Genomic DNA, 51187 nt, shown 5'->3' on the forward strand with positions numbered 1-51187 from the left:
AGGAAACTTGGGGGCGGCCCTGCGTTTCCTTGAGAGCCCTCAGCCGCCGCGCTGCCGCACAACCGAGAGGGCAAAGGCCCGCGCGTCGGGCAGGAACTCGAAGAAATCCGCCTCCAGCCCCGCGTAGGCGGCCAGCAGCTCCTCACCGGCACCGGCCAGCGGATTGGGCCGGCGCAGGCGTAACTCGGCCATCCGGTCGAGGGCCAGCGCCACCACGGCCACGTCCCGGTAGCTCGCCAGCCAGTCGTGGGCCCGCATCCGCTCGAACACCGGCCCGAAGGACGGCGGCAGCGGCTCCGGGTGCGCGGCGATCATCCGGTAGGTGTCGGCCGTGAAATCGCCCAGCGCCTGCTCGCTGAACTGCGCCCAGTGCCGCGCCAGGAAATGGTCGTAGAACATGTCGACCATGACACCCGCGACCCGCCGCCGCGCCGCGCTCACCCGCCCGCGGCTGCGCAGGAAGGCCGGATGGGTGTCGGCAAAGCTGTCGATGCGCCGGTGCAGCATCACCCCCGCCGCCAGCCCGGGGCCGAGGCCGGCAGGCAGCGGATCGAGGGGCCCCTTCACGAAATCGCCGATCACGCCGCCGATCCGGTCGGCCGGGTGATCGCCCGCCAGCAGGGCATGGGCCAGGTAGTTCATTGCGCCCGCCCCCCCTCAACAGGCCTGCCGCGCCACAGCAGCCCGACCAGCGCCAGCCCGGCCAGCCCGGCGCCGGCGAGGAAAGTCGCCCGGGCCCCGAAGGCATCCCACAGGGCGCCAGCCAGCACGCTCGCCACCAGCAGCGCCACTCCGCCCACCAGGTTGAAGACGCCGAAGGCCGTGCCGCGCAGCTCGGCCGGCGCCGCATCGGCCACCAGCGCCGCCAGCAGGCCCTGGGTCATGCCCATGTGCAGCCCCCACAGCACGACGCCAACGGCGAGCCCGGTCAGCCCATCAAACAGCGCGATGACCAGGTCGGCCGCCACCAGCACCGCAAAGCCGGCGGCCAGCAGCGCGCCGCGGGGCAGCCGGTCGGCGAGCCGGCCGACCGGGTAGGACGACAGGGAATACACCACGTTCATCAGCACCAGCACCGCCGGCACCCACATCAGGCCGAGGCCCAGCGCCTGGGCGCGCAGCACCAGGAAGGCCTCGCTGAAGCGGGCCAGCGTGAACACCGCCGCGATGCCCACCACCCACCAGTAGGCGGGCGGCAACCGGGCCAGCTCACGGCGCGACAGGGGCGAGCGGTGCCGGGCGGTGGCGGCGGGCAGCGGGTCATGCACCGCCAGCACGATCAACGCGAAGGCGCCGAAAGCCGGCAGCACGGCCACCCAGAAGACCAGCCGGAAGTCGTTGCCGGACAGCGCCATCAGCCCGATCGCCAGCAGCGGGCCGATGAAGGCGCCGGCCGTGTCCAGCGACTGGCGCAGCCCGAAGGCCGCCCCACGCAGCCCCGGCGGCGCCAGGTCGGCGATCAGGGCGTCCCGCGGCGCACCGCGGATGCCCTTGCCGATGCGGTCGATGAAGCGCGCGGCGACCACCCAGCCGAGCGTAGTCGCCAGCGGAAAGACCGGCTTGGTGCACGCTGCCAGCCCGTAGCCGATGGCCGCCAGCAGCTTGCGCCGGCCAAGCCAGTCGGACAGCGCACCCGAAAACACCTTGACGATGGCCGCCGTCGCCTCGGCGATGCCCTCGATGAGGCCCACCGCCAGCGTCGACGCGCCGAGCAGCACCAGATAGGCCGGCAAGAGGGCGTGGATCATCTCGGAGGAGATATCCATCAACATCGAGACGAAACCCAGGGCCCAGATGCCCCGCGGCAGGCCGGCCCGGCCAGCGGATGTGGCGGCGTGTTGGTTCATGGCGCTCCTTGGCGGTGCTTTGCGGCGGCGTTTTGCCGCGTCCCGGAGTATCCTTGCGGGCGGGCTGCAATGGTGGAAAATCACCCGCGCGCCTGCCAGTATTTAAGAACGACACCCCAGGAGCAGCAAGAAAATGACCGAAACCCAAGGTTTGCAGTGGACCGACGCCTTTCTGCTCGGTTACGAGCCGATGGACGACACCCACCGGGAGTTCGTCGAGATCGTCGACAAGCTGCTGACCTGCCCCGACGCCGAAATGGCCGGCCTGCTACAGGCCTTCATCACCCACGCCGAGGCGCATTTTGGCCTCGAAAACACCTGGATGGAGGAAACCGGCTTTCCACCGCGCGATTGCCACATCTCCGAACACAAGGCGGTGATGGAATCTGCCGTGCAGGTGGAAGACCTGGTGCGCTCTGGCGACTTCGCCACCGGGCGCGAGTTTGCTGCAGAGCTGGCCAACTGGTTCCCCGGCCACGCCGACTACCTCGATTCGGCGCTCGCCCAGTGGATGGCCAAGCGCAAGCTCGGCGGCGTGCCGGTGGTGTTGCGCCGCAACCTGCAGTTCGAGCGCTGAGGCGCCGGGCGTCGCGGCCATGGACGGCGCCACCGGCATCCTGCTGCGGGCCCTGGCCTTCGCCGCCGAACGCCACAGCGGGCAGCGCCGCAAGGACGCCGCCGCCTCGCCCTACATCAACCACCCGATCGCCCTGGCCGACGTGCTGGCCAACGAGGGCCGCGTGCTCGACGTGGTGGTGCTGAGCGCGGCGATGCTCCACGACACCATCGAAGACACCGCCACCACCGCTGGCGAGATCGAGGCACGCTTTGGCACCCGCATCGCCACCGTCGTCGTCGAGGTGAGCGACGATTGCAGCCTCGACAAGGCCACCCGCAAGCTGCGCCAGGTCGAGCACGCACCCCATCTCTCTCCCGAGGCCAAGCTGGTCAAGCTGGCCGACAAGATCTGCAACCTGCGCGACATCCTGGCCTCGCCGCCGGTGCATTGGCCGCTCCAGCGCCAGCAGGCGTATTTCGACTGGTCCGCCCAGGTGATCGCCGGCGTGCGTGGCGTTCACCCGCAGCTCGAGGCCGTCTTCGACACGCTCTACGCGCGCCGCCCTGGCCAGGGCTAGCCGTCCGTCGTGCGGTTCAGCCGGTTTCGTTTGAGTCGGTCAGGCGCTTAGGCCCGCCCCGCCCGCAACCAGCGCAGGAGCATCGCAAACAGCACGTCCGGGTCGACGGGCTTGGCGATGAAATCGTCCATCCCCGCCTCGATGCAGTTGGCCTTGTCGTCGGCGAAGGCATTGGCGGTCATCGCCACGATGGGAGTGTGCTGCTGGCCCGGCAGCTGCCGGATGCAGCGAGTCGCCTCGAGGCCGTCCATGCGCGGCATCTGCATGTCCATCAGGATCACGTCGTAGGTGTTGGCCCTGGCCTTTTCGACGGCCTCGACGCCATCCGCGGCGGTGTCCACCGACAGCGCCACATCCTCCAGCAGATCCACGGCGATCTCGCTGTTGATCTCGTTGTCCTCCACCACGAGCACCGACGCACCGGCGTAATCGCGCCGCAGGGCCTCCTCGGGGTTGGCGTCGTCCGCCGCCCCGGCCGCCGGGCGGGCAGATGGCTCGGTGGCCGGCGCGGCTTTCCGGAGCCGCACCGTGAGCCAGAAGGTGCTGCCGACGCCGGGCCGGCTTTCGGCCCCCGCCTGGCCGCCCATCAGCTCGGCGAGCCGGCGGGTGATCACCAGCCCCAGCCCGCTGCCCCCGTAGCGCCGGGTGGTGTCCATCCCGGCCTGCTCGAAACGCGAGAAAAGGCGCGGCAGGGTCTCCGGCGCGATCCCGATCCCGGTGTCCACCACCTCAAAGCGCAGCAGCACGCTGTCGGCGGTCTCCTCCTCGAGGGCGGCGCGCAGGGTCACGCTGCCGCTCGCGGTGAACTTGAGCGCGTTGCTCAGGTAGTTGAGCAAGGCCTGCTTGAGCCGCGTGGCGTCGCCGGCGAGGCTCGTCTGCATCAGCGAGTGGATCCCGGCAACATCGACCCGCAGGGCGAGGCCCTTGGCGCGAGCCTGGTTCTCGACCATCGAGACGACGCTGCCGAGCACCTCCGACACCCTCAGCGCGGACTCTTCGAGATGCAGCTTGTCGGCCTCGATCTTCGACATGTCGAGGATGTCGTTGATCATCGCCAGGAGGTGCTGGGAGGCCTCCTGCAGCCTGTGCAGGTTTTCGGCCTGGCGCGGCGAGAGCGGCTCGCGGCGCATCAGCTCGATGATGCCGGTGATGGCGTTCATCGGCGTGCGGATCTCGTGGCTCATGCTGGCCAGAAAGTCGGACTTGGCCAGGCTCGCCGCCTCGGCGGCATCGCGGCTGCGGAGCAGCGCGACCTGCGCCTCCTGGGCGCTCTTCTCGGCCTGCTGGCGGCGGTTGATCTCGCGGGTGAGCTGGACGGTGCGGTTGGCCAGCTTGTCGTACATCGTCATCACGGTGTCTATCATCGCCCGCGTCGCCCCGGACATCTGCTCGTCGGCGATCTGCTTGGCCTGCGCCAGGGTCGCGCCCTCGCGCAGGGCCAGCACGGCCTTGGCCATGCGCTTGTCCGACTCGATGATGTGCAGCGCCAGCCAGTGGGTCAGGAAGCTGACGATGTCCTCGATGACATCCTCGAGGGGCTTGACGCCCTCCTCGGCCCGCAGGCGCAGCACCTCGTCGATGAAGCCCGTATGGCTGTCGTGGTGCTGCAACGCCCACGCGTCGTCGCCGAAGGCCTCCTGCCAGATCTGCTCCTCGCTCGCGAAGTGATTCACCGCGTAGTCGCTCAACTCATCGAAGATGGCATTCAGGGTCGGCGCGTCAGCCTGCACGGTGAGATGGCTGACCAGCGTGTTGAGCAGGGTAACCAGCCGGCGATGCTGGGCATCCACCTCGGCGATCCCGGTCTCGAAGTTGCGGTTCCAGGGGAAGATCTCGATCGTGTTGAGCATGGTCTGTCGGTGTTCCTCGCCAGGCTGCCCGGCGCACCTCGAGTCGGTGCGCGGCGCAGGCCGGCTGCGATGCATCACTTCATCACTTGAGCGCCACGAAGCGCCCGTCACGAATTTCGGTAAAGAAGACCTTGCGCTGGGTGTCGCCCGTGGCGTCGAAGCTGATCTGCTGCTGCAGGCCCTGATAGGGGCCGTATTTCAGCACGGCCGCCTTGACCGTCTCGCCCTCGGCGCGCTTTTCGAGCGCGGCGAAGAGCACCAGCGCCGCGTCGTACGCCGAGACCGAACTGTAACCGGGATTCTTCTGGAAACGCCTGAAGTAGGCTTCCCTGAACTCCCGAAAGCGGGCCGAGTCGTCGTTGCGGTCGTAGTTCAGGACGATGTTCAGGCCCTCGACCACCTTGCCGCCCAGCTCGATCAGTTGCTCGGACGCAGCCCACTCGGAGGCGCCGATGGGCAGCGACGGGGCCAGCCGGCGTGAATGCTGGGCGAGCCGCGCCACGTCGATGGCGCCGGAGATGTAGAACAGCCCATCCGGCCGGCTCTTCAGCATCGCTTCCACCACCGCGCCAAAATCCACGTCGGGGCTGGATTCATAGGGCACCTCCGCGCTCACCGTGCCGCCGATGGCGGTGAAGGCGCGACGGAACTCCTCGAGCCACGACTCGGTGAAGTTGCGGTTGCGCACATCGTAAGCGACGGCAATCCGGTGCTGGCCCCGGTCGTACAGCACCCGCGCGTAGTCGCCGGCGTTGTCGCGGGTGCTGCGGTTGATGCGGACGAGGTTGTCATCCTTGCCGTAGAAGGCCATCGAGGTGAGGGTCGGGCTGATGGCGAGGGTCTGGCTCTGGGCCAGCACCGGCACCACCGCCGCCGCAACACCGCTGGTGAAGGGCCCGATCACCGCATCCACCTTGGCCGCCGCCAGCTCCCGGGCCGACTTCTCGGCCGTCGCGGGGTTCTGGGCGTCGTCGCGGGAGATCAGCTCGACCTGCCGGCCACGGATGCCGCCCGCGCGGTTGATCTGCTCGACGGCCAGCACGACACCGTTGTTTCCCGCCTGCCCCACGTCGGAGTTCCGGTCGGACAAGCCACCGATGAACCCGACCCGCAGGGGCTCCGCCGGCCCACAGCCGAGGAGCAAGGCACAGCTCGCCAACGCCACCACACTTCGTCTGCCAAACATGACTCACTCACCCTCCGCCCTGCCTGCGGCCGGACATTGCAAGCACACCGCGCGTCGACGCGATGCTGGATAACCAACGGGAAGCTACAACGGCAGCCGAAGCCATGAACTTGAGCCCCGCTCCCGATCCAGGCGCGCCCGGCGCCGGAGCAGACTCAAGACCGGGCCGACCCTGCCGTAAAACAAAATCGACACTGGCGTAGTTCTCTCCAAGCTCCCGGCACACGCTGCCCACCTTACAGGCCCTATGTTTCTCCGCTCCCGGCGCAACGCGCTGCCGATCACTTGGCGTTCGTCACTGCACCTGCGACTGATGGCCCTGGGCTTGACGCCGCTGCTGGTGGCGTTCCCGCTGATCATGGGCATCCTGGTGTTCATCGGTGGCGAACGCATCGACGCCATGCTGCAGGACCGGACCCGCGCCAACCTGGCCAGCGCCCAGAACTACCTGGCCCATGTCCGCATCCAGGCGCTGCAGCACATCGAGGAAACCGCCCACTCCGAGCGCATCACCCAGCAACTCGCCACCCACGGGGACAAGGCCTCCCGGGAAGCCAACCCCCACCTCGACCAGATCCTCACCGCCCGCGCCGACGCCGCCCGCCTCGACTACCTGATCATCGCCACCCCGGACGGGCGGGTCATCGCCTCGAGCACCGGTCTCGCCCCGGGCAGCCGGCTGCCTTCCAGCTTCACGCTGCGGCAGGCCGCCACCGGCGTCGCCACGGTGGGTTACGAACGCCTCGACTCGGCCGCCCTGCTGGCCCGCTCTCCCGCGCTGCCCGCCCAGGCGCGGCTCGAGACGCAGGCCGGCGACGCGGCGCAACCGCCCGTGACCGAGACCCGCGGGCTGGTCATCAGCGCAGCCACCCACTTCCCGCTGACCAACACCCACCCGGACGCCTTGCTCATCGGCGGCATCCTGCTCAACAACAACCTGCCGACCATCGACCGCATCCGCGACGTGGTCTTCCCCGTCAAGCTGCAGCTCGGCCAGAGCGTGGGCTTCACCAGCATCTTCCTCGACGACCTGCGGATCGCCACCACCGCAACGAACCCCGCCGGACAACGCGCCACCGGCACCCACGCCCCCGCCGGGATCGGCGCCCAGGTGCTGGCCAGCGGCGGCTCCTGGACCGGACGCACCGAATTCCTCGGCGAATGGCAGATCTCCGGCTACGAGGCCCTCCTCGACGGCGCGGGCCAGCCGATCGGGATGGTCGGCGTGAGCTTCCCGGAGGCCGACTTCACCCGCCAGAAATGGCTGCTAACCGGCAGCGTGGGCGCCCTGCTGGCCCTCAGCATGCTGGCCCTGTCCCTGTCCTTCCTGCATGGCGCCCGGCACATCACCCGCCGGCTGGCCCGCATCTCCGACACCATGACGGCGATCCACCATGGGGATGACCGGGCCCGCGTCCCGCAGGACGACGAGAGCGACGAGATCGCCCGCCTGGCCCACCACTTCAACGAGCTCCTCGACGCCCTCGCCACCCAGAACCGCGCCCGCCTGGCCGCCCAGAAGGAAGTGGCCGAAGAGGCCTCGCGGCGGCGTGCGCTGTTCTCGATGGACCGGGACGGCATCGTCGTGCTCAACCCCGACTGCAGCGTCTTCGAGGCCAACCCCCGCTTCGCCGAGATGCTCGGCTACACACCCGAAGAGATCACCCACATGCACATCTGGGACTGGGAACGCAACTTCACGCCCACCCAGCTGCAGAAGATGGCGAGCTCCGTCAGCCCCGAGGGCGAGATCTTCGAGACCACCCAGCGCCGCCGGGATGGCACCACCTACCCGGCGGAGGTCCTCTCCAGCCGCGTCGAATGGGGCGGCCAGACCTACATCATGTGCTCTGTGCGCGACATCACCGAGCGCAAGCAGCTCTCCGAAGAACTCGAGAGGCACCGTCACCACCTCACCGAGCTGGTGGACCAGCGCACCCGCGAGCTGGCCGCCGCCCGCGACGAGGCCGAGAGCGCCAACCGCGCCAAGAGCACCTTCCTGGCCACCATGAGCCACGAGATCCGCACCCCGATGAACGCCATCATCGGCCTGGCGCACCTGCTCGAACGGGAAGTCACCACCCCCCGCCAGCGCGAACGGATCGACAAGATCACCACCGCGGCGCGCCACCTGCTGCGCATCATCAACGACATTCTCGACCTCTCGAAGATCGAGGCGGACAAGACCGCCCTCGAGCTCATCGACTTCCCGCTTGCCGCCACCTGCGAGCGGGCCGTCAGCCTGGTGCGCGACACGGCCGCCCAGAACGGCCTGGCGCTCACCACCGAGATCGACCCGCGGCTGCCGCCCACGCTGCGCGGCGACCCGGGGCGCATCGAGCAGATCCTGGTCAACTTCCTGTCGAACGCGGTCAAGTTCTCAAACCACGGCACGATCACCCTCCGTGCCCTGCGTCTCGACGACCCCGCCGCCGGCAACGACGAGCCTGTCCGGCTGCGCCTCGAGGTCGAGGACTGCGGCATCGGCCTCAGCCCGGCCCAGCAGGAAAAGCTCTTCAAACCCTTCGAACAGGCCGACAACTCGACGACCCGCAAATATGGCGGCACCGGCCTGGGCCTCGCCATCAGCCGCGGGCTGGTCGAGCTGATGGGTGGGCAGATCGGCGCCGACAGCCTGCTCGGCCAGGGCAGCCGCTTCTGGGCCGTGCTGCCCCTGGCCCCCGGCCGGGCGCCGGACGAACGGTGCGCCCTCCTCCCTCCCTCGCCCCAGGCCGTGCCAGACACCGACGCGCTGCGCGCCAGCCATGCCGGGCGCCATGTGCTGCTGGCCGAGGACAACCCCCTCAACCAGGAGATCGCCAGAGAGCTGCTGGAAAGCGTCGGCCTCAAGGTGAGCATCGCCCAGAACGGCCGTGAGGCCGTCGAGATGGCCGGGCAGGCCCACTACGACCTGATACTGATGGATCTCAGCATGCCCGTGATGGGCGGCCTTGAAGCCGCCACCGCCATCCGCGCCCTGCCCGCTTATTCCACCTGTCCCATCCTGGCGCTCACCGCCAACGCCTTCGCCGAAGATCGCCAACGCTGCCTCGAGGCCGGCATGAACGACCACCTCGCCAAGCCCGTCACGCCGACCACCCTTTACCAGGCGCTGGCCCGCTGGATGCCCGCGCAGGGCGCCCCGACGCCCCGCGCCGAGACACCTGCCGACACGCCCCGACCCACCCCGGCCCTGCGGCACTTCGTTGCCGAGCTAGGCAAGCTTCTCGACGAGAACGACGTCCGCGCCGGCCCGCTGTGGCGCGAACAGGGGCACCAGCTGGAAGCACTCGCCGGCCCCGACGCAGGCCAGATCAGCCAGGCCATCGAGCTCTTCGAGTTCGAAGAAGCCGCCGCCCTCCTTTCCGGCATCGTCGCCACCCACCCGGAGCTGGGCGAGCAGGACGAGGCGGCCCCGCCCGGCGCCTGACGCTCCCCGAGGCCACGGCACCAAGCGCTTTACCGGCTCTCAACGGGGCGCACGGGAGACGGCGCGGGGGAAGAACGTGATGGAGACAGCCGCCGAGGTCCACTGGCCGGCAACAACATGCAGCCAGGCAGGTGGCGTGTCGGCACTTCGGGAGCCGATGCGGCGTCGGGCGTACCACCTGCCGCAGGGCGCGCCGGCGCCCTCTCAAGGAAACGCAGGGCCGCCCCAAGTTTCCGTGCCCCCACGGGGGGCGGGCTGGGCGGAGCCCGGCCCTGGGGGCGCTAAATAAGCCCCAGACACCTTCAGCCCTTCGGCCCTTCAAGCCCCTCAGCTCCCTAACCCCAGGCTCTCCATCGCCTCCTGCAGAACCTCCAGGGCTTGCTCGAAGTTGAAGCTTCGCGCCGCCTCGGCAATCAGCGGGAAGCGGTGGCCCAGCCCCGCCCGCAGGAGCGCTTCATGGGTTTCGAGGAGGGGGCCGCTGGCAAAGTCATCCGCCGCCAGGGCCTGGGCGAGCCGCGCGCAGACGGCCTTCAGTTCGGCCACATCGACGCAGGCCTGCGTCGGCGCGGCGGGTGTCGGGGCTGGCAGTGCCGCCTCGAGGGCGGCCAAGAGAGCCGTGAGCCGGCGGGTCACGTCGGCCTGCAGGGGCACCAGGACGACGGCCTCCGCGCGGATTCGCACGGCGCTCTCCAGTTGCTCGGCGAGCTCACCCAGGGTGTGGGCGCCGATCTGCGCAGCGAGCCCCTTGAGGGTGTGGGCGAAGCGTTCGGCGGAGACCAGATCGGATTCGGCGAGGGCGGTGGCGAAATGCGCGGAAAAATCCCGCTGGCCGGCAACGAAGCGGGCCAGCAGCGCGAGATAAAGGGATTCCTTGCCCAGCGCGTTGCGCACGCCGTCCCGCACGTTCAGATCGGGCACGTCCGCCAGCGGGGCAAGATCGGCCGGCACTTCGCCGCCCCCGGCAGGTGCCGGAGCGGGCTGCACCACATGGGCCACCGGCTCGGTCTTCGGGGTGAGCCAGCGGCGCAGGCAGGCCCACAGCCGGGCGGGCTCGATGGGCTTGCTCACGTGGTCCTGCATGCCGGCGGCGAGGCAGCGCTCCCGGTCACCGGCCATGGCGTTGGCGGTCATCGCCACGATGGGCAGCCCGCCCCGCCCGGGCAGGCGGCGGATCTCGCGGGTGGCGGTGAGGCCGTCCATCACCGGCATCTGCAGGTCCATCAGCACGATGTCGTAGGGCTGGATGCGCACCCGGTCGACGGCCACGGCGCCGTTTTCCGCCACATCGACCCGCATCCCGGCCTGGCGCAGGAGCTCCAGCGCCACCTGCTGATTGAGGTCGTTGTCCTCGACGAGGAGCACCCGCGAGCCGGCCAGCCGGGACAGCTCCAGCCCCGGGGGTGCCACCAGCGCCGGCATCACCTCGCCGGCGGGCGCGTGGCCGAGCAGGCGCACCACGGTGTCGAAGAGCAGCGACGCGGTGACGGGCTTGATAAGCACGTCCTGGATGCCGATGCTGCGCGCCGCAGCGAGCAGCTCGTCACGCCCGTGGGCGCTCACCATCACGATGTGCGGCGGCTCTGCGAGCGGCAGAGCGCGGATCTCCCGGGCGGTGGAGATGCCATCCTTGCAAGGCATCTGCCAGTCGAGCAGCACCAGCGCGTAGGGCCTGCCGGCAGCCTCGGCGCTGCGGACTTCGTCGAGCGCGGCGGCGCCGGATTCAAGCGCCATCACCTCGAACCCCATCCGCCGCAGCATCTCGCCGAGCACCTCGCGGGCGTGGGCGTTGTCGTCCACCACCAGAATCGGGCGCCCGACGAGCTCGGCGTGGGGGACGAAGCGCGAGGGCTGGGCCGGGCCGTAGCCCAGCCGCGCGGTGAACCAGAAGGTCGAGCCGACCCCGGGGGTGCTGTTCAGCCCCACCTCGCCCTCCATCAGCGCGGCCAGCCGCCGCGAGATCACCAGCCCCAGGCCGCTGCCGCCGTAGTGGCGGGTGGTCGAGCTGTCGGCCTGCTCGAAGCTGCTGAACAGCCGGGCCTGCACGTCGTGGTCGATACCGATGCCAGTGTCGCGCACCTCGAAATACAGCTCGACCTGCCCGTCCCCGGCCTCACGCCGGCGGACGCGGATGGCCACTTCGCCGCGCTCGGTGAACTTCACCGCGTTGTTGGCGTAGTTGATCAGCACCTGGCCGAGGCGCAGCGGGTCGCCCACCAGCTCGTTGGGCACGTCGTCGGCCACGTCCACGATCAGTTCGAGGCCCTTGGCGGCGGTTTTCTCGGCCAGCAGGGCGGTGACGTTGACGATCATCCGCTCCAGCGAGAAGGGGATGTGCTCGACCACCAGCTTGCCGGCCTCGATGCGGGACAGGTCGAGGATGTCGTTGATGATGCCCAGCAGATGCTGGCCGGCGCCCTGGATCTTCTCGAGGTAGTCGCGCTGCCGCGCGGTCAGGTCGGTGCGCAGGGCCAGGTAGGCCATGCCGACGATGGCGTTCATCGGGGTGCGGATTTCGTGGCTCATGTTGGCCAGGAAGTCAGACTTCATGCGGGCGCCGTCCTCGGCCATCGCCCGCGCCCGCTGGGCCTCCTCGAGCATCTCCCGCTCCCGGGTGATGTCCTCGATGATGCCCACCAGGCCCCGCTCCGGGTGGGCCAGATCGAGCGCCCGCCCGGACATCCGCACCCACACTGGGCTGCCGTCCTTGCGCCGGACCTGCGCCTCGCGCTGGTGGTTCTCACCCTGCCAGATCTTGCGATAGACCTCCTCGCCGATCCTCGCCCACTCCTCGTCGCTGGCATACCAGATGCGCGTCGGCTGCCCGATCTGCTCACCGGGCGCGTAGCCGAAGATCTCGTCCATCCGCCGGTTGCAGTGCACGATGTGGCGATCGCGCATGAGCACGATGCCGGAGCTGGCGGCTTCGACGATGGCGCGGAACTCGGCCGCGGTGTCGTCCAGTTCGCGGATGCGCCCGGCCGTTTCGGCGTCCAGCCGGAGGCGGGCCTCCTCGCCCGCCGCGCGGAGCCCTTCGAGTTCGGCGCGGGCCGCCTGCAGCGCCTGCGTGCGCGCCGCCACGCGTCGGCGCAGCACGAGGCTCCAGACCAGCAGCCCGGCAGCCAGCAGCGCCAGCCCCACCAGGCCGTAGCCTGCCCCGCCCGGCAACAGGGCGACCGCCGTGTGCTCGGCGGCGGCCGGGGCGGGCCCTGGCACGACGCCCACAAGCCCGGCAATCGAAAAGGGTGACAACGACCGCCTCATGGGGACGCTCCCTGAACAGTCAGCGCCCGGCCACGGCGCGGTTATCTACGCAGCCTCACCACCGGCGGGTTCAGGGTCGGCGAGGCGCGCGGCGATGTCGGCGAACTCGTCACGCCGGGCCATGAAGGCATCGACCACGGCCGGGTCGAAATGGCTGCCGCGCCCCTCGCAGATGATGCGGGTCGTCTCCTCGAGGCTGAAGGCGGGCTTGTATACCCGCCGCGTCATCAGCGCATCGAAGACGTCGGCCAGCGCCATCAGGCGCGCGGAAACAGGGATGGCCTCGCCGGCCAGCCGGGCCGGGTAGCCACTGCCGTCCCATTTTTCGTGATGGCCCAGCGAAATCTCGCGGGCGATCTCCAGGAAGCTGAAGGCGCCACTGGCCTGCGCCGCGACGCCCGCCGCCGCCCCGGAGAGCGACTGCTCCATGGCCTTGGTGATGGCGTCCGCACCGATCACCGGGTGGGCCTTCATGATGGCGAACTCTTCCGGGGTCAGGCGCCCGGGCTTGAGCAGGATGCTGTCGGGCACGCCGACCTTGCCGATGTCGTGGAGCGGCGCGGCTTTCACCACCATCTGCAGGCGCCCGTTGTCGAAGGCCGGCCGGAAGGCTTCGTTGCCCTGCAGGTGCTGGGCCAGGAGCTCGACGTAGGTCTGGGTGCGCACGATGTGCAGGCCCGTCTCGTTGTCGCGGGCCTCGCTCAGACAGGCCAGCGCGCGCACGCTGAGCTCCTGGATCAGCAGGTTCTCGCTCATCCGGCGGGCCACCTCCCGTTCGAGCCACTCGTTCTCGAGGGCCAGGCGGTCGCGGGCGTGCTTGAGCTCCAGGTGGGTACGCACCCGGGCCAGCACGACGGCCGGGTTGATCGGCTTGGTGATGTAATCCACCGCGCCCAGCTCGAGGCCCCGCTCTTCGTTCTCGACGCCGTTCATGGCGGTCACGAAGATCACCGGCACATGGGCGGTACGCGGCTCGGCCCGCAGGTGCTCGAGCACCGCGTAGCCGTCCATCCCGGGCATCATCACATCGAGCAGGATGAGATCGGGCGGCGGCTCGAGGCCGGCGGCCCGCAGCGCCCGCTCGCCCGAGTTCGCGGCCCGGACCCGGTAGTAGGGCTGCAGCAGCTCACCGAGGATGGTGAGGTTCTGCGGCGTATCGTCGACGATCAACACGGTTTGCCGGGCCGGCGCATCCGATGACCTCGCGTGACTTGGAATGGGGTTCATTACCTACCTTTGTTAGCGGATGAAGCCGATGTCCGCACACTCGGACGCGGCGCGGCAATGCGGCACGCCCCCGATGATCGGCCCACCCGAGACGCCCATGACGCCCCGTGATTATCCTGGAAACCACCGCCGGATGCCGGCCCGCGCGCCCGAACCGCCGCCCCCCGCTACCGCACTGGTGCGCGGCCCTGCGGGCCTCTCGCTTTCACTGCATTACGCTACTTATCGACAAGCTGCGCGCAGGCTTTACCCGGGCCGTGCAGATTGCCCGCCGTGCGACCATTCACGCAGCCGCCGTGGAACCAATCAGCCCCTTAGCACTCACAGGCTGGGAGTGCTAATATTGGCTTAAGGAGGTTTAGCTATATGTCCCATGCCTTGACGTTTCCTGTTCCGTCCGCGGTCGGCAGCCTGGATCAATACATCCAGAGCGTGAATCGCATCCCCCTGCTGACCGAGAAGGAAGAATCCGATCTCGCCCGCAGCCTGAGGGACGAGGGCGATGTGGAAGCGGCGCGCAAGCTCGTGCTGTCCCATCTGCGGGTGGTGGTGGCCATTGCACGTGGATACCTGGGTTACGGGCTCCCCCACTCCGACCTCATCCAGGAAGGCAACGTAGGCCTGATGAAGGCCGTCAAGCGTTTCGACCCCGACCGGGGCGTGCGCTTGGTGTCGTTCGCGATCCACTGGATCAAGGCCGAGATCCACGAGTACATCGTCAAGAACTGGCGGCTGGTCAAGATCGCCACCACCAAGGCCCAGCGCAAGCTTTTCTTCAATCTGCGCAGCATGCGGCGCAGCAGCAACACGCTGCAGGGCGATGAGGTCATCGCCATGGCGGAGCACCTCGGCGTCAAACCCGAAGAAGTCCGCGAGATGGAAACCCGCCTGTCGGGCGGCGACGTGGCCCTCGAAGCCGGCCCGGACGACGACGAGGAGCGCTTCGCCCCCATCGCCTACCTGGCCGACCCCCACGCCGAGCCGTCCGAGGTGATCGCCCAGCGCCAGTACGCGCACCTGCAGGACGAAGGCCTGCACACCGCGCTGGCCAAGCTCGACGACCGCAGCCGCACCATCGTCCAGCGCCGCTGGCTGGCCGACGGCGAAGCCGCCACGCTGCACGAGCTGGCCGCCGAATACGGCGTGTCGGCCGAACGCATCCGCCAGATCGAAGCCAAGGCGATGCAGAAGATGCGCAGCCAGCTCGCCGAACTGGCCTGATCGGTACCAGCACGACACAAAGGGGGAGCCTTCGCGGGCTGCCCCTTTTTTATGCCTCCAGGCCTACTGCCCGGCGATCAGCTTGCGGATGTCGGCGGCGATCAGATCGGGCTTCTCCCCGTGCTTCACATACAGCCGCAGCCGCCCCTGGGGGTCGAACACGTAGGTGCCGGTGGAATGATCCACCGTGTACGCCGTGCCCTTAACGTCGCCCTGCTTCTGGTAGAAGACCTTGAAATCCTTGGCCACCGCCTGGGTCGTGGGCAGGTCGGCATGGAGCCCGATGAAGCGCGGATCGAAGGCCGGCACATATTCTGCCAGCAGGGCCTGGGTATCGCGCTCCGGGTCGATGGTCATGAACAGCACCTGCACCTTGTCGGCATCCGGGCCGAGCTGCTTCATGACCTCGACCATGTTGAGCAGGTTGGTCGGGCACACGTCGGGGCACTGCACGTAGCCAAAAAACAGCGTGACGACCTTGCCCCGATAGTCGGCCAGGCTGCGTGCCGCGCCGGTGTGGTCGGTGAGGCGGAAATCCTTGCCGTAGCTCGCGCCGGTGATGTCGGTATTGACGAAGCTGGCCCCGCTCCCGCCGCCGGGAGAGCAGGCTGCCAGCAAGCTGATCAGCACCGGAGCAAGGATGCTGCGTCGCAGCATTGAAATCATTGAAAACCCCTTTTATTTTCAAGCGCTTAAAAGCACATTCAGTGCAGTGCAAAACCTGCCGCCGATGCTACACTGAAGCCACAATTTGATCTGCGTCAAATAGTCGCAGGCAGGGCCTGGAGGAGACGCCATGGCTAGCACCGCAATGAAGACGGTGGAAGGGCATCAAGGGGCAACACGCCCAGACTGCACACCAGCGCCCGGCGCCAACCGGGCGCTGGCATGTGCGGCGCTGGCCGCGGGCTTTGCGCTGGCACTTGCCTGGCTGGCGCAGTCCTCCGCCGGCCCTGGATTTGCTCTTCTTTTTCTCGCCCCTCTTTTCCTTGCACTCCACAGGCTGCGCCAGCGCGCTGCCCGTCGATCCGCGTCAAGACGTTCAGCTGGCCGTCGCCGCCACCCGGCCGGGCGCCGAGGCCCGACCAGGCATTCGGCTTGCCCGGGCCCGCGGCAAGCGCCGCAGCACGCGTCTGATGACACCCCGGCAGCACCGCCGGCTTGCATCTGACCCGACTAGCCGGCCACAGCAGCAAGCCCGTTGATCATCCCGGAAAAGGGAGAGGTGGAGCCTTGACGATACTCAACCCCAGCCGCCGGAACGCCTCAAGCTCCGCCTCCTTTTCCCGCCTGGCACTCGGCACCGGCCTGACCCTGGGTGCCAGCGCCGCCCTGGCCGATTACACCTGGAACTTCCCCAAGCCCGTCACCCCCATCGGCCGCGACACCCTGTCGATGCACAACCAGTTCATGGTGGTGATCACCGTGCTGTTCGTGGTGGTGTTCGCCATCATGCTGTATTCGATGATCCGCCACCGCAAGAGCGTGGGCGCCCAGCCGGCCGGCTTCAGCGGGCCAACCGGCGCGCTGCAGTGGTTCTGGGTACTGGTGCCCTTCGCGATCCTGCTCTTCATCGACTTCGTGCTGATGGGCATCCCGGCCTTCCACGCGGTGATCGAGATGGAAGACACCCGCACCAAGGCCGACATGGTGCTCAAGGTCACCGGCCTGCAGTGGAAATGGAAGTACGAATACCCCGACTCCGGCATCGGCTTCGTGAGCGCCCTGTCCACGCCCCGCGAGCAGATCGAGGGCCAGGCGGCCAAGGGCGAAAACTACCTGCTGGAGGTCGACAACGAAGTGGTGCTGCCGGTGGGCCGCAAGGTGCGCATCCTGCTCACCTCCACCGACGTGATCCACACCTGGTGGGTGCCCCAGTTCGGCGTGAAACGCGACGCGATCCCCGGCTTCCTGCGCGAAACCTGGGTCCGCATCGAGGAGCCCGGCGTCTATCGCGGCCAGTGCGCCGAGCTGTGCGGCAAGGACCACGGCTTCATGCCAGTGGTCGTGCGGGCGGTGCCCGAGCCCGAATACGCCGCCTGGGTCGCCGGCAAGAAGGCCGAGATGGCCGCCGCAGCGGCCGGCAGCGACAAGGCCTGGAGCAAGGACGAGCTGATGGCCGCCGGCAAGGCCGCCTACGAGAAAAACTGCGCCGCCTGCCACCAGCCCGAAGGCCAGGGCATCCCGCCGGCCTTCCCGGCCCTGGCGGGCAGCAAGATCGTCACCGGCCCGCTGCTCTCGCCTGAAGGCCGGCTGATCCCCGACAGCCACGTCGACCGCGTGCTCAACGGCAAGGCCGGCACCGCGATGCAGGCCTTCAAGGCGACGCTGTCCGATGCCGACCTGGCCGCCATCATCACCTACGAGCGCAACGCCTTCGGCAACAACAAGGGCGACATGATCCAGCCCGCCCAGATCAAGGCCCTGCGATGAGCCCCCACGCCGCAGCCGATTCCAGCCGGCGCCCCAGCCCGGCCGCCGCCCAGGCATTCCCCCAGAGGAGCCGCCGATGAACACCGCCACCCACACCCTCGACGGCCACGGCGGCCACGCCCATCAGCCGGGCGGCCTGCTGCGCTGGCTCACCACCACCAACCACAAGGACATCGGCACGATGTACCTCAGCTTCTCGCTGCTGATGTTCTTCGTCGGCGGCGCGATGATCCTGGCGGTGCGGGCCGAGCTCTTCCAGCCCGGGCTGCAGCTCATGAAGCCGGAGTTCTTCAACCAGCTGATCGGCGTGCACGCGCTGGTGATGATCTTCGCGGCGCTCATGCCGGCCGCCACCGGCTTCGCCAACTGGATGATCCCGCTGATGATAGGCGCCCCCGACATGGCCCTGCCGCGTCTCAACAACTGGGGTTTCTGGCTGCTGCCGCCGGCGGCGATCCTGCTCACGCTGCCTTTTGTGCTGGCCCTGTTCGGCATCGGCGACGGCGCGGTGGCCACCGGCTGGACGCTCTACGCGCCGCTGTCGGTGCAGGGCGGCATCGGTGTGGACTTTGCGATCTTCGCGATCCACATCCTCGGCATCAGCTCGATCATGGGCTCGATCAACATCATCGCCACCATCCTCAACATGCGTGCCCCGGGCATGACGCTGATGAAGATGCCGCTCTTCTGCTGGGGCTGGCTGGTGACCGCGGTGCTCTTGATCGTCACCCTGCCGGTGCTGGCCGGCGGGGTGACGATGCTGCTCACCGACCGCCACTTCGGCACCCACTTCTTCGACGCCGCCGGCGGTGGCGACCCGATCCTCTTCCAGCACCTGTTCTGGTTCTTCGGCCACCCCGAGGTGTACATCCTGCTGCTGCCGGTGTGGGGGTTGATGCCCCACGTGCTGTCCACCTTCAGCCGCAAGCCGGTGTATGGCCACACCGGCCAGGTGTGGTCCTTCGTCGCCATCGGCGTGCTCGGGCTGGTGGTGTGGGGCCACCACTTCATGACTGCCGGCCTGCCGGTGCCGGCGCTGCTGTATTTCATGTACAGCACCATGTCGATCTCGCTGCCGCTGGCGGTGCTGTTCTTCTGCTGGATCGCCACCATGTGGCGCGGCGCCATGAGCTTCGAGACGCCGATGCTGTTCGCGGTCGGCTTCATCGTGCTGTTCGGCATCGCCGGCCTCACCGGGCTGGTGCTGGCCGACGTGGCAGCCGACGCCCAGTATCACCACAGCTACTTCGTGGTCGCCCACTTCCATTACGCGCTGTTCGCCGGCGGCATCATGGGGGTGATGACCGGCGTTTACTACTGGCTGCCCAAATGGACGGGCCACATGTACAGCGAGCGGCTCGGCAAGCTGCACTTCTGGCTCACGGTGATCAGCTTCAACCTCACCTTCATGCCCCAGTTCTTCCTGGGCCTCGCCGGCATGCCGCGGCGCATCCCCGACTACGCGCTGCAGTTTGCCGAGTTCAACGCCATCTCCACCGTCGGTTCCTTCGTGCTGGGCCTCTCGCAGCTGCTGTTCGCCTACAACATCTGGCGCTGCATCAAGGGGGGCGAAAAAGCCAGCAACGGCGTGTGGGAAGGCACCCACGGCCTCGAATGGGAGCTCAGCTCGCCGCCGCCCCACCATTCGTGGGAAACCCAACCCGTCATCAAGGATTGATCCGGAGGATCGCCACCATGCATCTCACCGAAACCGATCTCGCCCAGCGCCGCAAGGCATCCACCCGCTTCGCCTGGGTGCTCGGCATCCTGGCGGTCGGGCTGTATGTGGTCGGCTTCTTCATCGAACGCTAGCTGCCATGCAGGGCGCCTCCCTACCCCCGCCCCGCCGGCATGGCCGGCTGGTGGCGCGGCTGATCGTGCTGGCGGGCTTCTTCTTTGCCTTCGGTTTTGCGCTGGTGCCGCTCTACGACACCTTCTGCGAAGCCGTCGGCTTCAACGGCAAGACGCTCAAGGACGCCCTCGCCGCCAAGGATGCCCCGCCCAGCGCCATCAATTACAGCCGCAAGCTGGGCGTGCAGTTCACCGCCACCCTGATGCCCGGGCTACCCTGGGAGATCCGCCCCCTCGAGCCCGCCATCGAGCTGCACCCGGGCGAGCTGCGCACCACCCGCTTCCTGGTGCGCAACCTCTCCGACCAGACCATCGTCGGCCAGGCCGTGCCCAGCGTCTCGCCCACCGTGGCGGCCCGCCACTTTCGCAAGCTCGACTGCTTCTGCTTCACCCAGCAGACCCTGGCGCCCGGCGAAAGCCGCGAGATGGCGCTGACCTTCATCATAGACGGCGACATCGGCGACGAGATCAGCGAACTCACGCTGGCCTACGCCTTCTTCCTGGCGCCGAAAGACCCTGCCTGAGGAGTCCGTCTTGAACAGCGCCCACGCCTCCGCCCCCCACACCGGGCACTACTACGTGCCCCAGCCCAGCCTCTACCCCTTCTTTCTGTCGGGGGGCATGTTCCTGCTGGCCCTGGGCTTCATCCTGCAGATGAACAAGTTCGCACCGGGGCCATGGGTGATGGCGGCCGGCGCCGGGGTGATCGGCTTCGTGCTGTACCGCTGGTTCGGCGCGGTGATCGCCGAAAACCAGCGCGGCGACTACACCGGCTGGGAGGACCAATCCTTCCGCCAGGGCATGGTGTGGTTCATCGGCTCGGAGGTGATGTTCTTCGCCGCCTTCTTTGCCGCCCTCTTTTACTGCCGCCACATCTCTGTGCCCGCGCTGGCCGGCATGGACCCGGCCTTCACGCTTTACAAGGACTTCACCGTTGCCTGGCCCAGCGCCGGCCCCAAGGGCGCCAGCTTCACGCCGATGGGCGCCTGGGGCATTCCGGCCATCAACACCGCGCTGCTGCTGAGCTCCGGCGTCACGCTCACCTGGGCCCACTGGGGGCTGATGAAAGGGCGGCGCGCCCAACTCAACCTGGGGCTCATCCTGACGGTGCTGCTGGGGGTCGTCTTCCTGGGTTTCCAGGCCTACGAATACCACCACGCCTACACCGAGCTCGGCCTCACGATGGGCGCCGGCGTGTATGGCGCCACCTTCTTCATGCTCACCGGCTTCCACGGTTTCCATGTAGCGCTGGGCACGATCATGCTGGCAGTGGTGGCAGGGCGCTGCCTGGCCGGGCATTTCGATGCAAAACGCCACTTCGCCTTCGAGGCGGTGGCCTGGTACTGGCACTTCGTGGACGTGGTGTGGCTGCTGCTCTTCGTGGTGGTTTACTGGCTGTAGCCCCCGAAACGCCAGGCCAGCAGCAGGCCCACGAACAGCACCAGCGACAAGGACACCCGCAGCGTCAGCGCCCGCAGCACCCGCTCGCCGTCGCCCTTGTCCCGATACAAAAAGAACAGCCCCGAAAAGAGACTGACCAACACCAGCACCAGCATGAGCACCACCGCCAACTTGAACAGCACCGCCCGCTCCCCGAACATGGTCGGCCGATTGTGCGCCCGCCTCCGGCACGCCACAAGCGGCCGGCGCTTCCGCCCCTCGCTGGCGGGCGCCGTGGTGGCGCTGGTGGTGGCCGGCGGCTGCATCGCGCTCGGCAACTGGCAGTACGCCAAGTTCGAACGCAAGGAGGCAGCCCAGGCCCAGCTCGACCGCCGCGCGGCCGACGCCCCGATCGCCCTCGGCGGCGCACCGGTGAGCGCCGAAACCCTGCGCGCCCGGCCGGTGGTGGCCCGCGGCCACTTCGAAGCCGGGCGGCAGTTTCTGGTGGATAACCGCATCCACCGCGAGCAGGCCGGCTACCACGTCGTCACACCGCTACGCATCGCAGGCAGCGAGATGCGGGTGCTGGTCAACCGCGGCTGGGTTCCGGCCCTCGCCCGCCACAGCGACGTGCCGGCCGTCGCCACACCCGCCGGCACAGTCGAACTCCACGGCGTCGCGGTGGTGCCCGGCAGCCGCTTCTTCACCCTTGGCAACGAGGCCGACAGCGGCTGGCAGCCGGTCTGGCAGAACCTCGACCTGGCCCGCTTCTCCCGCCTCGCCGGCTACCCAGTGCAGCCCGTGGTGCTGCAGCTGGCCGCCGACGCCCCCGCCGGCTTCGTGCGCGACTGGCCGCGGCCGGACGATCGCAAGGAGCGCCACCTCTCCTACGCGCTGCAGTGGTACGGCTTCGCCGCCTCGGCCGTGCTGATCTGGCTGGCGCTGGCCTGGAGGCGCCCCGCATGAGCCGCTACCGCCCGCTGCTGCTGGTGCTCGCGCTGCTCGTGCTGCCCTTCGCGGTGGGCGGTGGCCTGTATGCCTGGGGCTGGCGGCCGGCCGGCGGCGCCTACGGCGAGCTCCTTGACCCGCCGCGTGCCCTGCCGCCCCTCGCCGACGCCAGCGGCCAGCCCATCCCCCAGGCCGAGTTCGACGGCCACTGGAGCCTGGTCGTCGCCGGCAGTGGCCCCTGCGACGCCGCCTGCCGGCGGTGGGTGGTAGCCACCCGCCAGATCCACGTGGCCCTCTACAAGCAGATGCCCCGCGTGCAGCGCGCCTGGCTGTCCGACCAGCGCCCGCCCGACGACGCCCCGCTGCTGGCCCTCCAGCCCGACCTTCACACCGCCGTCGCCACCAGCGACGCCGCCCGCCGCGCCTTCGACCTCGGCCAGGCCGGGCACCGTGTGTATGTGCTCGACCCGGCCGGCCGGATCATCCTCCGCTACGCCCCCGACGCCGACCCGCGCGGCATCCTCAAAGACATGGAACGCCTGCTCCGCTACGCCTGGGCCGGCTGAGCCCGCAACAACGCCCGGAGACCCCGATGCCGACGACCCTCCGCCCCACCGCCCTGCGTGCGCCCCTGGGCCTGCGCCTGTCCGCCTTCGTCACCCAGTGCAAGCCGCGGGTGAACAGCCTGATCGTGTTCACCGCGGTGATCGGCATGTTCCTCGCCCAGCCCGGCTGGCCGCCCGCCGGCCTGATGCTGGCCGCCACCGTTGGCATCGCCCTGGTGGCCGGCGCAGCGGCGGCGATCAACTGTCTGGTCGAACGCACGATCGACGCCCGCATGGCCCGCACCCGCGCCCGCCCGCTGCCCCTGGGCCTGATCAGCCCCGCCGAGACCCTCGGCCTTGCCTGCCTCACCGGCGGCGCCGGGCTGTGGCTGCTGCACATGGCGGTCAATCCGCTCACCATGTGGCTCACGCTGGCCACCTTCCTGGGCTATGCCATCGTCTACACCGTCATCCTCAAGCCCGCCACGCCCATGAACATCGTCATCGGCGGCGCCTCGGGGGCGATGCCGCCGGTGCTCGGCTGGGCAGCGATGACCGACAGCATCGGCCTGCCGGCCCTGGCCCTGTTCCTCATCATCTTTTTATGGACGCCACCCCACTTCTGGGCGCTGGCCTGCTACCGGCGCGACGAATACGCCCGCGCCGGCCTGCCCATGCTGCCGGTGAGCCACGGCGTGCCACTCACCTGCCTGCACATCCTGCTCTACACCGTGCTGCTGGCCGCCGTGTCCTACCTGCCCGCCACGCTGGGCCTGTCGGGCGGCGTTTACGTCGGCCTGGTCAGCCTGCTCAACCTGGGCTACCTGCGCGAGGCCTGGCGGTTGTGGCGCGATTATTCCGACACCCGCGCCCGCCACGCCTTCCGCTACTCGCTGATCTACCTCACCGGCCTCTTCGCGGCCCTCTTCCTGGACCGGCTGGCATGATCCGCACCCATCGCCGCCTGACCGCGGCTGCCCTCGCCCTGGCGCTGGTCGTCGTCTCCCTGGGCGCCTGGGTGCGCCTGTCGGATGCCGGGCTCGGTTGCCCCGACTGGCCCGGCTGCTACGGCCACCTGGTCGGCGTGCCGGACCAGGCCCACGAGATCGCCGCCGCCCAGGCCGCCTTTCCGGGCAAGCCGGTGGAAGCCCCCAAGGCCTGGAAGGAGATGATCCACCGCTACGCCGCCGGCGCCCTCGGCCTGGTGATCGCCGCTCTCGCCGTGATGGCCTGGCGCCAGCGGGCCCACCGCAGCCCTTGGCTGGAGCTCGGCCTGCTGGCGGTGGTCAGCGCCCAGGCCCTGCTGGGCATGCTCACCGTCACCCGGCTGCTCAAACCCCTCATCGTCACCAGCCACCTGCTGGGCGGCATGACAACCCTGGCCCTGCTGGTGCTGCTATGGCGGCGGCAACGGCCGGCCGGACCGGCACCGGCCGTCTCCGCCCCGCTGCGCCTGCTGGCCGGGACGGCCCTGGCGACGGTGGTGGTGCAGATCGCCCTCGGCGGCTGGGTCAGCAGCAACTACGCTGCGGCGATCTGCGCCGACTTTCCCACCTGCCAGGGCAGCTGGTGGCCCACCATGGATGTCCACCACGCCTTCACCCTCGACCGTGAGCTCGGCGCCACCGCCAGCGGCGCCCTACTGCCCGCCGCCGCGCTAACCGCCATCCACTGGGCGCACCGCCTGTTCGCCTGTGTGGTGCTGGTGGTGGTCGGCAGCTTCGGTATCCAGCTGCTCGGCCAGCGCCGCCTGAGCGGCCATGGCCTGGTGGTGCTGGCAGCCCTGGCCGGGCAGATCAGCCTTGGCATCGCCAACGTACTGCTGCAGCTGCCCCTGCCGCTGGCGGTCGCCCACAACACGGGGGCTGCGCTCCTGCTGTGCGCGGTGCTGGCGGCCTGCGCCCGGGTCTTCCAATGCAGCGAAGCCCGCGGCCGGATTCCAGCGGCGGGCTTCCCAAGGCGCTTCGAGGCGGTGCGCTGAGGGGTGGAGCTGTGGGGCAGCCGCTCAGGCCTCCTTGACGAGGGTCTCCAGCTGCAGGCCGGGCACCCGTGGCACGCCGGCGCCGGCATCGTCAGGAAAGCCCTCGAGCCGCCCCGAACGCAGGTAACCACGCCGAAGGTAAAACGCGATCAGTTCGGTGCGCGACACCAGCACCGACATGCGGAACACCCGCGCGCCCAGCTCGTCCGCCGCGTAACGCTCGGCCGAGGCCAGCATCCGCTTGCCGAGCCCGCCGGCCTGCTCGGCCGGCTCGGTGGCGAGCATCCCGATGTAGGCTGCGCGCTCCAGGTGGATGGCCTCGACATGCACGCAGGCAACGATGCCGTCGCCCCGACACAGCACCAGCACCGCCGACCCCGGCCGCAGCAAAGCCCGCACCATCTCGCCCGAAGCCCGCGCGCCGGCCACCAGCTCCGCCTCGTGGGTCCAGCCGCGCAGCCCGCTGCCCGGGCGATAGGCGCGATTCACCAGGCCGGCGATCGCCTCCGCGTCGCCGCTGGTGGCCAGGCGCAGCGCGATCTCCATCGCGCCGCTCAGCCCGCCAGCGCGGCCAGCAGCTTGCCGTGGATGCCGCCGAAGCCGCCGTTGCTCATCACCAGGATGCGGTCGCCGTCGCGGGCTTCGGCGACGATGGCCGCCACCAGCGCGTCCAGGTCGTCCTCGACCACCGTTTTGGCGGCGATCGGCGCCAGCGCGCCGCGGGCGTCCCAGCCCAGGTTGGCGGCGTAGCAGAAGACCTTGTCGGCCTGGGTGAGGCTGGCAGCCAGCTGATCCTTCATCACGCCGAGCTTCATGGTGTTGGAGCGCGGCTCCAGCACCGCCAGGATGCGCGCCTCGCCCACCTGCCGGCGCAGGCCCTCGACGGTCAGGGTGATCGCGGTCGGGTGGTGGGCGAAGTCATCGAACACCGCCACGCCGCGCACCGTGCCGCGCAGCTCGAGCCGGCGCTTGACGCCCTCGAAGCGGGTCAGCGCGTCCAGCGCCACCTCGGGCGTCACCCCCACGTGGCGCGCCGCGGCGATGGCCGCCAGCGCGTTGGCCCGGTTGTGGCGGCCCGACAGGGGCAGACGGCGACGGCCGATTTCCCGGCCCTCGAAGCGCAGCACCACTTCATCTTCACTCGCCCCCTCGGCCACCGACCAGCCGGCCGCATCGTTGAACCACTCCAGCTCCGACCAGCAGCCGCGGCCAATCACCCGCTGCAGCGATTCCTCCTCGGCGTTGGCGACGATCCGCCCCGATTTCGGCACGATGCGTACCAGATGGTGGAATTGCGTCTCGATCGCCGGCAAATCGGCGAAGATATCGGCGTGATCGAACTCCAGGTTGTTGAGGATCGCGGTGCGCGGGCGGTAATGGACAAACTTGGAGCGCTTGTCGCAGAAGGCCGTGTCGTACTCGTCGGCCTCGATCACGAAGAACGGCGTCTCACCGAGCCGCGCCGACACGCCAAAGTTCTTGGGCACGCCGCCGACCAGAAAACCCGGCTTCAGGCCGGCATCTTCGAGGATCCAGGCCAGCAGCGAGGTGGTCGTCGTCTTGCCGTGGGTGCCCGCGACGGCCAGCACCCAACGCCCCTGCAGCACGTTCTCGGCTAGCCACTGGGGGCCCGACACATAAGGCAGACCCTGATCGAGGATCGCCTCGAGGAGCGGATTGCCGCGGGAGATCGCATTGCCGACGACAAACACGTCGGGCTTCAGCCCCAGCTGCTCAACCCCGTAACCCTCGACGAGACCGATGCCCTGCTCCTCGAGCTGGGTGCTCATGGGCGGATAGACATTGGCGTCGCAGCCCGTCACCTTGTGGCCGGCAGCCCGCGCCAGCAATGCCACGCCACCCATGAAGGTGCCGCAAATCCCGAGAATATGAATGTGCATGAGATCCCAAGCGCGGCGAAAACAGCGCCGCAACAGTCGTGTGTAGAATGGGCGCCATTCTAATCGAACGGGGAGCTCCGACCGCCCATGACGCGCCCTGCCGTTCCACACCGCAGCAACCTGCGCCGTGAGATCGCCGCCCTGGCGGCCCGCATGATCGCCGAAGATGGCATCTCCGATTACGGTTTTGCCAAGCGCAAGGCCGCCCGCCAGCTGGGCGCCGTGAACGCCGACGAACTCCCCAACAACGCCGAGATAGACGCCGAAGTCCGCACCTACCTGTCGGTTTTTCAGGACGAGGAACACCTCGAACGTCAGCAGTTCATGCGCGTTGCCGCGGCCGAGATCATGCGCGAACTTGAAGCCTTCCGCCCCTACCTCACCGGCGCCGTGCTCGAAGGCACCGCCGGGCGCTACGCCGAAGTAGAGATCGATCTGTTTCCCGAAAGCGCCAAGGAAGTCGAGATCTTCTTCCTCAACCACGCGGTCAACTACGAGCACCGGGAGCCGCGCCGCAATCAGCCCGACGCCCCCGAGGCGATCCTCGTCTTCGACTGGGGCGACGTGCCGGTCAAGCTGCGCATCTATTCGCCCGACGTCGAGCGCCTCACCCGCCGCGGCCCCCACGGCGCACGGCAGATGGAACGGGCCCGCCTCGCCACCGTGGAAACCCTCATCAAGCAGGGCCCCGCCGAAAGCATTGACATCCAGCCATGAAGAACAAGCTCCCCATCATCCTGGCGCTCGTCGCAGCCCTCGCCGCGGCCGCCGCCGGCATGTACACCGCCCGCCAGCAGGCAGCCACCGCCCCGAGCGCCGCCCCCGCCACCGCCACCCAGGCTCAGCACGCAGCGCTCAACACTCTGCTGGGCCTCGAGCTCGCCGACACGAGCGGCACCCGGCAGCCCCTGGCCCAATGGAAGGGCAAGATCCTGGTGCTCAACTTCTGGGCCACCTGGTGCCCCCCGTGCCGCAAGGAGATCCCGGCCTTTTCGGCCATGAGCGGCAAATACCGGGACAAAGGCGTGCAATTTGTCGGCATCAGCATCGACACGCCCACCAATGTGCGCGACTTCCAGCGCGAGCACCGGGTCGACTACCCCCTGCTGATCGCAGAGCCCTCCGTCGTGCAGCTCACCGAAAGCCTGGGCAATGCCGCCCAGGGGCTGCCATTTACCGTGATCGTCGACAAAACAGGCGTGATCAGCCGCGTAAAGGTGGGCATGCTGTCCGAAGACGATCTCGACACCACATTGGGCCGCCTGACTCGCCCGTGAGGCCCTGACAGGCGCCCTCGCGGTGGACAATTTGCGCCGAATTGCGGCAAACTTGCACACATGACGCGGAAAACTCGCACCCAGGAAGCCCGCACCGAGAGCCTGCCGCAGCGTCGCGTACTGGTTCTGCATGGGCCTAACCTCAACCTCCTCAGCAGCCGGGACCCCATCTCCGGCGAGCAGCTCACGCTCGCCGACGTCCACGGCGCCATGGAGAGCCGGGCCCGGGCCGACGGGGTGCTGCTCGAATCCTTCCAGAGCAACCACGAAGGCGAGCTCATCGACCGGGTTCAGGCCGCCGGCAGCGAGGGTGCCGACTTCATCATCATCAACCCGGCGGGCTACACCCACACCAGCGTCGCGCTGCGCGACGCCCTCTGCGAAGTCGGGATTCCCTTCGTCGAGGTGCATCTGGCCAACATCCACGCCCGCGAGCCCTTCCGCAAGCATTCCTATTTCTCCGACAAGGCTGTCGGAGTGATCTCCGGGCTGGGCGCCCAGGGCTATCAACTCGCCCTCGAGTTCGCCCTCGCCCGCCTCCGCGCCTCCGGCGCCTGACACAGACATCCGCGGCCCCTCGCCCGAGCGGCCGCCATACATATCAAGGGGAACACTATGGACCTTCGCAAACTCAAGAAACTGATCGACCTGGTTCAGGAATCCGGCATCTCCGAACTCGAAGTCACCGAAGGCGAAGAAAAGGTGCGCATCGCCAAACACTCCACCGGCCCGGCACCGATGAGCTACGCCCCCCAGGCCCCGGTCATGCACGCAGCCCCGGCCGCTGCTGCGCCGGCCGCCGTTGCCCCCGCCGCCAGCGAGCCCACCCTGCCCGACGGCCACGTGGTCAAGTCGCCGATGGTCGGCACCTTCTACCGGGCCAGCGCCCCGGGCGCCAAGCCCATCGTCGAAGTCGGCCAGACCGTCGCCGTGGGCGACATCCTGTGCATCATCGAAGCCATGAAGCTCATGAACGAGATCGAAGCCGATGCCGCCGGCACCATCAAGGCGATCCTGGTGGAAAACGGTGAGCCGCTCGAATACGGCGAGCCCCTCTTCATCATCGGCTGACCCATGGCCATGTTCGAGAAGATCCTCATCGCCAACCGCGGCGAAATCGCCCTGCGGGTGCTGCGCGCCTGCCGTGAGCTGGGCATCAAGACGGTCGCCGTGCACTCCGAGCCGGACGCCGAAGCCAAGTACGTGAAGCTGGCCGACGAATCCGTCTGCATCGGGCCGGCCTCCTCGACCCTGAGCTACCTCAACATCCCCGCGCTGATCTCCGCCGCCGAGGTCACCGACGCCGAGGCCATCCACCCGGGCTACGGCTTCCTGTCCGAGAACGCCGACTTCGCCGAGCGGGTCGAGCAGTCCGGCTTCGTGTTCATTGGCCCCCGCGCCGAGACCATCCGCCTGATGGGCGACAAGGTCTCCGCCAAGGACGCCATGAAGGCTGCCGGCGTGCCCTGCGTGCCGGGCTCCGAAGGCGCCCTGCCGGACGACCCGAAAGAGATCGTCAAGATCGCCCGCGCCATCGGCTACCCGGTGATCATCAAGGCGGCTGGCGGCGGCGGCGGGCGCGGCATGCGCGTGGTGCACACCGAGGCCGCGCTGCTCAACGCCGTCACCACCACCCGCTCCGAGGCCGGCGCCTTCTTCGGCAACCCCATGGTTTACATGGAGAAGTTCCTGGAAAACCCGCGCCACGTGGAAATCCAGATCCTCGCCGACCAGCACGGCAACGCCATCCACCTGGGCGAGCGCGACTGCTCCATGCAGCGCCGCCACCAGAAGGTCATCGAGGAAGCCCCCGCGCCCGGCATCGAGCGTCGCCACATCCTGCGCATCGGCGAACGCTGCGCCGAGGCCTGCCGCAAGATCGGCTACCGGGGCGCCGGCACCTTCGAGTTCCTCTACGAGAACGGCGAGTTCTACTTCATCGAGATGAACACCCGGGTCCAGGTCGAGCACCCGGTCACCGAGCTCATCACCGGCGTCGACATCGTCCAGGAACAGATCCGCGTCGCCGCCGGCCAGAAGCTGCGCTACCGGCAAAAAGACATCGAGTTCCGCGGCCACGCGGTTGAGTGCCGCATCAACGCCGAAGACCCGTTCAAGTTCACCCCCTGCCCGGGCAAGATCGGCAACTGGCATGTCCCCGGCGGCCCCGGCATCCGCGTCGACTCCCACGTGTACAACGGCTACACGGTGCCCCAGCACTACGACTCGATGATCGGCAAGCTGATCGCCTACGGTGACACCCGCGACCAGGCCATCCGCCGCATGCGCATCGCCCTGTCCGAGATGCTCGTCGAGGGCATCAAGACCAACATCCCGCTGCACCAGGAACTGATGCTTGACGCCCGCTTCGTCGAAGGTGGCACCAGCATCCATTACCTCGAGCACAAGCTGGCCGGGCGCAACGAGGTCAATAAAAACTGATGTGGATCTCCGTCATCCTGCAAGCTGACGCGACGCGCGCCGAAGCCCTCTCCGAAGCGCTGATGGAGCACGGCGCCCTGTCGGTCAGCATCGACGACGCCGACGCCGGCACCGACGCCGAAAAACCCCAGTTCGGCGAGCCGGGCATGCACCCGGCCAGCCTGTGGGACCACAGCCGCGTCGTCGCCCTCTTCGACACCGACATCGACCTGGCCCAGGCCCTAGCCACCGCCTCCGCCGCGGCCGGCCTGGCTGCCGTGCCGCCCTTCACCATCGAGGAAGTCGAGGAGCAGAACTGGGTGCAACTCACCCAGAGCCAGTTCGACCCGATCCGCATCACCGACCGGCTCTGGATCGTGCCCACCTGGCACACCGCCCCCGACGCCAGCGCGATCAACCTCGTCCTCGACCCCGGCATGGCCTTCGGCACCGGCTCCCACCCCACCACCCGGCTGTGCCTCGAATGGCTCACCGAGGTCGTCACGCCGGGCGTCTCGGTGCTCGACTACGGCTGCGGCTCCGGCATCCTGGCGATCGCCGCGGTGAAGCTCGGGGCGGGTGAGGTCACCGGCGTCGACATCGACGAGAAAGCCGTCTCCACCGCCGCCGACAACGCCGCCAACAACGGCGTCAGCCTGCACCTGCAGGTTTCGGCCAAGCCGCTCGACGGCACCTTCCAGCGGGTCGTGGCCAACATCCTGACCAACCCGCTCAAGATGCTCGCGCCGCTGCTCGCCGCCCGGGTCGCCCCCGGCGGCAAGCTCGCCCTCTCCGGCGTGCTCGAAGCCCAGGCCGCCGAGGTCATCGCCGCCTACGCACCCTACATTGCCCTGCGCGTCGGCGCGACCCACGAAGGCTGGGTCCGCCTCGAAGGCGAGCACCCGGCACCGGCCGTGCCATGATCCTGGCCCGCTGCCCCGCGTGCGCCACCACCTTCCGGGTGCGCCCGGAGCAGCTGCGCGCCCGCCAGGGGCGGGTGCGCTGCGGCCATTGCCAGCACGCCTTCAACGCCCTCGAAACCCTCGTCGACGAAGGCTCGGCCGACGAGGCTCTGGCGCTGGCCCACGCCGAGCCACCCCCCGCCAAGAGCCCGGCGGCGCCACTCTTCGTTCTCGAAGAGAAGACCGAGACCGAGCCCTTCCCGCCCATCGAGCCCTCCCCCGACGAAGCGCCTGCAGAAACCGTCCAGGACGCCCGCCCGGAGCCTGAGGCGCCCCTCGAGTCCCCGGACTTCGTGTTCGACGAGGCCCCTCCTGCGGCCCCCGGCCCCGACGAAGCCATGGAGCCGGGCTCTGCAGACTTCGAACTCCCGCCCCCGGACGAGGCCCTCCCATCCGACGCCGAACGCATCGAGCCCCACGGCGAGGTCGAACTCGCCGCCGAGTGGCCGGCCGTCGAGATCGAGGTCGGCGAACTCCCGCCGCCCGACGAGCCCGCCGAAACGCAAGCGGCAAGGCCCTCCGACGACGCGCCCGAGGGCGAACTCGCGATCGAGCTCCCGCCAGCCACCGATCCCGAAGCCGACACCGAGTCCGACACCGCCTCGCTCCACATCGAAGCCGGCCCGCCGTTTGCGCCGCCGTTCCGGCCCGAGTGGCCCGACGCCTCCGAACTCGAGCTCAAGGCCGAGCCAACCGCGGCCCCCCTCGACTTCGACTCCCTGCTGCATCGCCAGGACAGCGGTGACACCGGCAGCGCCCCGACACCGGAAGCCATCGACACGGCCCCGTTCGCAGCGCCGCTCACCGCCCCGCCCCCCCGCAAGGACGAAGACGAAAGCCCCGACGCCTGGCCAAGCCAGGCCGCGATCGACGACAACGAAACCGAAGCCGAAGCCACCGAAGAAAAGCCCTCAGGCATGCTGCGCCAGGCGGCATGGGCTGCCGGCGCCACGCTGCTGGCCCTCGCGCTGCTGGCCCAGGGCGTACTGGTCTTCCGCAACCAGATCGTCCAGTCCTCGCCCCACATGCGGCCCCTCATGGAGAACCTGTGCGCCGGCATCGGCTGCGACCTGCCACTGCCCCGTGACGCCACGCTGATCGCCATCGAAAGCTCCGACATCCAGCCCGATGCGAGCCGCGAAGCCTTCTTCACGCTCCACGTCACCCTGCGCAACCGCGCAGAGTTCGCCCAGGCCCACCCCCACCTCGAAGTCACCCTCACCGACGCCCGCGACAAGGCCCTCGTCCGGCGCGTGCTGGAGCCCGCCCAGTGGCTGCCCGCCGACGCCCCCAAAGACGCCTTCCCGGCCCACCGGGAGATCGCCGCCCAGGTCGCCTTCGAGGCGCCGATGGTGGCTGCCGCCGGATACCGTGTGTGGGTCTTCTATCCCTGACCCCTTCCAGAACGCCACGCCAATGTCCACGCTCATCTGCGGCTCCATCGCCTTCGATTCGATCATGGTGTTCCATGACCGCTTCCGCAATCACATCCTGCCCGAGCAGCTCCACATCCTGAACGTCTCGTTCTTCGTGCCCGAGATGCGGCGCGAGTTCGGCGGCTGCGCCGGCAACATCGCCTACAGCCTCAAGCTGCTGGGCGGCGCGCCGCTGATCATGGCCACCGTCGGCGACGACGCGGCGCCCTACCTCGAGCGCCTCGACCGCCTCGGCCTGCCCCGCAGCCACGTCACCACCGTGCCGGGCAGCTTCACCGCCCAGGCCTTCATCACCACCGACCTCGACGACAACCAGATCACCGCCTTCCACCCGGGCGCGATGATGATGTCCCACCTCAACAAGGTGGGCGACGCCAGCGGCGTGCGCCTAGGCATCGTGTCGCCCGACGGCCGCGACGGCATGCTCGAGCACACCCGCCAGTTCGCCGAGGCCGGCATCCCCTTCATCTTCGACCCGGGCCAGGGCCTGCCGATGTTCAACGGCGACGAACTGCTGGCCTGCCTGCAACTGGCCGACTACTGTACGGTCAACGACTACGAAGCCCGCCTGCTGTGCGACCGCACGGGGCGCAGCATCGAATCCCTGGCCACCGAGGTGAAGGCGCTGATCGTCACCCGCGGCGGCGAGGGCTCCGAGATCCACACCGGCGGCCGCCGCATCGACATCCCGACGGCCAGCCCCACCGCGGTCCAGGACCCGACCGGCTGCGGCGATGCCTACCGGGCGGGTCTGCTGTACGGTATCGACAACGGAATGGACTGGGACCAGACTGGCCGCCTCGCCTCCCTGATGGGCGCCATCAAGATCGCCAGCCGCGGCGGGCAGAACCACACCCCCAGCCGTGACGACATCGCCGAGGCCTATCGCGCAGCCTTCGGCGCCACACTTTGGTGAAAGGAAAAACCATGCGAATCCTCAATCTGACCATCGCCCTGCTTGCCACCGTCACCCTCGCCGGCTGCGCCAGCGGCCTCGGCGGCGGCGACTACCAGCGCGCCGAGGCCCGCCGGGTGATCAGCGTACGGATGGGCGTCGTCGAGAGCGTGCGCCCGGTCAAGCTCGAAGGCACCAAGTCGCCGGTGGGCAGCCTGGGCGGCGCGGCGATCGGCGGCATCGCCGGCAGCACCGTCGGCCAGGGCAAGGGCGCAGCCATCGCCGCCGTCATCGGCGCGGTGGCGGGCGGCCTGGCCGGTGCGGCCGCCGAAGAGGGCGTCACCCGCAAGCAGGGCGTCGAGGTCACCCTCAAGATGGACAACGGCGAGCTGCTGGCGGTCACCCAGGAAGACGGCGGTGAGAACTTCCAGCCGGGCGAGCGCGTCCGCCTGCTGCAGGACGGCGGCACCACCCGCGTCACCCGCTGAAGCCGGTCTGCCTGAGCAAGACAAAGGGGGCTGCGGCCCCCTTTGTTACGTTCATATGCCGGTAACGCCGCCTTCAAGGCCGTGCAATGCAGCATTCCCACAATGCGCGAAAACCCCACGAGGATTCTCGCCATGCTGCAAAAGCAACAACAAAGCGCCCAGCGCCCCGGCCGCAACCTGCACGTCGGCCTCGCCACCAGCCAGACCGAAGTGCTGGAAGCCCAGAAGCTGCGCTACCGGGTCTTCGCCGACGAGATGGGCGCCCGCCTGACCACGCGCAGCCCGGGGGTTGACCGCGACCTCTACGACGCCTTCTGCGAACACCTCATCGTGCGCGACGAAGACGCCGGGCGCATCGTCGGCACCTACCGCATCCTCTCGCCGAGCGCCGCCCGCGAAGTGGGCAACTACTACTCCGAGACCGAGTTCGACATCACCCGCCTGCGCCACCTGAAGAGCCGCATGGTGGAGATCGGCCGCTCCTGCATCGACGCCGATTACCGCTCCGGCGCGGTGATCACCCTGCTGTGGTCCGGCCTCGCCCGCTACATGCTCGAGAACAAGTACGACTACCTGATCGGCTGCGCTTCGGTGAGCATGGCCGACGGCGGGCACACCGCGGCCAGTCTGTATAATCGGCTCAAGGACGAGCATCTGTGCCCGCTCGAGTACCGGGTCTTCCCGCGCACGCCGCTGCCCCTGCAGGCCCTGCGCCAGGACATCGAGGCCGACACGCCGCCGCTCATCAAGGGCTACCTGCGGGCCGGCGCCTGGATCTGCGGCGAGCCGGCCTGGGACCCCGACTTCAACACGGCCGACCTGCCGGTGCTGCTGCCGGTTTCCCGGCTCGATGCCCGCTACGCCAAACATTTCATGGGACGCAAGGACTGAAACCCGCCAGCCCCACCCCAACCGCCGTCCGCCTGCTCCGCTACGCCCGCCTCGCCGCACATCTGCTGCGCGGCACGGCGATCGCGGCCATTGGCTTTCCGTTCCTCCGCCCCGCACGGCAGATCCGCCTCAGGCAGCGCTGGTCGGCCCACCTGCTGAAGATCCTCGGCATCCGCCTCGAGAAGGACGAGCCCTTCGTCGCCCCCGGCAGCCTGCTGGTCGCCAACCATGTGTCGTGGCTGGACATCTTCGTGATCAACGCCGCCTATCCGGCCGCCTTCATCTCGAAGGCCGAGGTGCGCGAGTGGCCGCTGATCGGCTGGCTGGCCGCCAAAAACGAGACGGTCTTCCTGCGCCGCGGCAGCCGCGGCCATGCGCGCATCGTGAACGCTGAGATCGCCAGCCTCCTGGGCCGCGGGCGCCAGGTGGCCTTGTTTCCGGAGGGCACCACCACCGACGGCAGCCAGGTGCACCCCTTCCATGCGGCGCTGCTGCAGCCGGCCATCGAGGCCGGCGCGCCGATCCAGCCCCTCGCCCTGTGCTATCGCCTGCCGGACGGCCGTTTCACTCGCGCCCCGGCCTACGACGGCGACGTGAGCCTGCTGGATTGCCTGAAAGCCATCGTGGCCGAGAGGGAGATCGTTGCACGCATCCACGTGCTGCCCCAGCTGGCGACCACGGAACTGCCCGACCGCAAGCGCCTGTCCCAGCGCGCCCGCGACGCGATCGTCGAGCGGATCGCCAACTGTTGAGCGCCCCCGGGCGCCCGGCTTTATCCAGCTCGCCCCGCGAGGGCTAAGGAACCCTGAGGCGACCCCGCGCCTCGTTGAGAAGCCGCTGCCCCCGGCGCCGGCCTCGCGGCCTACGAGGGCTTGACCTTGCCGTGGCTGAGCCCGGGGCAGGCCACCTGGAACACCGCCCTGTCCTCCAGCCGCACCGCGCTCAGCTCGCGCCCCCACAGGCAGCCCGAATCCAGCGCCAGCAGCCGGGGCTCGACCCGTAACCCCAAAGCCGACCAGTGGCCGAACACCAGCGTGGTGTCGGCGCTCTTCCGCCCGGGCACCTCGAACCAGGGCACATAGCCCTTGGGGGCCTTGATCACCTCGCCCTTCACCTTGAAGTCCATCTGCCCGTCGAGGGTGCAGAAACGCATGCGGGTCATCGCGTTGACGATCACCCGCATCCGCGCATAGTCGCGCAGGTCGGGGTGCCAGGCGGCCGGCTCACTGCCCCACATGTTGTGGAGCAGGTCGGCATGGTAGGGGCCGGCCAGCGCGCCCTCGACCTCCCGGGCCAGAGCCCGCGCCTGGGGCACGCTCCAGCTGGGCAGGAGGCCCGCATGCACCATCGCGAAGCCGTTCTCCACGTGCATCAGCGGCCGCGTGCGCAGCCAGCCGAGCAGGGCATCGCGGTCGGGGGCGTCGAGCACGGCCTGGATGGTGTCGTCCTTGGCCCGGCTGCGCACCGCGCCATAGGCCACCATCAGCAGGTAGAGATCGTGGTTGCCCAGCACCGTCACCGCCGCCGGCCCCAGGTCGCGGACGAAGCGCAGGGTGTGCAGCGAATCCGGCCCCCGGTTGACGAGGTCGCCCACCAGCCACAGGCGGTCGTGGGCCGGGTCGAAGGCGACCCGCTTGAGCAGGGCCATGAGTGAGGTGAAACACCCCTGGATGTCGCCGATCGCGTAAGTTGCCATGGTTTAGGCTCTCTGGGCGGTGGCGTCCACCGCTTTCAATTGGGGAGCGGCCGGGCTGGGGGCATATTCGGGCACCCAGTGGCGCAGCTCGCGCCGCACTTCGGCCGCGCCGACCGCACGCCGCTGGCGCAGCCAGGCCAGCAGCACGTCAAGCCAGCCGTCGGTGGCGGGCTCGGCCCGGGCGATACGCAGCTTGGGGTGGTGGGTGGGGAGGGTGAGCTCGGAGTCGGCGAGCAGCTCTTCATAGAGCTTCTCGCCGGGGCGCAGGCCGCTGAACACGATGCGGATGTCCGATTCGGAATGGCCGGAGAGGCGGATCATGTCCTGGGCCAGGTCGGCGATGCGCACCGGCTTGCCCATGTCGAGCACGAAGATCTCGCCGCCGTGGCCCATCGAGCCGGCCTGGAGGACCAGCTGGGCCGCCTCACGGATCGACATGAAATAACGGGTGATCTCCGGGTGCGTGACGGTGACGGGCCCGCCGGCGGCGATCTGCTCGGCAAACTTCGGAATCACGCTGCCGGCACTGCCCAGCACGTTGCCGAAGCGCACGATCTCGAACTGGGTCTTGCCCTGCAGCGCCAGCGCCTGGCACACCCGCTCGGCGAGGCGCTTGGTGGCGCCCATCACGTTGGTCGGGTTAACAGCCTTGTCGGTGGACACCAGCACGAAGCGCGGCACGCCGAAGGCCACCGCGCTGCGCGCGACCTGCCAGGTGCCCAGCACGTTGTTGCGCACCGCCTGCCAGGCGTTGTCGTCCTCCATCAGGGGCACGTGCTTGTAGGCCGCGGCGTGAAAGATCACGTGGGGCCGGAAACGGCCGATGATCTCGTCCACGCGGATCGAGTCCTTCACGTCGCCAGCGATCGCCACCACCTGAACGGTGGGGAAATGCACCGCGAACTCTTCGGTCAGCCGATACAGGGCAAATTCGTTCAGCTCGAAACAGACCAGCACAGAGGGCTCGAAACGGGCGATCTGCCGGCACAGCTCGGAGCCGATCGACCCACCCGCCCCGGTCACCATCACCGCCTTGCCGCGCAGGTATTCCCGCACCTCGGCGGTATGGATGCGCACAGGATCGCGGCCGAGGAGGTCTTCCACGTCAACCTGGCGCACCTGGCTCAGGTTGACCCGGCCAGTCATCACATCCTCGATCCCCGGCAGGATCAAGGCCTTGACCCCGGCCCGCACGCAGGCGCTGGCCGCCACGCGGCGCTTTTCGTGGCCTTCGCTGGGCATCGCGATGATCGCGTGGCCAACCTTCATCTCTTCCGCCAGCCAGTCGAGCTCGGCGATGCCGCCCAGCACCTCGCACCCATGGATCTCGCGCCCCCGGTGCCCCGGCGTATCGTCGAGCACCCCGACCACCCGCCACTCGGCTGAGCGGGACAGGTCGCGCACCAGATTGACGGCCGCCTCGCCGCCCCCCAGCACCAGCACCGGCTGCCCCTGGGCGCGCAGCCCGCCGTAGAGCCGGAACTCCTTCCAGGTGCGGTAGAGGGCCCGACTGCCGCCCATGTAGATCGCCAGGAGCATCGGCTGCAGCAGATACACCAAGCGCGGCACCTCGGGGGCGTAGCGCACCGCCACCACCACCACCAGCGGCGTGAGCACCGCCGCCACCACCACCGCCCGGGCGATGCAGAGGAGATCCGGCAGGCTGGCGAAGAGCCACAGGCTGCGGTACAGGCCGAAGGCCCGCAGCAGCCCGCCCTGGAGGGCGATCACGACGATCAACCCCAGCTGGAACCCCGGGATGAACTCCGCCGGGATGCTGAAATTGAAGCGGATCAGGTACGCCCCCCACCACGCGAGGGCAACGCCGATCACGTCGGAGAGATAAACCAGGAGGGGGTGGTGGATTCGCTTGATCAAGGCTTCTCAGGCTCGCCAGCCCGGTGACTGCGCCACGCGCGGTCGATCCGGTAGCCGACGATAAGGTGTGCAGTAATGCACATTGTAATGATGGCGCACTGCAGCGAGAACCCCACCCGCAACCCCGCAACTGCCGCCACCCCGCACAGCGCCATCAGCCCGTAGGCACGCAGGGCCGTCCCCCGGTGGCCCAGGCCCATCTGCACCATGCGCTGATAATAGTGACTGCGGTGCGCCTGCCAGACCTTCTCGCCCCGCAACGCTCGCCTCAGCAGGGTCACCGTCGCGTCCAGGATGAAGGGCGCGAAGACCAGCAAGGGAAACCACAGGGGCCAGGCGCCGCTCCGCCAGCCCACCAGGCCCAGCGCACCGGCCGTGAAGCCCAGCGGCACCGAGCCGACATCCCCCATGAAGATGCGCGCCGGGTGGAAATTGAAGCACAGAAAGCCCGCCGCCGCCGCCGCCACACCCGCACACACTGCCGCCAGTGCCGGCTCGCCGCCCTGCCCGGCAGCCCAGGCAAAGGCCCCGAAGCCGAACACCGCCATGCCGCCGGCGAGCCCGTCGGAGCCGTCCATGAAGTTGTACAGATTGCCCATCCACACCAGCCCGAGCAGCAACAGCAGCGCAACGCCCCAGCCACCGGCCACCCCGGCCAGCGCCACAAAAGCCCCGGCCACCAGCACCTGGGCCAGCAAACGCAGCCGTGCCGACAAACCGGCCCGGTCATCCGCCAGCCCCAGTGCCGCCAGCACGAAGGCCCCGCCCAGCGCCACCAGCAGGGCTCGCCCGGGGCTCGCCACCACGATCGTCACCACAACCGCCGCGGCGATGCCCGCCATCACCCCCACCCCGCCGGTGCGGGGCGTCGGCCGCACATGCAGCGAGCGGGCGTTGGGATGGTCCAGAAAATACAGCCACGACCCCGGGCGGCAGCACAGCCAGGTCACCCCCCAGGCCACGGCGAAGGCCGCCACGGCAACCGCCGGCAACACGCTGTCAAACCCCACCGAGCATCTCCCGCAGACCTTCGGCCAGCCCCACCCGGGCCCGCCAGCCGAGCTCCCGCTCGATGCGGGCCGGCGAATAACAGGCCGAGCCGAGTAGCCGCCCGAGCGCCTCGCTGTCGAGCGGGACGCGCCGCGAGAGCAACCGCTCGACCCCGTCGCCCAGCCGGGCCGCTGCCGTCAATACCCCCCGCGGCACCGACCACCTGACCGGCGCCAGCCCCTGGGCCGCCCGCAGCGCATCGAAGAGCTGGCGCCCGGAATGGGTTTCAGGATGGGCGACGATGTAGCTGCGGCCTGCCGCGCGGGGGTCGAGGGCCACCCGGCGGATCGCCGCCACCACGTCCGACACATGCACCAGCGAGCGCCGGTTGCCGGTCTCCGGCAGCGGCGGAAAGATACCCCGCCGCACCAGCGCCGCCATGCGCTCCAGGTTGCCGCGCCCACCCGCGCCATACACCATCGCCAGGCGCAGGCTCACGGCGTGCATCCCGTAATCCCCGGCGGCCGCCTGCAGGGCGTCTTCGGCGGCGCGCTTGGCCTGGCCGTAGGCGCCCGTCGGCGGCGCGGGCCAGTCTTCGTCGATGCACGCATCCAGCGGCTCGCCCATCGCCTTGACGCTGGAAAGAAACACGAAACGCCGCACCCCGGCGCGCCCCGCCGCCTCGGCCAGCGCCCGCGTACCCTCGAAGTTGACCTGCCGGTGGCGGGCCGCCTCATCGGCACTGAGCGCCCCGAAGGCATGGGCGTGGCCGGCGCAGTGGAACACCGTGTCGACGCCCTCGCAGGCCCGCGCCAGGCTGTCCGGGTCGGCCAGCTCGCCGCGGACTTCGTCGGGCCCCGGCACATCACCCCGGGTCAGCACCCGCAGCGTGACACCATCCGCCCGCAACGCGGCGACCAGCCGGGCGCCGATGAAGCCGCGCCCACCGGTGACGAGGCAGCGGCCGAGCGTCAAAACGCCTCCCGCCGCCGCCAATAGCTGGCGAAGCGCGGCACCCCGTCGCGGGTCAGCTCACGGTACACAAAAGTGACCTGGGCGCCCACCGGCGGCGGCTCACGCCGCTCGGCGTCGGTGAAGCCGGTGCCCAGCTGAAAGCGCACGCCGGAAGGCGTCTCGACCAGCAGCGCGCCCATCATGCCGGCCAGCCGCCCGCGCCCGGGCAGATGCGCGAGGACGGTCGCCTCGGCGTCGAGCCGCGGCTTGAGCTTGAGGAGCGCGTCGCTGCGCCCGGTGACATAGGGCGCGTCGGCCCGGTGCAGCATCAGGCCCTCGCCGCCGCCGGCCACGACCGCGTCGAGGCGGGCCTGCAGCGCCGCCCGGTCGGCCACCCGGAACTGCTCCACCACCTGTAACCAGGGCACGCCAGCCCGGGCCACGATGGCCTTCAGGCGTTCGGCGCGCTCGGTGAAGCTGCCGGCGCCATCGGGCTGCTCGAACACCATGAAGCGCACCTGCCGCCATTCGTCGTCGCGGGGCTGCTGGCGGCGCACGATGCCGGACAGCTCGGCAAAGCGCCCGCGGCCGATCCACAGCTCACCGTCGAGGGGCTCGGGCGGCAGCCCGGCGACGAACCACTCCGGCGCCGGCACCGGCCGGCCGCTGCGAAAGCGCAGGCGCTGACCGTCCCACAGGGCACGGGCGCCGTCGAGCTTTTCGCTGACCCAGTAGTCGGCCAGCGCCACGTCACCGCGCAGCACCTCGGCGAGCAGCAGCGGCGGCGCCACCGGCGCGGCCAGCGCGGAGGGTAGGCCGCTTGCGAGGGCCAGGGCCAGCGCGACGGCGCGCAGGCAGGGAGCAATACGTGTGTTGGTCGCCATGGGTCAGAACCACCGCCATCCGTGCTTGTTGAAGAATCGCGCGGCGCCGCTCACGAAGAGCCGGATGTGGTGCAAGCCCTTGCGCGCCGCATGGCCGCCATGATGCACCACCTTGACCGCCGGCACATATGCGATTCGCGTCAGGCGCGCCGCCCGCAGGCTCAGGTCGTAGTCTTCGAAGTACAGGAAGAAGTCGGGGTCGAAGCCCCCAAGGCGGCGCAGCACGCCGGTGCGGAACAGCATGAAGGCGCCGCTGACGAGGGGCGGGTCCCACACCACCTGCTCGCCGATGAGGTCCTGCATCTCGTAGCGGGCCATGCGGCGGGCGTTGAGGCGGCGCAGCCAGCCCGGTGCGAAGCCGCGCAGGAAGAGGTCGAAGACCGAGGGCACCCGCTTGCACAGATACTGGATGCGCCCGTCGTCCCAGTGGGCAGCCGGCGCCAGGAGGCCGCATTCGGGGTGGGCGGCCATGAAGGCCCGCGCCTCGACGAGGGCGTCGGGCGCCAGCTCGAGATCGGGGTTGAGGATCAGGTGGAAATCGCCGGCGCCGTCGAGGCTGAGGTTGTGGCCACAGCCGAAACCCACGTTACCGTGGCCTGCGATGTGGTGCACCGTCCAGCCGGCGGGCAGCTCGAGGCCAGCCAGCGCTTCGGCGCTGCCGCCGTTGTCGATCAGGAAGAGGTCAGGCTGCAGATCGGCCCGCCGGCTGGCCACCTCGAGGGCGGCCAGGGTGGCCCGCAGCAGGGCGGACTCGGGGCGGTACAGCACGAGGCTGACGGTCAGGGGCGCCATGCTTGCCCCCCGCGGCCGGGCGGCGGGAGCGGCGCCGGGCGCCCCCGGCGGAAATCAGAGCTTGTAGTAGCTCCGGTACCACTCGACGAAACGCCCGACCCCTTCGCGTACCGGGGTTTCCGGCTTGAAGCCGGTCCAGGCATTGAGTTCGTCGGTGTTGGCATAGGTGGCCGGCACGTCGCCGTCCTGCAGGGGCATGAAGTTCTTTTCGGCCTTGACACCCACGGCATCCTCGATGGCTTCGATGAAGCTCATCAGCTCGACCGGGTTGTTGTTGCCGATGTTGAACACACGGAAGGGCACATTGCTGCGCCCCGGATCGGGCAGGTCGGCATTGTAAGCGGGATCGGGCTCGGCGACACGGTCCATGGTGCGCACGACGCCCTGCACGATGTCATCGACGAAGGTGAAGTCGCGCTTCATCTTGCCGTGGTTGAACACGTCGATCGGGCGGCCTTCGAGGATCGCCTTGGTGAACAGGAACAGCGCCATGTCGGGGCGGCCCCACGGGCCATACACCGTGAAGAAGCGCAGCCCGGTGGTCGGCAGGCCAAAGAGGTGGCTGTAGGTGTGGGCCATCAGCTCGTTGGCCTTCTTGGTGGCGGCGTAGATGCTGACCGGATGGTCGACGCTGTCGTGCTCGGAGAACGGCATCCGGGTGTTGCCGCCGTACACGCTGGAGCTGCTGGCATACACCAGGTGCTGCACCTTGCTGTGGCGGCAGCCCTCGAGGATGTTCATGAAACCCGCCACGTTGCTCTCGACGTAGGAATGCGGGTTGACCAGCGAGTAACGCACGCCGGCCTGCGCCGCCAGGTGGATGACCCGGTCGAACTTCTCCTCGGCGAAGAGCCTCTCCATGCCCTCCCGGTCGGCCACATCGAGCTTGATGAAGCGGAAGTTCGCGTGGGGCGTGAGGCGCGCCAGGCGATCGAGCTTGAGCTGGACGTCGTAGTAATCGTTGAGATTGTCGATGCCGACGACTTGATCGCCGCGGGCCAGCAGAACCTGGCTGGTGTGCATGCCGATAAAACCGGCAGCACCGGTGACGAGGATTTTCATGAGCGTGGGGACGATCCGGATTGTTGGGTTCGGGACAGCCGGAGCAGAGAGCGGACCACGGGGGCGGAACAAGCGGCTGTCAGGCCGCTGATTTTCGCATGAGGCTCATGCAGGGTAAATCCTAGAAACAACTTGTCCGTGTCTTCTGTAACGACCCGTTATACTTTGCACTCTCGATCAACGATGCCAATGCCTTGATTCTGCGCAGCCTTTACACCCTCGTCTGGCTTATCGCCCTACCCTTCGTGCTGCTGCGCCTGGTGTGGCGCGCGCGGCGCCAGCCCGACTACCTGCGGCATATCCCCGAGCGCTTCGGTTTCTACCGCACCCGCCTCAACAATCCGGTGATCTGGCTGCATGCCGTGTCGGTAGGCGAGACCCGGGCCTGCGCGCCGCTGCTCCACGCCCTGCTCGACACCTACCCCGACCACCGGGTGCTCCTCACCCACATGACCCCCACCGGCCGCGCCACCGCCGCCGAGCTGTATGGCAAGCTCGCCCCCCGGGTGCAGAGCGCCTACCTGCCCTACGACATCCCGTGGGCGATCTCGGGCTTCCTGCGGCATTTCCACCCCCGCATCGGCATCCTGATGGAAACCGAGCTGTGGCCCAACCTGGTGCGCGCCTGCCACCACACCGGCACCCCGCTGGCGATGGTCAACGCCCGCCTGTCGGCCCGCTCGGCCAAGGGTTACAGCCGCATCGGCGGCCTTGCCCGCGAAGCCTTCGCCCACCTGTCGGCGATCGGTGCCCAGACCGAGGCCGACGGCCAGCGCATGGCCGACCTGGGCGCCCGCTACGTGATGATCACCGGCAACATCAAGTTCGACATCGCCCCGCCGCCGGCCATGCAGGCGCTGGCCGCCGACTTCCGCAACCGCTTCGGGCCCCAGCGCGAGATCCTGCTCGCGGCGAGCACCCGCGAGGGCGAGGAGGGCCCGCTGCTCGAAGCCTTTGCGCGGATGTGCCCGCCCGAGGTGCTGCTGGTGCTGGTGCCCCGCCACCCCGACCGCTTCGACGAGGTCGCCAAACTGGTCAAGCGCGCCGGCCTCAAGATGCAGAAGCGCTCGAAGGGCGTGCCGGTGATGGCCGACACCCGGGTCTGGCTGGGGGATTCGATGGGCGAGATGCACGCCTACTACGGCGCCGCCGACGTGGCGATCATCGGCGGCTCGTGGGCCCGGCTGGGTGGCCAGAACCCGATCGAGGCCAGCGCAGTCGGCTGCCCGGTGATCGTCGGCCCCCACACCTTCAACTTCAAGGCGGTCTGCGAGCAGGCCATCGAGGTGGGTGCCGCGGTGCGCGCCGACGACATCGCCGACGCGCTGCAGGTGGCCCTCGAGATCATCGCCGACCCGATCCGCCGCAAGACCATGAGCGCCGCTGGCAGCCTGTTTGCCCATTCCCACCGGGGCGCCACAGGTCGCACCATGGACCTGATCACTCCGCTGCTGCGCACCGCCCGGCCACGCCGGCCCGGCGAGCGCTGAAACCGCCCACCCTCAGCGCAGCAGGTAATCCGCCACCCAGCCGGCGAAGATCGCCCCACCCACCCAGTTGTTGTGCAAAAACGCCTTGAAGCACCGCGGGCGGTCGCGCTCGCGGATCAGGGTGTAGTGGTAGGCCATCAGCCCGGCGGCCACCACCAGCCCGGCCAGAAAGGGCGCCCCGGCGCCGGTGGCGAGCCCGGCCCAGCCGAGCAGCAGCAGGGTCATCGCGTAGCAGATCATGATGGCCGCGACCTCGAAGCGGCCGAAGGTGATCGCCGAGGTCTTGATGCCGATCTTCAAGTCGTCGGGCCGGTCCACCATCGCGTACTCGGTGTCGTAGGCCACCGCCCAGAACACGTTGGCGAGCAGCATCACCCAGGCCACCAGCGGGATGTCGTTCTGGAAGGCCGCGAAGGCCATCGGGATGCCGAAGCCGAAGGCGATGCCCAGGTAGGCCTGGGGAATCGCCAGAAAACGCTTGGTGTAGGGGTAGCTGCCGGCCAGGAAGACCGCCGGCACGCTCATCGCGATGGTCAGGCCGTTGAGCGGCAGCACCAGCAGGAACGACAGCACCGACAAGCCCGCCGCCAGCCCCAGGGCCTCCTTCGGGCTGATCCGGCGGGCCGCCAGCGGGCGGTTGCGGGTGCGCTCCACGTGGCCGTCGAAGTCCTTGTCGGCGTAGTCGTTGATCACGCAGCCGGCCGAGCGCATCAGCACCGTACCGACCACGAAGATCGCCACCACCCACGCCGCCGGCCGGCCGTCGCTGGCCACCCACAGGGCCCACAGGGTTGGCCACAGCAGCAGCAGGATGCCGATGGGTTTGTCGAGGCGCATCAGCTTTTCGTATTCGGACAGGCGCTGACGCAGGCTGAGGGTGCTCATGGTCGTCATGGGTTCAGGTTCCGGATCGCCGGCAGGAAGATTTCGGTAACGAGGAGCGGCACGCCGTGGCGCCGGAAGGCCGAGCGGCGCGCCCACAGCGCCGGCAGCGCGGGCTGGCCGAGGGCCTGCACGGCCCGATGCCAGCGGAAATCGCGGGCATCGAGGCGGGCCGCCTCGAGGGCCGAACGGCGCACCCGCGGATCGTCGAACAGCACCGCCGCCAGCGGCCGCCCACCGAGGCCATGGAGCAGGTGCCAGGCGGCGGGGATCGTGGTGGCCGCCACCAGCGAGCGGGCGAACACCACCGGCTCACCGTCGGCAACCAGCAGCACCTCCCGCTGCCACAGGGCCCCGTGGCGCTGCACGCCGAGGGCCGCCAGCTCGTCCGGCAGCACGCAGCCCTTGCCCTGGCGCACCAGCTGCAACGAGAAGCGCCCACAGCGGGAACGGATGCGCGCGGTGAGCGAGCTGTCGTCGGTGAGCCAGCCGCGCATCCCGCGTGGGGCCTGCCAGGCCGCCATCCGGAAGGGGTCGCGACCGGGGAAATGAGCGAGGGTCATGAACTACGAGAAACAGGGTCGGCACAAGCGCCGCAATTGTAGGGGGTTTTCGCTCGCCAGAGCGGAGCTATTCAGCTTGACGGTGAATCGGCCGTGGCGCCGCGCCCCAGGCCGACGCCGGAGTAGATCATCGACGAGCTGCGGGCTGGCCCCCGTCGCCGGCCCGGGTGCGGCGAACGCCAGACGTCAAGCCAAGCCCACCGACACCGCACAGGCGATCACAATCGGGCGCGGCCCCCATATCGTTTTTAACCACAGATCACAAAATCTGCCAGAATCTTCATAAAGCACATGAAAACGCCTGATTCTGCCAATCGTCCTGAAGACGGCTGTCTGGCGCGCCCGATGGTGCGACTGCCCCCCGACGGGGCAGCAGGGCGGAGCGACAACGCCGGGCCCAGGTACGAGCCTGCGAGCGTGTAGCGCCGCCACCCTCGGAGTGAGCGCTGGCGAAGGCACGACAGAGAGTGCTCATGCGGCGCTTGAGCCCGCCGATGGCGGTGAGGCGCCGTTTCCAGGACCCTGCCAAAGGGTTCGACTTTGCCTCAACCGGCGCCCAGGAATGGAGCCGCAATGCAAACCTCAGTCGTTGCCCTGGTCCGCAACACCTCCTACCAGGCGGAAGCCCTCCGGCAATCGGTCGAACAGGCCCTGGCCCTGATCGAACAGCCACTTTCGCGGCTGGTTCGCCCGGGCGACCGGGTGCTCGTCAAGCCCTACCTGCGCCACGGCCCGATGCGCGCACCAGAGACCCGCATGGTGTCCCACCCGGCCCTGATCGAGACGATGATAGGCATGGTTCGCGACTGCGGCGGGCGCCCGACCCTGGGCGACGAAGGCTCGCGGCACCTGCGCCGAACCCAGCCACCCCCCGACGAGATGTGGCTCCACCTGCTGGCCGAACGGGCCGGCGCCGAGCTCGTCAGTTTTGCCAAGGCCGGCGGGCGCCTCGTTCCTAGCGGCATCCCGCGCCCCCGTCAATACCTGCTCAGCCGGGCCGTGCTGGATGCCGACGTGGTGATCAATCTGGCCAACGCCGTCCTCCACCCGACCTTCATCTGGAGCGGTGCCCTCAAGAACATGTTCAACGCCGTGGTCGGTGCCGGCAACGCGCAGTTGTTCGAGCTGCTGCGCGATCACGACGCCCTGAACGCCGCCGTCGCCGACCTGTGCCGGCAGTCCCGCCCCACCCTGTCGCTGTCCGACATGACCACCGTCTGCCCCGACTCGAAGGCCGACCTGTGGCGCGTGGGCCTGATCGGCGCCTCCACCGACCCGGTCGCCCTCGACAGCGTATCGGTCCAGGCCCTCGGCTGGGACCCGGGTCAGATCGGCAGCCTGGTGTGGGGGCAGCGCCTCGGGCTCGGGCAATGGGCGCGGCAGGACATCGACCTGCGCGGCCTGTCCTGGGCCGACCTGCCGGTCTTCGCGCAGGCCCAGCGCAAGGCCACCGCCATCACCCCCGAGAGCCGCCTGCAGCGCACGCTCCGAGTCGTCCACAAGACCACCCTGCGCCAGCGCCCCATCATCGACGCCGCACGCTGCACCGGCTGTGGCGACTGCATCCAGATCTGCCCGATCGGGCTCATCACCGCCGGCCCCCAAGGCAAGCCGCTCATCGACTACGCCCGCTGCGTCGACTGCATGGTGTGCGCCGACGCCTGTGGGGAGCAGGCCATCAAGCCGGGCATGCGCGGCTGGCCGGCGGCGGCCCTGTGGCCCTTGAATCTGGCCCGGCGGGCCTGGTGCCGCAGCAAGACGGGCTACGTCTGGCATGTCGGAAACGTATCCATACGCTGGCAACTGAAGAAGACCAAGCCGGTGCGCAAACCGCGCGCCCCGGCCCCGCCCGGCACTCCCCGAAAGGAAGGCATCATGCAACACTTGAGCAGCGCGCAGGGCGCGGCCCCCGGCGCGGGGGGCGTCGCGCTCATCGTCGGGGTCGGCCCCGGGCTGGGCGCCTCGCTGGCCCGCCGCTTTGCCCGCGAGGGGATGGACATCGCCCTCGTCGCACGGGACGGCCAGCGCCTCGAGGCCCTCGTGGATGAACTGCAGGGCCTCGGGGTGACAGCCCGCATCTACCCCTGCGACATCACCGAAGACCCCGCCGTCACCGGGATGGTCCGCGCCGTGTGCAGCGAGCTCGACGTGCCCAGGCTCGCGGTGTATTGCACCGAGCACTACGGCCCCGGCCACGTGGTCGACATCGAGACCGCGGCCTTCATCGATTGCTGGGAGGTGAATTGCCTGGGCGCCTTTCTGGTCGGCCGCGAGGTGGCGCGGGCGATGCTGACCCGCGGTGCCGGCACCCTCATCTTCACCGGTGCCACCGCCGCCATGCGCGGCCGCGAGGGCTACGCCAACATGGCCGTCGGCAAGTGGGGCCAGCGGGCCCTGGCCCAGTGCATGGCGCGCGAGCTCGGCCCGAAGGGCATCCACGTGGCCCATGTGATCATCGACGGCGGCATCCTCAAGGACGGCAGCTCGGCGCTGCAGTGGGAGCGCATGGCCGGCCTCTACCCCGACGAGATCGCCGAGAACTACCTGGCCCTGCACCGCCAGCACCCGAGCACCTGGACCCAGGAGCTCGACCTGCGCCCGTGGATCGAGAAGTTCTGAGCGCCCCCGGGGCCGGGCTCCGCCCAGCCCGCCCCCCGTGGGGGTGCAAGGAAACCTGCCTGCGTCTCCTTGAGAGCCCCGCCCTCAGGCCTTCAGCAGGTTGGCCCGCCCCCCGAACCAGCGGGCAGTGATCGCGTCGGCCACCCGCGGGGCGTCACGCAGGATCTCTTCGGCGAGGCCGCGGGCGATGTCCACCAGCGCCGCGTCTTCCTCAAGGTCGGCGTAGCGCAGCAGCGGCACGCCGCTCTGGCGGGCGCCGATGAACTCGCCGGGGCCGCGGATGCGCAGGTCTTCGCGGGCGATCACGAAGCCGTCGGTGTGCTCGTAGATGGCCTTGAGGCGCTCGCGGCCGGCCTGGGACAGGGGCTGCGCGAAGATCAGGATGCACGCCGACTGGTGCGCGCCGCGCCCCACCCGCCCGCGCAGCTGGTGCAGCTGGGCGAGGCCGAAGCGCTCGGCGTGCTCGATGACCATCAGGCTGGCGTTGGGCACGTCCACGCCCACCTCGATCACCGTGGTGGCCACCAGCACCTTCAGCTGGCCGCTCACGAAGGCATCCATCATCGCCGACTTGACGTCGTTCTTGAGCCGCCCGTGCACCAGCCCCACCGGCAGGTCGGGCAGCGCGGCGGAGAGCATCTCGTAGGTCTCCTCGGCGGTCTTCAGCTGCAGCGCCTCGGACTCCTCGATCAGCGGGCACACCCAGTAGGCCTGGCGGCCCTCGATGCAGGCGTCGTGGACGCGGCGGATCACCTCCTCGCGGCGCGCCTCGGCCACCAGCTTGGTGACGATGGGCGTGCGGCCCGGCGGCAGCTCGTCGAGCACCGACACGTCGAGGTCGGCGTAGTAGCTCATCGCCAGCGTGCGCGGGATCGGCGTGGCCGACATCATCAGCATGTGGGGCGACTCGCCGGCCTGGCCCTTCTCGCGCAGGGCCAGGCGCTGGCGCACGCCGAAGCGGTGCTGCTCGTCGACCACCGCCAGGGCCAGGCCAGGCAGCGTCACCGGGTCTTCGATCAGCGCGTGGGTGCCCACCGCCAGCAATATCTCGCCGGCGGCAAGGCGCGCCAGGGTGGCCTCGCGCTCCTTCTTCTTGCGGCTGCCGGACAGCCAGGCCACCTCCAGCCCGAGCGGCGTGAGCCAGTCGGTGAGCTTGCGGAAGTGCTGCTCGGCGAGGATCTCGGTGGGCGCCATCAGCACCGCCTGGCGGCCGTTCTCGGCGGCCTGCAGCATCGCCAGCGCCGCTACGCAGGTCTTGCCGCTGCCCACGTCGCCCTGCAGCAGGCGCTGCATCGGGTGGTCGGAGGCGAGATCACGGGCGATCTCGGCAAAGGCGCGGGCCTGGGCACCGGTGAGGGCGAAGGGCAGCTGGCCGAGCAGATCGCGTGTCAGCGTGTCCCGCAACGGCAGCCCCGGCGCGTTCTTGGCGCGGCGGGCGGCGTAGGCGCGGCGCAGGGAGATCTGCTGGGCGAGCAGCTCGTCGAGCTTGATGCGCTGCCAGGCCGGGTGGCCGCGGTCTTCGATGTCGATGAGCGCCACCGACGGCGGCGGCGCGTGGAGCAGGTGCAGCGCCTCGGGCAGCGCGGGCAGGTTGAGGTTGCGGCGCAGGGCCTCGGGCAGCTCGTCGCGCACGCCGTTGTGGCGCATGGCGCCGGCAATGAGCTTGCGCAGCGCCGACTGGGCGAGGCCGGCGGTGGTCGGGTAAACCGGCGTGAGGCTCTCGGGCAGCGGCTCGCCGGCCGCCACCGGCTTGAGGCGCGGGTGGATCATCTCGGCGCCGAAGAAACCGTCGCGCAGCTCGCCAAAGATGCGCAGCCGGCTGCCGGCGGCCAGCTGCTTCTGCTGCTGCGGGTAGAAATGCACGAAGCGCAGCATCACCTCGCCGCTGGCGTCCCGCGCCCGGGCCACCAGCTGGCGGCGCGGCGGCGGCGTGACCTCGCAGGAGAGCACCTCGACCTCGCACTGGGCCGGCACGCCGGGGCGCACGTCGGCCAGCATGGTGAGGCGGGTCTCGTCCTCGTAGCGCAGCGGCAGGTGGAGGATCAGGTCGGCCGGCGAGAAGACGTCGATCTTCGCCAGCCGCTCGGCGAGCTGCGGCCCCACCCCGGGCCAGCCGCGGTGGGCCGGCTTTTTCGGAGCGGCGGGCGCAGGTTCGGCGGGCGCAGTGCCGGCCGGCTCGACGAGTTCGGACAAGGTTCAGCCGATGACGAGGATCGCGTCGGCCTCGACCACCGCACCGCGGGGCAGCTCCTTGACGCCGACGGCGGCGCGGGCCGGGTAGGGCTCGCTGAAGTAACGCGCCATCACCTCATTCACCTTGGCGAAGTTGGCCAGGTCGGTGAGGTAGATGTTGAGCTTGACCGCGTCGGCCAGCGAACCGCCGGCGGCCTCGGCCACCGCCTTGAGGTTCTCGAACACGCGCACGGTCTGGGCCTCGAAGCCCTCGACCATCTGCATGGTGGCCGGGTCGAGCCCGATCTGGCCCGACAAATACACGGTGTTGCCGGCCTTGACAGCCTGGGAGTAGGTGCCGATGGCGGCGGGGGCGCTGGTGGTGGCGATGATCTGCTTGGACATGGGGTGACTCCGTGGGGTTGGACTGACTAATTTTACAGGGGGAATGGGAAGTGGGGGGGCGTAGGTCGGGTTAGCCCGACGGGCGTAACCCGACACCGGGCGACCACCCCACACGGATCGGAACACCCCACACGGATCGGAACACCCCGCGCAGGAGCGGCGACCCGGAGGGGACGTCGGTTTACGCTGCGCCGACCCGACCCGACCCGACCCGACCCGACCCGACCCGACCC

General features: G+C 69.3%; 46 protein-coding genes. 25 read left to right on the plus strand and 21 right to left on the minus strand.

The annotated features are described in order from the left end of the window. Window positions 1–39: 39 nt before the first annotated feature. Both ZRA01_RS10380 and ZRA01_RS10385 read right to left on the minus strand, forming a co-directional pair. The gene (locus tag ZRA01_RS10380; protein WP_141351869.1) at window positions 40–642 is read right to left on the minus strand and encodes an acyl carrier protein phosphodiesterase; all 603 of its coding nucleotides are present in this window, start codon (window positions 640–642) and stop codon (window positions 40–42) included. Next, window positions 639–1847, minus strand: coding sequence for an MFS transporter (locus tag ZRA01_RS10385; RefSeq protein WP_141351871.1), 1209 nt, complete (start codon window positions 1845–1847; stop codon window positions 639–641). The genes ZRA01_RS10380 and ZRA01_RS10385 overlap by 4 nt, the downstream gene beginning before the upstream one ends. A gap of 133 nt (window positions 1848–1980) precedes the next feature. Here ZRA01_RS10385 and ZRA01_RS10390 point away from each other — a divergent pair, with 133 nt between their 5' ends. Beyond that, window positions 1981–2424 carry a hemerythrin domain-containing protein gene (locus ZRA01_RS10390; protein ID WP_141351873.1) on the plus strand — a complete coding sequence of 148 codons (444 nt, stop codon included), beginning with the start codon at window positions 1981–1983 and terminating at the stop codon, window positions 2422–2424. A 19-nt stretch (window positions 2425–2443) separates the two neighbouring features. Further along, window positions 2444–2983, plus strand: a complete 540-nt coding sequence (locus tag ZRA01_RS10395; RefSeq protein ID WP_141351875.1) for an HD domain-containing protein — start codon at window positions 2444–2446, stop codon at window positions 2981–2983. A gap of 47 nt (window positions 2984–3030) precedes the next feature. Here ZRA01_RS10395 and ZRA01_RS10400 read toward each other — a convergent pair whose 3' ends face one another. Together ZRA01_RS10400 and ZRA01_RS10405 are read right to left on the minus strand one after the other, a co-directional pair. Beyond that, window positions 3031–4833 carry a bacteriohemerythrin gene (locus ZRA01_RS10400; RefSeq protein WP_141351877.1) on the minus strand — a complete coding sequence of 601 codons (1803 nt, stop codon included), beginning with the start codon at window positions 4831–4833 and terminating at the stop codon, window positions 3031–3033. Window positions 4834–4915: 82 nt separating this feature from the next. Then, window positions 4916–6019, minus strand: a complete 1104-nt coding sequence (locus tag ZRA01_RS10405; protein WP_141351879.1) for an ABC transporter substrate-binding protein — start codon at window positions 6017–6019, stop codon at window positions 4916–4918. A gap of 247 nt (window positions 6020–6266) precedes the next feature. On the opposite strand from ZRA01_RS10405, the gene ZRA01_RS10410 reads away from it, so the two are divergent. Continuing rightward, window positions 6267–9449, plus strand: coding sequence for a response regulator (locus tag ZRA01_RS10410; protein ID WP_141351881.1), 3183 nt, complete (start codon window positions 6267–6269; stop codon window positions 9447–9449). 327 nt (window positions 9450–9776) lie between these two features. On the opposite strand, the gene ZRA01_RS10415 is transcribed toward ZRA01_RS10410, so the two are convergent. Together ZRA01_RS10415 and ZRA01_RS10420 are read right to left on the minus strand one after the other, a co-directional pair. Then, entirely contained in the window at window positions 9777–12710 is a 2934-nt protein-coding gene (locus tag ZRA01_RS10415) for a PAS domain-containing hybrid sensor histidine kinase/response regulator (protein ID WP_141351883.1), read from the minus strand. 45 nt (window positions 12711–12755) lie between these two features. Then, window positions 12756–13937 (minus strand): response regulator, encoded by a 1182-nt coding sequence (locus tag ZRA01_RS10420; RefSeq protein WP_141351884.1) that lies wholly within the window; start codon window positions 13935–13937, stop codon window positions 12756–12758. Between the two features lie 366 nt (window positions 13938–14303). Here ZRA01_RS10420 and rpoH point away from each other — a divergent pair, with 366 nt between their 5' ends. Then, window positions 14304–15158 (plus strand): RNA polymerase sigma factor RpoH, encoded by an 855-nt coding sequence (gene rpoH / locus ZRA01_RS10425; RefSeq protein WP_141351886.1) that lies wholly within the window; start codon window positions 14304–14306, stop codon window positions 15156–15158. Between the two features lie 63 nt (window positions 15159–15221). Here rpoH and ZRA01_RS10430 read toward each other — a convergent pair whose 3' ends face one another. Then, entirely contained in the window at window positions 15222–15815 is a 594-nt protein-coding gene (locus ZRA01_RS10430; protein WP_141351888.1) for an SCO family protein, read from the minus strand. 576 nt (window positions 15816–16391) lie between these two features. Between ZRA01_RS10430 and coxB the strand changes: the two genes are divergently transcribed. From coxB to ZRA01_RS10450, 4 genes are all read left to right on the plus strand, one after another. Then, window positions 16392–17591 carry a cytochrome c oxidase subunit II gene (coxB, locus tag ZRA01_RS10435; RefSeq protein ID WP_246093631.1) on the plus strand — a complete coding sequence of 400 codons (1200 nt, stop codon included), beginning with the start codon at window positions 16392–16394 and terminating at the stop codon, window positions 17589–17591. A gap of 76 nt (window positions 17592–17667) precedes the next feature. Further along, window positions 17668–19269 (plus strand): cytochrome c oxidase subunit I, encoded by a 1602-nt coding sequence (ctaD, locus tag ZRA01_RS10440; RefSeq protein WP_141351889.1) that lies wholly within the window; start codon window positions 17668–17670, stop codon window positions 19267–19269. 139 nt (window positions 19270–19408) lie between these two features. Further along, a complete protein-coding gene (locus ZRA01_RS10445; protein WP_141351891.1) occupies window positions 19409–19966 on the plus strand; it encodes a cytochrome c oxidase assembly protein in 558 nt (185 codons plus the stop codon). Between the two features lie 10 nt (window positions 19967–19976). Beyond that, a complete protein-coding gene (locus ZRA01_RS10450) occupies window positions 19977–20843 on the plus strand; it encodes a cytochrome c oxidase subunit 3 (RefSeq protein WP_141351893.1) in 867 nt (288 codons plus the stop codon). Here the strand turns inward: ZRA01_RS10450 and ZRA01_RS10455 are convergent. Beyond that, on the minus strand, window positions 20831–21025 hold the full coding sequence (locus ZRA01_RS10455; RefSeq protein ID WP_170182941.1) for a twin transmembrane helix small protein: 195 nt from the start codon (window positions 21023–21025) through the stop codon (window positions 20831–20833). The genes ZRA01_RS10450 and ZRA01_RS10455 overlap by 13 nt on opposite strands. On the opposite strand from ZRA01_RS10455, the gene ZRA01_RS10460 reads away from it, so the two are divergent. Genes ZRA01_RS10460 through ZRA01_RS10475 form a run of 4 tightly spaced genes read left to right on the plus strand, consistent with a single transcriptional unit; the run spans window position 20997 to window position 24296 of the window. Beyond that, the gene (locus ZRA01_RS10460; RefSeq protein ID WP_246093632.1) at window positions 20997–21788 is read left to right on the plus strand and encodes an SURF1 family protein; all 792 of its coding nucleotides are present in this window, start codon (window positions 20997–20999) and stop codon (window positions 21786–21788) included. The two genes, ZRA01_RS10455 and ZRA01_RS10460, sit on opposite strands and share 29 nt — an antisense overlap. After that, window positions 21785–22336: an SCO family protein gene (locus ZRA01_RS10465; protein ID WP_141351898.1), complete on the plus strand. Its 552-nt coding sequence runs from the start codon at window positions 21785–21787 to the stop codon at window positions 22334–22336. Before ZRA01_RS10460 ends, ZRA01_RS10465 begins: the two co-directional genes overlap by 4 nt. A 26-nt stretch (window positions 22337–22362) precedes the next feature. Next, a complete protein-coding gene (gene cyoE / locus ZRA01_RS10470; protein ID WP_141351900.1) occupies window positions 22363–23262 on the plus strand; it encodes a heme o synthase in 900 nt (299 codons plus the stop codon). Continuing rightward, window positions 23259–24296, plus strand: a complete 1038-nt coding sequence (locus tag ZRA01_RS10475; protein WP_141351902.1) for a COX15/CtaA family protein — start codon at window positions 23259–23261, stop codon at window positions 24294–24296. The genes cyoE and ZRA01_RS10475 overlap by 4 nt, the downstream gene beginning before the upstream one ends. Before the next feature lie 24 nt (window positions 24297–24320). On the opposite strand, the gene ZRA01_RS10480 is transcribed toward ZRA01_RS10475, so the two are convergent. Further along, window positions 24321–24842, minus strand: a complete 522-nt coding sequence (locus tag ZRA01_RS10480) for a GNAT family N-acetyltransferase (RefSeq protein WP_141351905.1) — start codon at window positions 24840–24842, stop codon at window positions 24321–24323. A gap of 8 nt (window positions 24843–24850) precedes the next feature. Continuing rightward, on the minus strand, window positions 24851–26197 hold the full coding sequence (mpl, locus tag ZRA01_RS10485; protein ID WP_141351907.1) for a UDP-N-acetylmuramate:L-alanyl-gamma-D-glutamyl-meso-diaminopimelate ligase: 1347 nt from the start codon (window positions 26195–26197) through the stop codon (window positions 24851–24853). 87 nt (window positions 26198–26284) lie between these two features. Between mpl and ZRA01_RS10490 the strand changes: the two genes are divergently transcribed. From ZRA01_RS10490 to ZRA01_RS10540, 11 genes are all read left to right on the plus strand, one after another. Beyond that, window positions 26285–26914 carry a hypothetical protein gene (locus ZRA01_RS10490; protein WP_141351909.1) on the plus strand — a complete coding sequence of 210 codons (630 nt, stop codon included), beginning with the start codon at window positions 26285–26287 and terminating at the stop codon, window positions 26912–26914. After that, on the plus strand, window positions 26911–27474 hold the full coding sequence (locus ZRA01_RS10495) for a TlpA family protein disulfide reductase (protein ID WP_141351911.1): 564 nt from the start codon (window positions 26911–26913) through the stop codon (window positions 27472–27474). Before ZRA01_RS10490 ends, ZRA01_RS10495 begins: the two co-directional genes overlap by 4 nt. 60 nt (window positions 27475–27534) lie before the next feature. Further along, window positions 27535–28032 carry a type II 3-dehydroquinate dehydratase gene (aroQ, locus tag ZRA01_RS10500; protein WP_141351913.1) on the plus strand — a complete coding sequence of 166 codons (498 nt, stop codon included), beginning with the start codon at window positions 27535–27537 and terminating at the stop codon, window positions 28030–28032. A 57-nt stretch (window positions 28033–28089) separates the two neighbouring features. Further along, a complete protein-coding gene (gene accB, locus ZRA01_RS10505; RefSeq protein WP_141351915.1) occupies window positions 28090–28545 on the plus strand; it encodes an acetyl-CoA carboxylase biotin carboxyl carrier protein in 456 nt (151 codons plus the stop codon). A 9-nt stretch (window positions 28546–28554) separates the two neighbouring features. Further along, window positions 28555–29916, plus strand: a complete 1362-nt coding sequence (gene accC, locus ZRA01_RS10510; protein WP_141351947.1) for an acetyl-CoA carboxylase biotin carboxylase subunit — start codon at window positions 28555–28557, stop codon at window positions 29914–29916. After that, window positions 29916–30818 (plus strand): 50S ribosomal protein L11 methyltransferase, encoded by a 903-nt coding sequence (prmA, locus tag ZRA01_RS10515; RefSeq protein WP_141351917.1) that lies wholly within the window; start codon window positions 29916–29918, stop codon window positions 30816–30818. Before accC ends, prmA begins: the two co-directional genes overlap by 1 nt. After that, window positions 30815–32251, plus strand: coding sequence for a DUF3426 domain-containing protein (locus ZRA01_RS10520; protein WP_141351918.1), 1437 nt, complete (start codon window positions 30815–30817; stop codon window positions 32249–32251). The genes prmA and ZRA01_RS10520 overlap by 4 nt, the downstream gene beginning before the upstream one ends. Before the next feature lie 22 nt (window positions 32252–32273). Next, window positions 32274–33209, plus strand: a complete 936-nt coding sequence (locus ZRA01_RS10525; RefSeq protein WP_141351920.1) for a carbohydrate kinase family protein — start codon at window positions 32274–32276, stop codon at window positions 33207–33209. An 11-nt stretch (window positions 33210–33220) separates the two neighbouring features. Next, on the plus strand, window positions 33221–33676 hold the full coding sequence (locus tag ZRA01_RS10530; RefSeq protein WP_141351921.1) for an outer membrane lipoprotein: 456 nt from the start codon (window positions 33221–33223) through the stop codon (window positions 33674–33676). Window positions 33677–33808: 132 nt separating this feature from the next. Next, the gene (locus ZRA01_RS10535; protein WP_141351923.1) at window positions 33809–34567 is read left to right on the plus strand and encodes a GNAT family N-acetyltransferase; all 759 of its coding nucleotides are present in this window, start codon (window positions 33809–33811) and stop codon (window positions 34565–34567) included. Between the two features lie 170 nt (window positions 34568–34737). After that, the gene (locus ZRA01_RS10540; RefSeq protein WP_371859297.1) at window positions 34738–35319 is read left to right on the plus strand and encodes a lysophospholipid acyltransferase family protein; all 582 of its coding nucleotides are present in this window, start codon (window positions 34738–34740) and stop codon (window positions 35317–35319) included. A 110-nt stretch (window positions 35320–35429) separates the two neighbouring features. Here ZRA01_RS10540 and ZRA01_RS10545 read toward each other — a convergent pair whose 3' ends face one another. Genes ZRA01_RS10545 through ZRA01_RS10575 form a run of 7 tightly spaced genes read right to left on the minus strand, consistent with a single transcriptional unit; the run spans window position 35430 to window position 42823 of the window. Further along, on the minus strand, window positions 35430–36263 hold the full coding sequence (locus ZRA01_RS10545; protein ID WP_141351925.1) for a symmetrical bis(5'-nucleosyl)-tetraphosphatase: 834 nt from the start codon (window positions 36261–36263) through the stop codon (window positions 35430–35432). A 3-nt stretch (window positions 36264–36266) separates the two neighbouring features. Then, window positions 36267–38141, minus strand: coding sequence for a polysaccharide biosynthesis protein (locus ZRA01_RS10550; protein WP_141351927.1), 1875 nt, complete (start codon window positions 38139–38141; stop codon window positions 36267–36269). Then, window positions 38138–39151: an MraY family glycosyltransferase gene (locus ZRA01_RS10555; protein WP_218028697.1), complete on the minus strand. Its 1014-nt coding sequence runs from the start codon at window positions 39149–39151 to the stop codon at window positions 38138–38140. Before ZRA01_RS10555 ends, ZRA01_RS10550 begins: the two co-directional genes overlap by 4 nt. Continuing rightward, a complete protein-coding gene (locus ZRA01_RS10560; protein ID WP_170182942.1) occupies window positions 39141–40106 on the minus strand; it encodes an NAD-dependent epimerase/dehydratase family protein in 966 nt (321 codons plus the stop codon). Before ZRA01_RS10560 ends, ZRA01_RS10555 begins: the two co-directional genes overlap by 11 nt. Beyond that, window positions 40103–40969, minus strand: coding sequence for a DNA ligase (locus ZRA01_RS10565; RefSeq protein WP_141351931.1), 867 nt, complete (start codon window positions 40967–40969; stop codon window positions 40103–40105). The genes ZRA01_RS10560 and ZRA01_RS10565 overlap by 4 nt, the downstream gene beginning before the upstream one ends. 3 nt (window positions 40970–40972) lie before the next feature. After that, window positions 40973–41761: a glycosyltransferase family 2 protein gene (locus ZRA01_RS10570; RefSeq protein ID WP_141351933.1), complete on the minus strand. Its 789-nt coding sequence runs from the start codon at window positions 41759–41761 to the stop codon at window positions 40973–40975. 54 nt (window positions 41762–41815) lie between these two features. Next, on the minus strand, window positions 41816–42823 hold the full coding sequence (locus tag ZRA01_RS10575) for an NAD-dependent epimerase (RefSeq protein WP_141351935.1): 1008 nt from the start codon (window positions 42821–42823) through the stop codon (window positions 41816–41818). A gap of 194 nt (window positions 42824–43017) precedes the next feature. Between ZRA01_RS10575 and waaA the strand changes: the two genes are divergently transcribed. After that, on the plus strand, window positions 43018–44313 hold the full coding sequence (waaA, locus tag ZRA01_RS10580) for a lipid IV(A) 3-deoxy-D-manno-octulosonic acid transferase (protein WP_141351937.1): 1296 nt from the start codon (window positions 43018–43020) through the stop codon (window positions 44311–44313). 12 nt (window positions 44314–44325) lie between these two features. Here waaA and ubiA read toward each other — a convergent pair whose 3' ends face one another. After that, a complete protein-coding gene (gene ubiA, locus ZRA01_RS10585) occupies window positions 44326–45207 on the minus strand; it encodes a 4-hydroxybenzoate octaprenyltransferase (protein WP_141351939.1) in 882 nt (293 codons plus the stop codon). Continuing rightward, complete coding sequence (locus ZRA01_RS10590; protein WP_246093634.1) at window positions 45204–45758, minus strand: chorismate--pyruvate lyase family protein; 555 nt, start codon at window positions 45756–45758, stop codon at window positions 45204–45206. Before ZRA01_RS10590 ends, ubiA begins: the two co-directional genes overlap by 4 nt. A gap of 573 nt (window positions 45759–46331) precedes the next feature. On the opposite strand from ZRA01_RS10590, the gene ZRA01_RS10595 reads away from it, so the two are divergent. Continuing rightward, a complete protein-coding gene (locus ZRA01_RS10595) occupies window positions 46332–48377 on the plus strand; it encodes an SDR family NAD(P)-dependent oxidoreductase (protein WP_141351941.1) in 2046 nt (681 codons plus the stop codon). Window positions 48378–48461: 84 nt separating this feature from the next. Here ZRA01_RS10595 and recG read toward each other — a convergent pair whose 3' ends face one another. Further along, window positions 48462–50480: an ATP-dependent DNA helicase RecG gene (recG, locus tag ZRA01_RS10600; protein ID WP_141351955.1), complete on the minus strand. Its 2019-nt coding sequence runs from the start codon at window positions 50478–50480 to the stop codon at window positions 48462–48464. Between the two features lie 93 nt (window positions 50481–50573). Next, entirely contained in the window at window positions 50574–50954 is a 381-nt protein-coding gene (gene ridA / locus ZRA01_RS10605; protein ID WP_141351943.1) for a deaminase RidA, read from the minus strand. Window positions 50955–51187: the final 233 nt, after the last annotated feature.

Source organism: Zoogloea ramigera, assembly GCF_006539865.1.
Taxonomy (GTDB): domain Bacteria; phylum Pseudomonadota; class Gammaproteobacteria; order Burkholderiales; family Rhodocyclaceae; genus Zoogloea; species Zoogloea ramigera.

Bases quoted from the DNA above. Each gene is read 5' to 3' on its own strand.
- ZRA01_RS10565 (WP_141351931.1), bottom strand. From the start codon at position 40,969: ATGGCGACCAACACACGTATTGCTCCCTGCCTGCGCGCCGTCGCGCTG.
- ZRA01_RS10430 (WP_141351888.1), bottom strand. From the start codon at position 15,815: ATGCTGCGACGCAGCATCCTTGCTCCGGTGCTGATCAGCTTGCTGGCA.
- cyoE (WP_141351900.1), top strand. From the start codon at position 22,363: ATGCCGACGACCCTCCGCCCCACCGCCCTGCGTGCGCCCCTGGGCCTG.
- ZRA01_RS10520 (WP_141351918.1), top strand. From the start codon at position 30,815: ATGATCCTGGCCCGCTGCCCCGCGTGCGCCACCACCTTCCGGGTGCGC.
- aroQ (WP_141351913.1), top strand. From the start codon at position 27,535: ATGACGCGGAAAACTCGCACCCAGGAAGCCCGCACCGAGAGCCTGCCG.
- ctaD (WP_141351889.1), top strand. From the start codon at position 17,668: ATGAACACCGCCACCCACACCCTCGACGGCCACGGCGGCCACGCCCAT.
- ZRA01_RS10570 (WP_141351933.1), bottom strand. From the start codon at position 41,761: ATGGCGCCCCTGACCGTCAGCCTCGTGCTGTACCGCCCCGAGTCCGCC.
- ZRA01_RS10410 (WP_141351881.1), top strand. From the start codon at position 6,267: ATGTTTCTCCGCTCCCGGCGCAACGCGCTGCCGATCACTTGGCGTTCG.
- ZRA01_RS10535 (WP_141351923.1), top strand. From the start codon at position 33,809: ATGCTGCAAAAGCAACAACAAAGCGCCCAGCGCCCCGGCCGCAACCTG.
- ZRA01_RS10490 (WP_141351909.1), top strand. From the start codon at position 26,285: ATGACGCGCCCTGCCGTTCCACACCGCAGCAACCTGCGCCGTGAGATC.
- ZRA01_RS10400 (WP_141351877.1), bottom strand. From the start codon at position 4,833: ATGCTCAACACGATCGAGATCTTCCCCTGGAACCGCAACTTCGAGACC.
- ZRA01_RS10385 (WP_141351871.1), bottom strand. From the start codon at position 1,847: ATGAACCAACACGCCGCCACATCCGCTGGCCGGGCCGGCCTGCCGCGG.
- ZRA01_RS10445 (WP_141351891.1), top strand. From the start codon at position 19,409: ATGCAGGGCGCCTCCCTACCCCCGCCCCGCCGGCATGGCCGGCTGGTG.
- ZRA01_RS10415 (WP_141351883.1), bottom strand. From the start codon at position 12,710: ATGAGGCGGTCGTTGTCACCCTTTTCGATTGCCGGGCTTGTGGGCGTC.
- ubiA (WP_141351939.1), bottom strand. From the start codon at position 45,207: ATGACGACCATGAGCACCCTCAGCCTGCGTCAGCGCCTGTCCGAATAC.
- ZRA01_RS10590 (WP_246093634.1), bottom strand. From the start codon at position 45,758: ATGACCCTCGCTCATTTCCCCGGTCGCGACCCCTTCCGGATGGCGGCC.
- ZRA01_RS10530 (WP_141351921.1), top strand. From the start codon at position 33,221: ATGCGAATCCTCAATCTGACCATCGCCCTGCTTGCCACCGTCACCCTC.
- prmA (WP_141351917.1), top strand. From the start codon at position 29,916: ATGTGGATCTCCGTCATCCTGCAAGCTGACGCGACGCGCGCCGAAGCC.
- ZRA01_RS10390 (WP_141351873.1), top strand. From the start codon at position 1,981: ATGACCGAAACCCAAGGTTTGCAGTGGACCGACGCCTTTCTGCTCGGT.
- ZRA01_RS10405 (WP_141351879.1), bottom strand. From the start codon at position 6,019: ATGTTTGGCAGACGAAGTGTGGTGGCGTTGGCGAGCTGTGCCTTGCTC.
- rpoH (WP_141351886.1), top strand. From the start codon at position 14,304: ATGTCCCATGCCTTGACGTTTCCTGTTCCGTCCGCGGTCGGCAGCCTG.
- mpl (WP_141351907.1), bottom strand. From the start codon at position 26,197: ATGCACATTCATATTCTCGGGATTTGCGGCACCTTCATGGGTGGCGTG.
- ZRA01_RS10495 (WP_141351911.1), top strand. From the start codon at position 26,911: ATGAAGAACAAGCTCCCCATCATCCTGGCGCTCGTCGCAGCCCTCGCC.
- ZRA01_RS10380 (WP_141351869.1), bottom strand. From the start codon at position 642: ATGAACTACCTGGCCCATGCCCTGCTGGCGGGCGATCACCCGGCCGAC.
- ZRA01_RS10595 (WP_141351941.1), top strand. From the start codon at position 46,332: ATGCAAACCTCAGTCGTTGCCCTGGTCCGCAACACCTCCTACCAGGCG.
- ZRA01_RS10545 (WP_141351925.1), bottom strand. From the start codon at position 36,263: ATGGCAACTTACGCGATCGGCGACATCCAGGGGTGTTTCACCTCACTC.
- accB (WP_141351915.1), top strand. From the start codon at position 28,090: ATGGACCTTCGCAAACTCAAGAAACTGATCGACCTGGTTCAGGAATCC.
- ZRA01_RS10480 (WP_141351905.1), bottom strand. From the start codon at position 24,842: ATGGAGATCGCGCTGCGCCTGGCCACCAGCGGCGACGCGGAGGCGATC.
- ZRA01_RS10575 (WP_141351935.1), bottom strand. From the start codon at position 42,823: ATGAAAATCCTCGTCACCGGTGCTGCCGGTTTTATCGGCATGCACACC.
- ZRA01_RS10460 (WP_246093632.1), top strand. From the start codon at position 20,997: ATGAGCACCACCGCCAACTTGAACAGCACCGCCCGCTCCCCGAACATG.
- ZRA01_RS10475 (WP_141351902.1), top strand. From the start codon at position 23,259: ATGATCCGCACCCATCGCCGCCTGACCGCGGCTGCCCTCGCCCTGGCG.
- ZRA01_RS10465 (WP_141351898.1), top strand. From the start codon at position 21,785: ATGAGCCGCTACCGCCCGCTGCTGCTGGTGCTCGCGCTGCTCGTGCTG.
- ZRA01_RS10395 (WP_141351875.1), top strand. From the start codon at position 2,444: ATGGACGGCGCCACCGGCATCCTGCTGCGGGCCCTGGCCTTCGCCGCC.
- ZRA01_RS10525 (WP_141351920.1), top strand. From the start codon at position 32,274: ATGTCCACGCTCATCTGCGGCTCCATCGCCTTCGATTCGATCATGGTG.
- ZRA01_RS10420 (WP_141351884.1), bottom strand. From the start codon at position 13,937: ATGAACCCCATTCCAAGTCACGCGAGGTCATCGGATGCGCCGGCCCGG.
- ridA (WP_141351943.1), bottom strand. From the start codon at position 50,954: ATGTCCAAGCAGATCATCGCCACCACCAGCGCCCCCGCCGCCATCGGC.
- accC (WP_141351947.1), top strand. From the start codon at position 28,555: ATGTTCGAGAAGATCCTCATCGCCAACCGCGGCGAAATCGCCCTGCGG.